Source organism: Terrabacter aerolatus, assembly GCF_007991735.1.
In the GTDB taxonomy this organism is placed as follows: Bacteria; Actinomycetota; Actinomycetes; order Actinomycetales; family Dermatophilaceae; genus Terrabacter; species Terrabacter aerolatus.
Map to the genome: position 1 here is coordinate 1 of NZ_BJYX01000008.1, position 57,499 is coordinate 57,499.

General features: G+C 72.5%; 47 protein-coding genes (1 of these 47 cut by a window edge). 25 read left to right on the plus strand and 22 right to left on the minus strand.

Features of this window, described 5'->3' with window-relative positions; genetic code table 11:
- The 3 genes from TAE01_RS09175 to TAE01_RS09185 form a co-directional block, all read left to right on the plus strand.
- A partial coding sequence (locus tag TAE01_RS09175) for a DEAD/DEAH box helicase (protein ID WP_147065679.1) occupies positions 1-2,980 on the plus strand: 2,980 nt, incomplete at its 5' end.
- 43 nt (positions 2,981-3,023) lie between these two features.
- Positions 3,024-3,500 (plus strand): heme-degrading domain-containing protein, encoded by a 477-nt coding sequence (locus TAE01_RS09180; RefSeq protein ID WP_147065681.1) that lies wholly within the window; start codon positions 3,024-3,026, stop codon positions 3,498-3,500.
- A gap of 129 nt (positions 3,501-3,629) precedes the next feature.
- Positions 3,630-4,274: a superoxide dismutase gene (locus tag TAE01_RS09185; RefSeq protein WP_147065683.1), complete on the plus strand. Its 645-nt coding sequence runs from the start codon at positions 3,630-3,632 to the stop codon at positions 4,272-4,274.
- Positions 4,275-4,323: 49 nt separating this feature from the next.
- On the opposite strand, the gene TAE01_RS09190 is transcribed toward TAE01_RS09185, so the two are convergent.
- The 7 genes from TAE01_RS09190 to TAE01_RS09220 are packed head-to-tail and all read right to left on the minus strand — an operon-like array spanning position 4,324 to position 12,931.
- Positions 4,324-4,917: a hypothetical protein gene (locus tag TAE01_RS09190; RefSeq protein WP_147065685.1), complete on the minus strand. Its 594-nt coding sequence runs from the start codon at positions 4,915-4,917 to the stop codon at positions 4,324-4,326.
- A gap of 24 nt (positions 4,918-4,941) precedes the next feature.
- Complete coding sequence (locus TAE01_RS09195) at positions 4,942-6,375, minus strand: pyridoxal phosphate-dependent decarboxylase family protein (RefSeq protein ID WP_147065687.1); 1,434 nt, start codon at positions 6,373-6,375, stop codon at positions 4,942-4,944.
- Positions 6,372-7,820 carry an MFS transporter gene (locus tag TAE01_RS09200; RefSeq protein ID WP_246111237.1) on the minus strand — a complete coding sequence of 483 codons (1,449 nt, stop codon included), beginning with the start codon at positions 7,818-7,820 and terminating at the stop codon, positions 6,372-6,374. Before TAE01_RS09200 ends, TAE01_RS09195 begins: the two co-directional genes overlap by 4 nt.
- 26 nt (positions 7,821-7,846) lie before the next feature.
- Positions 7,847-9,031 carry a galactokinase gene (galK, locus tag TAE01_RS09205; RefSeq protein WP_147065689.1) on the minus strand — a complete coding sequence of 395 codons (1,185 nt, stop codon included), beginning with the start codon at positions 9,029-9,031 and terminating at the stop codon, positions 7,847-7,849.
- Positions 9,028-10,155: a galactose-1-phosphate uridylyltransferase gene (galT, locus tag TAE01_RS09210; RefSeq protein ID WP_186815127.1), complete on the minus strand. Its 1,128-nt coding sequence runs from the start codon at positions 10,153-10,155 to the stop codon at positions 9,028-9,030. Before galT ends, galK begins: the two co-directional genes overlap by 4 nt.
- Complete coding sequence (locus TAE01_RS09215; RefSeq protein ID WP_147065691.1) at positions 10,155-10,931, minus strand: DeoR/GlpR family DNA-binding transcription regulator; 777 nt, start codon at positions 10,929-10,931, stop codon at positions 10,155-10,157. The genes galT and TAE01_RS09215 overlap by 1 nt, the downstream gene beginning before the upstream one ends.
- Before the next feature lie 2 nt (positions 10,932-10,933).
- Positions 10,934-12,931, minus strand: coding sequence for a beta-galactosidase (locus TAE01_RS09220; protein ID WP_147065693.1), 1,998 nt, complete (start codon positions 12,929-12,931; stop codon positions 10,934-10,936).
- A 386-nt stretch (positions 12,932-13,317) separates the two neighbouring features.
- Between TAE01_RS09220 and TAE01_RS09225 the strand changes: the two genes are divergently transcribed.
- From TAE01_RS09225 to TAE01_RS09240, 4 genes are read left to right on the plus strand one after another with little or no spacing between them, the layout of a single operon-like run.
- Positions 13,318-14,670, plus strand: a complete 1,353-nt coding sequence (locus TAE01_RS09225; protein WP_147065695.1) for an ABC transporter substrate-binding protein — start codon at positions 13,318-13,320, stop codon at positions 14,668-14,670.
- A gap of 16 nt (positions 14,671-14,686) precedes the next feature.
- Complete coding sequence (locus tag TAE01_RS09230; RefSeq protein WP_147065697.1) at positions 14,687-15,580, plus strand: carbohydrate ABC transporter permease; 894 nt, start codon at positions 14,687-14,689, stop codon at positions 15,578-15,580.
- 1 nt (position 15,581) lies between these two features.
- On the plus strand, positions 15,582-16,499 hold the full coding sequence (locus TAE01_RS09235; RefSeq protein ID WP_147065699.1) for a carbohydrate ABC transporter permease: 918 nt from the start codon (positions 15,582-15,584) through the stop codon (positions 16,497-16,499).
- Position 16,500: 1 nt separating this feature from the next.
- Positions 16,501-18,702 carry an alpha-galactosidase gene (locus tag TAE01_RS09240; RefSeq protein WP_147065701.1) on the plus strand — a complete coding sequence of 734 codons (2,202 nt, stop codon included), beginning with the start codon at positions 16,501-16,503 and terminating at the stop codon, positions 18,700-18,702.
- A 57-nt stretch (positions 18,703-18,759) separates the two neighbouring features.
- Here the strand turns inward: TAE01_RS09240 and TAE01_RS09245 are convergent, their stop codons facing one another.
- On the minus strand, positions 18,760-19,299 hold the full coding sequence (locus tag TAE01_RS09245; RefSeq protein WP_246111238.1) for a Fur family transcriptional regulator: 540 nt from the start codon (positions 19,297-19,299) through the stop codon (positions 18,760-18,762).
- Between the two features lie 32 nt (positions 19,300-19,331).
- Here TAE01_RS09245 and tdh point away from each other — a divergent pair, with 32 nt between their 5' ends.
- The 3 genes from tdh to TAE01_RS09260 are packed head-to-tail and all read left to right on the plus strand — an operon-like array spanning position 19,332 to position 21,423.
- Positions 19,332-20,369: an L-threonine 3-dehydrogenase gene (gene tdh, locus TAE01_RS09250; protein WP_147065703.1), complete on the plus strand. Its 1,038-nt coding sequence runs from the start codon at positions 19,332-19,334 to the stop codon at positions 20,367-20,369.
- 11 nt (positions 20,370-20,380) lie between these two features.
- Positions 20,381-21,052, plus strand: a complete 672-nt coding sequence (locus tag TAE01_RS09255) for an alpha/beta fold hydrolase (RefSeq protein ID WP_147065705.1) — start codon at positions 20,381-20,383, stop codon at positions 21,050-21,052.
- The gene (locus TAE01_RS09260; RefSeq protein ID WP_147065706.1) at positions 21,052-21,423 is read left to right on the plus strand and encodes a DUF2568 domain-containing protein; all 372 of its coding nucleotides are present in this window, start codon (positions 21,052-21,054) and stop codon (positions 21,421-21,423) included. The genes TAE01_RS09255 and TAE01_RS09260 overlap by 1 nt, the downstream gene beginning before the upstream one ends.
- Here the strand turns inward: TAE01_RS09260 and TAE01_RS09265 are convergent.
- The 4 genes from TAE01_RS09265 to TAE01_RS09280 all read right to left on the minus strand — a co-directional run bounded on the left by TAE01_RS09265 (position 21,410) and on the right by TAE01_RS09280 (position 26,590).
- Positions 21,410-21,790 carry a hypothetical protein gene (locus tag TAE01_RS09265; protein WP_147065708.1) on the minus strand — a complete coding sequence of 127 codons (381 nt, stop codon included), beginning with the start codon at positions 21,788-21,790 and terminating at the stop codon, positions 21,410-21,412. The genes TAE01_RS09260 and TAE01_RS09265 overlap by 14 nt on opposite strands.
- Before the next feature lie 204 nt (positions 21,791-21,994).
- A complete protein-coding gene (locus TAE01_RS09270; protein WP_147065710.1) occupies positions 21,995-25,393 on the minus strand; it encodes a CHAT domain-containing protein in 3,399 nt (1,132 codons plus the stop codon).
- 3 nt (positions 25,394-25,396) lie between these two features.
- Positions 25,397-26,224 carry a caspase family protein gene (locus tag TAE01_RS09275; RefSeq protein ID WP_147065711.1) on the minus strand — a complete coding sequence of 276 codons (828 nt, stop codon included), beginning with the start codon at positions 26,222-26,224 and terminating at the stop codon, positions 25,397-25,399.
- 117 nt (positions 26,225-26,341) lie between these two features.
- On the minus strand, positions 26,342-26,590 hold the full coding sequence (locus TAE01_RS09280; protein WP_147065713.1) for an SCO4226 family nickel-binding protein: 249 nt from the start codon (positions 26,588-26,590) through the stop codon (positions 26,342-26,344).
- 128 nt (positions 26,591-26,718) lie between these two features.
- Between TAE01_RS09280 and TAE01_RS09285 the strand changes: the two genes are divergently transcribed.
- On the plus strand, positions 26,719-27,618 hold the full coding sequence (locus TAE01_RS09285; RefSeq protein WP_147065715.1) for an alpha/beta fold hydrolase: 900 nt from the start codon (positions 26,719-26,721) through the stop codon (positions 27,616-27,618).
- 75 nt (positions 27,619-27,693) lie between these two features.
- Positions 27,694-28,887, plus strand: coding sequence for a glycine C-acetyltransferase (locus TAE01_RS09290; RefSeq protein ID WP_147065717.1), 1,194 nt, complete (start codon positions 27,694-27,696; stop codon positions 28,885-28,887).
- 118 nt (positions 28,888-29,005) lie between these two features.
- Here TAE01_RS09290 and TAE01_RS09295 read toward each other — a convergent pair whose 3' ends face one another.
- From TAE01_RS09295 to TAE01_RS09305, 3 genes are all read right to left on the minus strand, one after another.
- On the minus strand, positions 29,006-30,433 hold the full coding sequence (locus tag TAE01_RS09295) for a PepSY-associated TM helix domain-containing protein (RefSeq protein WP_147065719.1): 1,428 nt from the start codon (positions 30,431-30,433) through the stop codon (positions 29,006-29,008).
- A gap of 69 nt (positions 30,434-30,502) precedes the next feature.
- Positions 30,503-31,201 (minus strand): hypothetical protein, encoded by a 699-nt coding sequence (locus tag TAE01_RS09300; RefSeq protein WP_147065721.1) that lies wholly within the window; start codon positions 31,199-31,201, stop codon positions 30,503-30,505.
- Between the two features lie 64 nt (positions 31,202-31,265).
- Positions 31,266-31,694 (minus strand): pyridoxamine 5'-phosphate oxidase family protein, encoded by a 429-nt coding sequence (locus TAE01_RS09305; protein ID WP_147065723.1) that lies wholly within the window; start codon positions 31,692-31,694, stop codon positions 31,266-31,268.
- Between the two features lie 126 nt (positions 31,695-31,820).
- Between TAE01_RS09305 and TAE01_RS09310 the strand changes: the two genes are divergently transcribed.
- Both TAE01_RS09310 and TAE01_RS09315 read left to right on the plus strand, forming a co-directional pair.
- Positions 31,821-33,863 carry an NAD(+) synthase gene (locus tag TAE01_RS09310; RefSeq protein ID WP_147065725.1) on the plus strand — a complete coding sequence of 681 codons (2,043 nt, stop codon included), beginning with the start codon at positions 31,821-31,823 and terminating at the stop codon, positions 33,861-33,863.
- Between the two features lie 10 nt (positions 33,864-33,873).
- The gene (locus tag TAE01_RS09315; protein ID WP_147065727.1) at positions 33,874-34,374 is read left to right on the plus strand and encodes a GNAT family N-acetyltransferase; all 501 of its coding nucleotides are present in this window, start codon (positions 33,874-33,876) and stop codon (positions 34,372-34,374) included.
- Between the two features lie 13 nt (positions 34,375-34,387).
- On the opposite strand, the gene TAE01_RS09320 is transcribed toward TAE01_RS09315, so the two are convergent.
- Together TAE01_RS09320 and TAE01_RS09325 are read right to left on the minus strand one after the other, a co-directional pair.
- Positions 34,388-35,428 carry a zinc-dependent alcohol dehydrogenase family protein gene (locus TAE01_RS09320; RefSeq protein ID WP_147065934.1) on the minus strand — a complete coding sequence of 347 codons (1,041 nt, stop codon included), beginning with the start codon at positions 35,426-35,428 and terminating at the stop codon, positions 34,388-34,390.
- 26 nt (positions 35,429-35,454) lie between these two features.
- Entirely contained in the window at positions 35,455-35,922 is a 468-nt protein-coding gene (locus TAE01_RS09325; RefSeq protein ID WP_147065729.1) for an Hsp20/alpha crystallin family protein, read from the minus strand.
- 129 nt (positions 35,923-36,051) lie between these two features.
- Here TAE01_RS09325 and acsA point away from each other — a divergent pair, with 129 nt between their 5' ends.
- Genes acsA through TAE01_RS09350 form a run of 5 tightly spaced genes read left to right on the plus strand, consistent with a single transcriptional unit; the run spans position 36,052 to position 41,491 of the window.
- The gene (gene acsA, locus TAE01_RS09330; RefSeq protein WP_147065732.1) at positions 36,052-37,863 is read left to right on the plus strand and encodes an acetate--CoA ligase; all 1,812 of its coding nucleotides are present in this window, start codon (positions 36,052-36,054) and stop codon (positions 37,861-37,863) included.
- On the plus strand, positions 37,860-38,873 hold the full coding sequence (gene pdhA / locus TAE01_RS09335) for a pyruvate dehydrogenase (acetyl-transferring) E1 component subunit alpha (RefSeq protein ID WP_222594106.1): 1,014 nt from the start codon (positions 37,860-37,862) through the stop codon (positions 38,871-38,873). The genes acsA and pdhA overlap by 4 nt, the downstream gene beginning before the upstream one ends.
- Positions 38,870-39,895, plus strand: a complete 1,026-nt coding sequence (locus tag TAE01_RS09340) for an alpha-ketoacid dehydrogenase subunit beta (protein WP_147065734.1) — start codon at positions 38,870-38,872, stop codon at positions 39,893-39,895. The genes pdhA and TAE01_RS09340 overlap by 4 nt, the downstream gene beginning before the upstream one ends.
- Positions 39,888-41,231 carry a dihydrolipoamide acetyltransferase family protein gene (locus TAE01_RS09345; protein ID WP_147065736.1) on the plus strand — a complete coding sequence of 448 codons (1,344 nt, stop codon included), beginning with the start codon at positions 39,888-39,890 and terminating at the stop codon, positions 41,229-41,231. The genes TAE01_RS09340 and TAE01_RS09345 overlap by 8 nt, the downstream gene beginning before the upstream one ends.
- A 5-nt stretch (positions 41,232-41,236) precedes the next feature.
- Positions 41,237-41,491: an acyl carrier protein gene (locus TAE01_RS09350; RefSeq protein WP_147065738.1), complete on the plus strand. Its 255-nt coding sequence runs from the start codon at positions 41,237-41,239 to the stop codon at positions 41,489-41,491.
- 69 nt (positions 41,492-41,560) lie between these two features.
- On the opposite strand, the gene TAE01_RS09355 is transcribed toward TAE01_RS09350, so the two are convergent.
- Together TAE01_RS09355 and TAE01_RS09360 are read right to left on the minus strand one after the other, a co-directional pair.
- On the minus strand, positions 41,561-43,768 hold the full coding sequence (locus TAE01_RS09355; RefSeq protein WP_147065740.1) for a DEAD/DEAH box helicase: 2,208 nt from the start codon (positions 43,766-43,768) through the stop codon (positions 41,561-41,563).
- Between the two features lie 277 nt (positions 43,769-44,045).
- Positions 44,046-44,807, minus strand: coding sequence for a VIT1/CCC1 transporter family protein (locus tag TAE01_RS09360; protein WP_147065742.1), 762 nt, complete (start codon positions 44,805-44,807; stop codon positions 44,046-44,048).
- 198 nt (positions 44,808-45,005) lie between these two features.
- Between TAE01_RS09360 and TAE01_RS09365 the strand changes: the two genes are divergently transcribed.
- Positions 45,006-48,302, plus strand: a complete 3,297-nt coding sequence (locus TAE01_RS09365; protein WP_186815128.1) for a response regulator — start codon at positions 45,006-45,008, stop codon at positions 48,300-48,302.
- A gap of 128 nt (positions 48,303-48,430) precedes the next feature.
- Here TAE01_RS09365 and TAE01_RS09370 read toward each other — a convergent pair whose 3' ends face one another.
- The gene (locus TAE01_RS09370; RefSeq protein ID WP_147065746.1) at positions 48,431-49,123 is read right to left on the minus strand and encodes a hypothetical protein; all 693 of its coding nucleotides are present in this window, start codon (positions 49,121-49,123) and stop codon (positions 48,431-48,433) included.
- Between the two features lie 148 nt (positions 49,124-49,271).
- Between TAE01_RS09370 and TAE01_RS09375 the strand changes: the two genes are divergently transcribed.
- The 4 genes from TAE01_RS09375 to TAE01_RS09390 all read left to right on the plus strand — a co-directional run bounded on the left by TAE01_RS09375 (position 49,272) and on the right by TAE01_RS09390 (position 54,531).
- Positions 49,272-50,009, plus strand: a complete 738-nt coding sequence (locus tag TAE01_RS09375) for a response regulator transcription factor (protein ID WP_147065749.1) — start codon at positions 49,272-49,274, stop codon at positions 50,007-50,009.
- On the plus strand, positions 49,987-51,690 hold the full coding sequence (locus tag TAE01_RS09380) for a sensor histidine kinase (RefSeq protein WP_147065751.1): 1,704 nt from the start codon (positions 49,987-49,989) through the stop codon (positions 51,688-51,690). The genes TAE01_RS09375 and TAE01_RS09380 overlap by 23 nt, the downstream gene beginning before the upstream one ends.
- 208 nt (positions 51,691-51,898) lie before the next feature.
- Positions 51,899-53,974, plus strand: coding sequence for a glycosyltransferase family 39 protein (locus tag TAE01_RS09385; protein ID WP_147065753.1), 2,076 nt, complete (start codon positions 51,899-51,901; stop codon positions 53,972-53,974).
- A 5-nt stretch (positions 53,975-53,979) separates the two neighbouring features.
- A complete protein-coding gene (locus TAE01_RS09390; RefSeq protein WP_147065755.1) occupies positions 53,980-54,531 on the plus strand; it encodes a GtrA family protein in 552 nt (183 codons plus the stop codon).
- 19 nt (positions 54,532-54,550) lie between these two features.
- Here TAE01_RS09390 and TAE01_RS09395 read toward each other — a convergent pair whose 3' ends face one another.
- Positions 54,551-55,654, minus strand: a complete 1,104-nt coding sequence (locus tag TAE01_RS09395) for an MBL fold metallo-hydrolase (RefSeq protein WP_246111239.1) — start codon at positions 55,652-55,654, stop codon at positions 54,551-54,553.
- Positions 55,655-55,787: 133 nt separating this feature from the next.
- Entirely contained in the window at positions 55,788-57,104 is a 1,317-nt protein-coding gene (locus tag TAE01_RS09400; protein WP_147065759.1) for an MBL fold metallo-hydrolase, read from the minus strand.
- 104 nt (positions 57,105-57,208) lie between these two features.
- Between TAE01_RS09400 and TAE01_RS09405 the strand changes: the two genes are divergently transcribed.
- Positions 57,209-57,499 carry the 5' portion of a toxin-antitoxin system HicB family antitoxin gene (locus TAE01_RS09405; RefSeq protein ID WP_147065761.1) on the plus strand. 270 nt of this gene lie beyond the right edge of the window, so 291 of the gene's 561 nt are visible here — the first part of the coding sequence; it begins with the start codon at positions 57,209-57,211; the stop codon falls past the right edge of the window.

Here is a 57,499-nt window from a genome sequence, read left to right on the forward strand (position 1 = left end):
CCCCGAGCCGCGCGGTGACCTCATGCCGGCGGGGCTCTTCGTCGACACGGTCTACCGCGACCAGCGCGGCCGCCGCGGGGTGCCCGAGCTCAGCTACGGCCTGCGCCCGACCCGCTGGACCCGCGCCGGCACGTGGCACCGCACCCTGTCGTGGCACGACGCCCTGCCGCAGTGGCGGCCGGGCATCCGCTTCCTGCCCGAGCACGAGCGCATCATGGGACGCCTGCACGACGTCGCCCGGCACGGCTCGGGCGGCACGACCTACTTCTCCGCCACGCCGCCACTCTCGCTGGACGCGAGCCCCGACGTGTGGCCGCTGCTGCGCGAGGCCCGCGCGGCCGGCATCGAGGTGCTGCCCGGCGAGGGGGTCACCGGGCCGGTCCACCTCGTCGACGACGCCGCCTCGCTCGTGCTGCTCGTCAAGCGGGCCGCCGACGGCAGCGGTGACCTCGACCTCGACGTCGAGATCGAGGGCCTCCCGGCCGAGGCCACCGGCGAGCGCCTCTACCTCGGCGACCCCGTGCACGCCGTGGCGTTCGAGGGCGACGACGGCTCGCTGACGTTCGTCCCGCTCGACCAGGAGCTGGACCTCAGCCCCGAGGCACTCGCTTCGGCACTCGCCGGGCTCCGCGTCCCCGCCGACGAGCGCGGCCGCTTCCTGCGCTCGGTCGTCCCCGGCCTCCGGCAGCGGCTGCGGGTCCGGTCCGAGGTCCCGCTGCCCGCGCCGGAGCTGCCCGCCGAGGCCGAGCCGGAGGTGGTCACGGTCCACGTCCGGGTCGTCAGCGACGTCCCCGGCGAGCTGCGGCTCGACCTCGGCCACGCCTACGACGGCACGCCGCGCCCGTTCACGACGGCGCGCTTCGGCACGGTCGGTGGCCGTGACCGCGACGCCGAGTCCGCCGCCGTCCAGGCGGCGACGTCGCTCCGGTGGGTGCCGGGAGCCCTCCGCTCCGACCTCGGTGGCCATGCCTACCTCGTGCCGCGAGTCGTGCTCACCGGCCTCGCAGCCGCGCGCTTCGTCGTCGACACCCTGCCCCTGCTCGAGGCCGACGAGCACGTCACCCTCGAGGTCGACGAGGACCTCCCGGCCTACGAGGAGGTCACGTCGGCCCCGGTCGTCCGCCTCGGCGCGCGAGAGGCGACGGTCGCCGCCGCAGCTGCCGGTGCGGGCGGCACGCAGGCCGAGCGCCGCGACAGTGAGCCCGGCGACTGGTTCGACCTGCGCGTCTCCGTCGAGGTCGACGGAGAGGAGGTGCCGTTCGAGCCGCTCTTCGGCGCGCTGGCCCGCGGCGACGACATCATGCTGCTCGACTCCGGCGCCTTCTTCCGGCTCGACCGGCCCGAGCTGCACCGGCTGCGCGCGCTCATCGAGGAGGCCCGCGACATCGCCGACCCCGAGACCGGCGGCCTGCGCCTCAGCGCCCACCACGCCGACCTCTGGGACGAGCTCGTCGCCCTCGGCGTCGTCGACGAGCAGAGCGCCCGCTGGGCCGCCAACGTCGAGGCGCTCGGCTCGCTCGAGTCAGGTCCCTTGGCCGAGGTGCCACCCGACCTGCGCGCCACGCTGCGGCCCTACCAGCTCGACGGCTACCGCTGGCTCGCCCGTCTCTGGGACGCCCGCATCGGCGGGATCCTCGCCGACGACATGGGCCTCGGCAAGACGCTCCAGGTCATCGCGGCCCTCGTCCGCGCGCACGACCGCGGCGAGCTCGGTGGGGGTGGACCCGACGCCCGCGGGCCGGTCCTCGTCGTCGCGCCGACGAGCGTCGTCGGCACGTGGATGGGCGAGCTCGAGACCTTCGCGCCGCACCTGCGCGCCGTCGCCGTCACCGCGACGGAGCGCAAGCGTGGCGTCCCGCTCGCCGAGACCGTGGCGGGCGCCGAGGTCGTCATCACCTCGTATGCCGTCCTGCGCCTCGACGACGCCGCCTTCCACGCCGTGCGGTGGGGTGGCGTCGTCCTCGACGAGGCCCAGTTCGTCAAGAACCGCCAGGCCAAGACGCACGTCGCCGTCCGACGGCTCGGAGCGCCGTTCACGGTGGCGGTCACCGGTACCCCGCTCGAGAACTCCCTCATGGACCTGTGGTCGCTGCTGTCGCTGACGGCGCCCGGGCTCTACCCGCGCCCCGACGTCTTCACGAAGAACTACCGCAAGCCCATCGAGTCGGGCGAGCGGCCCGAGCTGCTCGCCCTGCTGCGCCGGCGCATCCGGCCCCTGATGCTGCGCCGCACCAAGGAGCAGGTGGCCGTCGACCTGCCGCCCAAGCAGATCCAGGTCATGGCGCTCGACCCGCACCCGGTCCACCGCCACATCTACGACCAGCACCTCCAGCGCGAGCGGCAGCGCGTCCTCGGCCTGCTCGACGACCCCGAGGCCAACCGGGTCGCGATCCTCGCGTCGCTGACCCGGCTGCGCCAGCTCGCCCTCGACCCGGTGCTCGTCGACGAGGTCCACGGCGGCAAGGCGACGGCCGCCAAGGTCGACTTCCTCGTCGACCAGCTGCGCGAGCTCGCCGCCGAGGGCCACCGTGCCCTCGTCTTCAGCCAGTTCACCGGCTTCCTGCGCATCGTCGAGGCCGCGCTGACGCGCGCTGGCCTGCACACGGCATACCTCGACGGGTCGACCACCGACCGGCAGTCCGTCGTGCGCGGGTTCCGCGAGGGCGACGCGGTGGCCTTCCTCATCAGTCTCAAGGCCGGCGGGTTCGGGCTGACCCTCACCGAGGCCGACTACGTTTACGTCCTCGACCCGTGGTGGAACCCCGCCGCCGAGGCGCAGGCGATCGACCGGGCGCACCGCATCGGCCAGAGCCGTCCGGTCACCGTCTACCGTCTCGTGTCGGCCGGCACCATCGAGGAGAAGGTCGTGGGGCTCCAGGAGCGCAAGCGCGACCTCTTCCAGCGGGTCGTCGACGAAGGCGGCTCGCTCTCGGGGGCCATCACGGCCGACGACGTGCGCGACCTGCTCGGCCTGGCGTGAGCGGCGTGGCGCGCCCGTCGTCCTGAGGTGGACAATCGGGCGGGTGACCGACAACACCACGCTCGACGAGCTCGCCGCCCAGGAGTCCACCCTCGTCTTCGACCGGTTCGACGACGACACGGCGTGGGCGGTGGGCGTCGCGCTGCGCGACGAGGCGAGCGCCGCAGGACTGCCCGTGGCGATCTCGATCCGGCGCAACGGCCAGCGGCTCTTCCACGCGGCGCTGCCCGGTGCCTCCGCCGACAACGACGGCTGGCTCGAGCGCAAGAGCGCCGTCGTCGACCGCTACGGCCACTCCTCGCTCTACGTCGGTGAGGAGTTCCGGGCCGCCGGCAAGACCTTCGAGGACAGCTCGCGCCTCGACCCGTCCCGCTACGCCGCCCACGGAGGTGCCTTCCCCGTCATCGTCCGCGACGTCGGCTGCGTCGGGACGATCGCCGTCTCGGGCCTGCCCCAGCGGGAGGACCACCGCCTCGTCGTCGAGACCCTCACGACCTTCCTCGGACGTCACGACGCCTGAGCCCGAGGCGATTTGACCTCAACCAGGGTTGAAGTCGGAGGGTGGTCGAAGTGGGTACGTGACTCACAACCCCGCTCCCGGACACCTTGTCGGCGCCGCATCGGTGCGGCATAGAGTGGACGGAGCCGGATGGTCTCCAGAAAGGAACGACAAGTGGCTTACACGCTTCCCGAGCTCGACTACGACTACGCCGCCCTCGAGCCCCACATCAGCGCTCGCATCATGGAGCTGCACCACAGCAAGCACCACAAGGCCTACGTCGACGGCGCCAACGCCGCCGTCGCCAAGCTCGAGGAGCTGCGCGAGTCGGGCGACTACGCCGCCCTCAACGGTGTGGAGAAGAACCTCGCCTTCCACCTCGGTGGGCACACGAACCACTCCGTCTTCTGGAAGAACATGAGCCCCGACGGCGGTGGCCAGCCCGAGGGTGAGGTCGCCGCGGCGATCACCGAGTACTTCGGCGGCTTCGAGAAGTTCCAGGCGCACTTCAACGCCAACGCCAACGCGATCCAGGGCTCCGGCTGGTCGATCCTGGCGTGGGACACCATCGCCGAGCGGCCGCACATCATGCAGCTGTTCGACCAGCAGGGCAACATCCCCGTGGGTCAGATCCCGCTGCTCCAGCTCGACATGTGGGAGCACGCCTTCTACCTGCAGTACGAGAACGTCAAGGCCGACTACGTCAAGGCCTGGTGGAACGTCGTCAACTGGGAGGACGTCGCCGCTCGTCTCGAGCGCGCCAAGGCCACCAAGGGACTCATCCTCCCCGCCTGAGCACCTGCGACATGCCGATGGGCGGGCACCTCACGGTGCCCGCCCATCGTCATGCGTGGCGCTGTGCGTCGAGGCAGGCGATCGCGCGTTGCGCCGCCCGCTGCCCGGCCGCGAGGGTGTCGCCGGTCCACGAGACGTGGTCCCACGAGACCGGGGTCCGGTCGGAGACGTCGACGCTCAGCGGGATCATCGCCACGGTCCCGTCCGTCCTGCGGGCCCGGTTGGTCAACGCCAGCGAGCGCGAGTGGTCCCCGTTGGGCCCCACCGCGGGACTGCCGTCGTCGTGCACGTAGGTGCGGTCGATGCCCAGGACGTACCAGTCGCCCGTCTCGGTCGTCGCAGCGAAGACGTAGGTCGTCGCGGTGATCGCTCCCGGATGGGCGGCGATCGACATGCCGGCCCGGTCGACGAGGGGCTTCGGGGCGGTGCCGCAGGCGAGCTCGGGCACCGGCGGGCCAGGCATGGCCGTGGTGCTCCGGGTGGCGTTCGTCGTCGTCGCGGGCGTCGCAGTCGTCGTGGTTGTCGTCGTCACGGGCGTCGTCGCCGGCGGATCGATGCCCGCCGACGAGGTGCAGCCCGCCAGCACGCCGACGACCAGGACGAGTCCGGCCGCCCGCCCGCCCCTCCCCTGTGTGTGAGTCATGGGCAGGATGCTAGGTGACGGCGCTCACGGGGTGGGCCGGGCGAGCCGGTCGATGACGCCGAGGAGCAGTGCTTCGCGCAGCTCGGGCGGCAGGGCGTCGAGCAGGGCGTTGACCGGTGCCATCCGCTCGGGGAGCACGAGCTGCCCGTCCCCACCGGCCAGTCCGGCCGCGCCGAGCAGGGCCGTGAACGTCGACTCGTCGAGGGTGGCCGGGTCGATCGCCGCCGCCATCGCGACGAGCTCGGGCGCCGACCTGGCCGGCCCGGACGCCTGCGCGGTCGCGGTCGAGGCGGCCAGGTCCGCGGCGATGAGCGCCGACGACGCGGCCGTCGCCGCGCTGAAGGTCAGGTGCAGGGTGGCCGGCAGGTCACGGAGGCGCATCTGCGGCTGGACGAACCAGCCGCGCTCGAGCATCTCGTCGCTGATGGTGAAGACGTCGCACGAGTCGTCGGCGACGAGCGAGAGCAGGGTCGAGTCGGGTGGGGCGGCCACGGACAGCCCCGGTATGCCGTCCACTGCGGCCGCGAGGTCGAGCGTCGCCGTGCGCGCGTCCCGGGCGAGCGAGGTGTAGCGGTCGGCGCCGATGTGGTGCACGACCGCCCAGGCGGCGGCCACCGGACCGCCCGACTTCGTCGACTGGGCGGTCGTGTTGAGCATCGTGTAGCCCGGCCAGCGGGCCGATGCGAAGAGGTGCGTGCGTCGCAGGTCGGCGCTGGCGTGCAGCAGCACCGAGACGCCCTTGGGGGTGTAGGCGTACTTGTGCAGGTCGAGCGACAGGCTCGTCACGCCGTCGACGGCGAAGGTCCACGCCTGCTGTCCCGGTTCGGTCGAGCGCAGGTGGGGCAGCACCCAACCGCCGATGCAGGCGTCGACGTGGCAGCGCACGCCTGCAGCCGCGGCCGCCGCGGCGATCGGCTCGACAGGATCGATGACACCGTGGGCGTAGGAGGGGGCCGAGGCGACGACGAGCACGGTGCGCTCGTCGATCGCGGCGGCCATGGCCTCGGGATCGGCACGCTTCGTCACCGGGTCGACGTCGACGAGGACCGGCTCGACGCGCAGCCAGTGCGCCGCCTTGTGGAACGCCGCGTGCGCCGTCGTCGGCAGCACCATCCGGGGAGCGACGACGTCGGGCCGCGCGTCCCGGGCGGCGAGGACCGCCAGCAGGATCGACTCCGTGCCGCCGGAGCTGACGACTCCCGCGAATCCCGCAGGTGCGTCGACGAGCCGGCCGGCGATGCCGACGAGGTCGTTCTCCATCTGCAGCAGGGACGGGAAGGCCGTGGGGTCGAGGCCGTTCGTCGAGGCGAACGCCGCCAGGGCCTCGCGGCCGATGGCGTCGGCGGACGCCAGACCCGAGTCGTAGACGTAGGCGAGGGTGCGCCCGCCGTGGGTCGGCAGGTCGCGGGCGCGCATGGCCGTCAGCGCCTCGCGGATCTCGTCGTGGTCCATCGTCATCGCTCGTCCTCCTCGTCGTCACTCGTGCCCGTCGTGCTGCCGCCCTCGGGTCGATGCGCGCGCGCGGTCTCTGGCGTGCGCAAAGACATCGACCGGATGGCAGAGGGGGCGGCAGGGGTCTCGTCGTGAGGTGGGGCGAGGGTGAAGGTGCGCAGGGCGAGCAGCGAGACGGCGACGAGGACGGCCGGCACGAGCGAGAACCCGAGTCCGATCGCCGTCAGGGCCGAGCCCGACTGGGCGACAGCACCGTTCGTCGACGACACGTAGCCGCCGAGAGCCAGCACGCCGGCATACGCGGCGGGACCGAGCGCCAGGCCCAGCGTCTCGCCGGCTGTCCAGACGCCGGTGTAGAGCCCGACGCGCGTGCGGGTCTCGGCCGTCCGGCTCGCGACGTCGGCGAGCATCGCGAGGGGGAACATCTGGGCCCCGGCGTAGCCGGTGCCCACGACGGCGACGCAGACGTAGACGACGCCCTCGGGCAGCGACCGCAGCAGCACCAGGGCCAGTGCCCCGCCGCCGAGCAGCAGGGACGCCACGAGGTAGCCGGTCTTCTTGCCCCGTACCGTGCCGAAGCGCTGCCACAACGGCGTCACGACGAGGGCCGGTGCGACGAAGCAGACGAAGAGCAGGGTGGCCGAGAGGGGGGACCCGATGAGCCATCGCGCGACGTAGTCGACGCCGGCGAGCATCGCGCCCGTCGCGAGGGCCTGGAGCACGAAGGTCGTCAGCAGCAGCCGGAACGGCCTGTCGGAGCGGATGATCCGCAGCTGGTCACCGAAGGTCGCGCTGGTCGCGACGCCGGCGACGACGCGCGCCGACCGGGTGCTTCGCCAGGCGCCCCAGGCCCCGATCGCGATGAGCGCCGCGACGAAGAAGCCGACGGCGCGGTAGCCCCAGTCGGGCCCGAGCGCGTCCCGGATGGCTGGTGAGGCGCCGCCGCTGACGAGGATCGCGAGGGCGAGGATCGCGACGCGCCACGTCATGAGCCGCGTGCGCTCGTCGTAGTCGTCGGTGATCTCGGCCGGCATCGCGACGTAGGGCACCTGGAAGAAGCTGTAGGCCGTCGCGCAGGCGAGGTAGGCGACGGCGACCCACCCGGCAGCGAGCCACTGCGGGGCGGTCGGTCCGAGGAAGAGCAGGGCGAAGGCCGCCGCGAGGAGCAGGCCGGCGCGGATGAGGAAGGGTCGTCGCCGGCCCCCCGGGTGCGTCGACCGGTCGCTGATGCGGCCCGCGACCGGGTTGAGCACGACGTCCCAGGCCTTGGGCGCGAAGACGATGACCCCGGCCACAGCGGCCGTCACCCCGAGGCGGTCGGTGAGGTAGGGGAGCAGGAGCAGCCCCGGCACCGTGCCGAACGACCCCGTCGCCACCGAGCCCAGGCCGTAGCCGCGGCGCACGGAGGCGGGTAGGGGCGGGCTCGCGGCCGGCGTCGTCGCCGAGGTCATGCACGCACCCTAGTGAGCGACGGTCCTCAGCGGTCGCGATCGGCGGGGCGGGACGCGGTGACGGTGAACGAGACCGGGGCCGTGAAGCCCTGCGCCTCGAAGGCCTTCGCGATGGCCGCGCCCACCCGGTCTGCGTCGGAGGCGCGGACGATGGCGATGCACGAGCCGCCGAAACCGCCGCCGGTCATGCGGGCACCGAGCGCACCTTCGGACCGGGCGGTCTCGGTCGCGACGTCGAGCTCCTCGCACGAGACCTCGTAGTCGTCGCGCAGGGAGGCGTGCGAGGCGTCGAAGAGCCGGCCCACCTCGTCGAGGTCACCCGCCTCGAGGGCGGCGACGGTGAGCGTCACCCGGTCGATCTCCGTGACGACGTGCCGCACGCGGCGGCGCACCTCGTCGGAGCCGAGCCGCTCCAGGGCCACGTCGAGCCCGGACGGGTCGATCTCGCGGAGCGTCTCGACGCCGAGGTCGCGGGCTGCCTGCTCGCAGGCCTCGCGCCGGGCGGCGTACTGCCCGTCGACGAGGGCGTGCTCGGCCCTGGTGTCGGTGACGAGCAGGACGTAGCCGGCCGCGTCGAGGTCGAAGGGCACCTGCCGCGTCTCACCGGACCGGCAGTCGAGCAGCAGCGCGGCGGCCTCGTCGCAGAGCAGCGACGCCGACTGGTCCATGCCGCCGGTGGGGGCGCCGGCGATGACGTTCTCGGCCTCGACGCAGCGGGCCGCCAGCCGGGCCCGGCCCTCGGCCGAGTCGAGCAGGTCGAGCGAGAAGAGGTCGCTGGCCGCTGAGGCGACCGCGCACTCGAGGGCCGCCGAGCTCGAGAGGCCCGCACCGAGCGGCACCGTCGAGTCGACGAGCACGTCGAGCCCACCGACCGTGAGGCCGTCGCGGCGCAGGGCCCACAGCACCCCGGCGACGTAGGAGGCCCAGCCCCCGGGCCGCTCGGGCGAGACGTCGTCGAGGCCGACCTCGACGACGCCGTCCTGCTGGGCCGACACCATTCGCAGGACGTCGTCGTCACGTCGGGCCGCGGCGGCATACGTGCGGTGCGGCAGGGCGATCGGCAGGCAGAGGCCGCCGTTGTAGTCGGTGTGCTCGCCGATGAGGTTGACGCGGCCGGGGGCCGACCAGACACCCGCGGGCGCAGCCCCGAACGCCTCCTCGAAGGCGACCGACACGGCGTCGACGACCTCGGCGGGGGTGCGCTCGCTCACGGGGCGACCTCCCGCAGACGGGCGGCTGCCCGCTCCGGAGCGACGTCGTTGACCCAGCCGCCGACACCCGACTCGGAGCCGGCGAGGAACTTCAGGCGACCCGGCCCACGCAGCACCGACATCAGCTGCAGGTGCAGGCGGGACACGTCGCGACCGGCGCGGGCCGGCGCCTGCTGCCACGCCGCGATGTAGGGCAGCCGCACGGGCGTCCCGTCCTCCTCGACGTAGTAGCGGTCGAGGCGGCCGAGCAGGTCGCGGTAGATGACGGCCAGCTCGTCACGCTCGTCGTCGTCGAGCGCCGGGAGGTCGGGCACGTCGCGGTGCGGGGCCAGGTGCACCTCGACCGGCCAGCGCGCAGCGAAGGGGACGTAGGCCGTCCAGTGCGTCCCGGAGACGACGACCCTCGAGCCGTCGGCCCGCTCGGCGGCGAGGATGTCGGCGCCGAGCAGCCGCCCGGTGCGCTCGTGGTGGCGGCGGGCCGCCTCGAGCAGGGCCTTGGTGCGGTCCGGCACGTAGGGGTAGGCGTAGATCTGACCGTGGGGGTGGGGCAGCGTGACCCCGATCTCCTTGCCACGGTTCTCGAACGCGAAGACGTGCTCGACCTCGGGGATCGCCCCCAGGGCCTCGGTGCGCTGCGCCCACGTGTCGATGACGGTGCGCACGCGCTCGACCGGAAGGTCCTTGAACGAGGACTCGTGGTCGCTCGTGAAGCAGACGACCTCGCACCGCCCGACGGCCGGACGGGTGCCGAAGATCCCCGTCGGGTCCGGAGCGTCGGCGCCGACGGAGGTGACGGCATACGAGGGGAAGCGGTTCTCGAAGACGACGACCTGGTAGTCGGGCTCGGGGATCTCGGAGGGCACCGAGCCGAGCCCGGCCGGGCAGAGCGGGCACTCGTCCTTGGGCGGCATGAAGGTCCGGTGCTGGCGGTGGGCCGCGACGGCCACCCAGTCGTCGACGAGCGCGTCGTGGCGCAGCTCGCCCGACTGCACCCGCGGCTCGACGGGGCGAGGGTCCTCGGCGGTGCGCTCTGGGGTCCCGGGCTCGTCGACGTAGATGATCTCGCGCCCGTCGGCGAGGCTCCTCGACGTGAAGCGGATGCTGGTCCGGCTGGGCGTGGACATCATGCCTCCGCGATCTCGAGGGAGCCGACGGCCTCGCGCACGGCGGCGCGGGCGCGCTCCGGGAACGCGTCGTCGGTGACGAACAGGTCGATGTCGCCGAGGTCGGCGAACGTGCTCAGGCCGACGGTGCCCCACTTGGAGGAGTCGGCGAGGAGGCACACGTGCCGGGCGGAGGAGACGAGCGCCCGGTTGGTCTCGGACTCGACGAGGTTGGGCGTCGTCAGGCCCGTGCGGTCGTCGACGCCGTGCGCGCCGAGGAAGAGCAGGTCGACGTGCAGGGAGCGCAGGGACGAGACGGCCACGGGTCCGACGAGGGCGTCGGACGGGGTGCGCACCCCGCCGGTCAGCACGACCGTCTGCCCGGGGGCGCCGGACTCGTGGAGCAGCTGCGCGACGGGGACCGAGTTCGTGACGACGGTCAGCTTCGGGATGTCCTTGACGGCACGCGCCAGCTCGTAGGTCGTCGTGCCGGCCGAGATGCCGATGGCCGCGCCGACCTCGACGCGCTGCGCGGCGGCCCGCGCGATGGCCTGCTTCTGGGCGCGCTGGAGCAGCGACTTCGCCGAGAAGCCGGGCTCCTCGCTGCTGCGGGTGTCGCCGAGCGCCAGGGCACCGCCGTGCACGCGCTCGAGCAGCCCGTCGGTCGAGAGCCGCTCGATGTCGCGGCGGATCGTCATGTCGGACACGCCGAGCCGCTCCACGAGGTCGGAGACCTTGACCGCACCGGACTCCTCGACGAGCTCGAGGATGACGGAGCGGCGCTGGCTGGCGAGCATCGTCAGTCCTCCCTGAGCACGGCCGCGCCACCGGGGGCGAGGCGGACCTGGCCGTCGACCGGGGTGTCCGCGACGAGGTCGTACCCGTTCGCGGAGACCGTCTGCTCCTCCGCCGTGTGGTTGAGCAGGAAGAGCCACGACGTCGTGCCGTCGCTGCGCCGCGTCGTCTCGACGCCGCGGGGGAGGCCGGCCACGACGGGAGCGACACCGGCCGCGGCCAGCACGTCGTCGAGCAGCGTGGCCAGCGTGGCGTCATCCGGGAGCGTGCTGACGTACCAAGCGGATCCGGCGTCGCCGTCCCCGGCCCGTCGGGTGACCGCGGGCCGGCCGGCCAAGGGGCCTGCGGCATACGTCATGAGCACGTCGGTGCCGGCCAGTGCGGTCACGTCCTCGCTCCACCACGTGCCGGCGCCGCCCGAGAGGGCGACGGTGCCACCGGGGCCGAGGGGGAAGAACTCCTCGACCCGGACCCCGAGGAGGTCGCGGAACGCACCCGGGTAGCCGCCGAGCCGGACGTGGTCGTTCTCGTCGCTGATCCCCGAGAAGTACGTGACGAGCACCTCCGCGCCCGCCTCGGCCGCCGCGGCGACGGCAGCGGCGTGCTCGTCGGTGACGAGGTAGAGCTGCGGCACGACGACGAGGTCGTATGCCGTGAGGTCGGCCGACGGGTGGACGACGTCCGCCGTGACGCCGCGGTCGTGCAGCGCCCGGTGGATGGCCTGCGCGGCCGTCAGCGCGTCGAGCTCGGAGCTCGGCATGCACGGACCCTCGGCGGCCCAGATCGCCTGGTAGTCGTGGAGGATCGCGACGCGCGACTCGACGCGGCTGCCGACGAGCTCGCCGAGACGGCCGGCGATGCGGCCCAGCTCCTCGACCTCGCGGAAGCGGGCGCTGTCGGCTCCCGCGTGCGGCACGACGGCGCTGTGGAACTTCTCCGAACCCGCGCGGGACTGGCGCCACTGGAACCAGCCGATGGTGTCGGCGCCGCGGGCCACGTGGGCGAGGGCGTCGCGGATGGTCTGGCCGAAGTCCTTGGCGTGGTTGGTCGGCTGCCAGTTGACGGCGCTCGTCGAGTGCTCCATGAGCATCCACGGCGCGCCCCCCGCGAGACCGCGCGTCAGGTCACCGCTGTAGGCGAGCTCGGCGCGCGGGTGCTCGAGGGCGTCGACGATGTAGTGGTCGGTGCTGACGACGTCGACCGTGGGCGTCCACTGCGTGTAGTCGAGGTGGCGGAAGTGGTCGAGCGTCATGAAGTTCGTCGTCACGGGGACGCCGGGGGAGAGCTCGTCGAGGACGGCGCGCTCGGCCCGCAGGTGCTCGAGCAGCGCGTCGGAGCTGAAGCGCTTGTAGTCGAGGACGTGCGTCGGGTTGTTGAAGGTCGTCGACCGGCGCGGCGGGAGGATCTGCTCCCAGTCGGTGTAGCGCTGGCTCCAGAAGGCCGTGCCCCACGCGTCGTTGAGGACGTCGAGCCCCGCGTAGCGCCGCTGCAGCCACGTGCGGAAGTGGCGGGCGCACTCGTCGCAGTAGCAGGGCAGGTTGTGGCAGGCGTACTCGTTGGAGACGTGCCACATCGCCAGGGCCGGGTGCTCGTGGTAGCGGGTGGCGAGCTGCCGGGTCAGCGCGACGGCGTACTCGCGGAAGACGGGGGAGGTGGGGCACCACGCCTGCCGGCTGCCCGGCCACAGCGTGTGGCCGTCGACGTCGACGGGCAGGATCTCGGGGTGCGCGGCCGACAGCCAGGGCGGCGGGGTGGCCGTCGCCGTGGCGAGGTCGACGGCGATGCCTCCGGCGTGCAGCTTGTCGAGGATCGTGTCGAGCCACTCGAACTCGTACTCGCCCTTGGCCGGCTCGAGCCAGCTCCACGAGAAGATCCCGAGGCTGACGAACGAGATGTTGGCGCGCCGCATCAGCTCGACGTCCTCGTCCCAGACAGGGCGAGGCCACTGCTCCGGGTTGTAGTCGCCACCGAGTGCCAGGGTCTTCGTCGGCCATGAGCGCATGGGAGACAGGGTGTCGCCTCGTTGTGCGCGATGTCAACATTTTCAAACACATTGGTGGAACGCGGGTCGAGGATGCCCGAGGAGCCCCCCGGGTCGCGGCGCGCTCGGCCGGGGCGGCGTCGGCCCGTCGCGTGCGAGGGGGTGCCGCAGGCCGGTCATCGGGTCGCTTCGTGCACGAATTCCGATTACAACGGTGTAAATGCACGTATGCGTGCCGCGGGTTGGTCTCGGTTCGGTCTCCGCCGACCATGGGTCTCGACGAATCCCTTGACAGCGGAACCCGGCGCATACATCCTCTGTTTGTTGTTGGAGGTTTCTGGTGACGGATGTTCGACTCTGTCGCCTGCGCCCGACAACGAACCCGGCAAGCGTCAAAGGAGACCGCAATGACCCGCCCCTCGAACGAGGCCGAGTACCTGGCCCGCATGGTTCCCCCCTCCGTCCGCGGCGTCGACCGCCGGACCCTGCTGCGCGGTGCCCTGGGCGTCGGCGCCCTGCTCGGTGCAGGTGGCCTCGCCGCCTGCAGCTCCGGCAGCACGAGCAGCTCCGGCGTCCCGACCGGCGCCGTCTCCGGCACCGTCACCGTCGGCTCCAACCAGTCCGACGCCGTGCCGAAGGCCGCCGTCCAGGCCTACATGGACGCCTTCGCCAAGGCGAACCCCGGTACGAGCGTCAAGATCAACACCGTCGACCACAACTCCTTCCAGGAGAACATCAACAACTACCTGCAGGGCTCGCCCGACGACGTCTTCACGTGGTTCGCCGGCTACCGCATGCAGTTCTTCGCCCAGAAGGGTCTCGCCGGGGACATCTCGGACGTCTGGAAGAACATCACCGGCATGAGCGACGCCCTCAAGAAGGCGTCGACCGGCGCCGACGGCAAGCAGTACTTCGTGCCCATGACGAACTATCCGTGGGCGGTCTTCTACCGCAAGAGCGTCTTCAAGGACAAGGGCTACCAGGTCCCCAAGACCCTCGACGAGCTCAACGCCCTCGGCGCCCAGATGAAGAAGGACGGCCTCGACCCGATCGCCTTCGGCGACAAGGACGGCTGGCCCGCGATGGGCACCTTCGACCAGATCAACCTCCGCGTCAACGGCTACGAGTTCCACGTCAGCCTCATGGCCGGCAAGGAGGACTGGACCGACCCCAAGGTCAAGAAGGTCTTCGACACCTGGGCCGGCATCCTCCCGCTGCACCAGGCCGACTCGCTCGGTCGCACCTGGCAGGAGGCGGCACAGTCGCTCCAGCAGAAGAAGTCCGGCATGTACGTCCTCGGCTCGTTCCTCGCCCAGCAGTTCACCAAGGGCGCCGAGCAGGACGACCTCGACTTCTTCGGCTTCCCCGAGATCGACTCGACGATCGGCACCGACGCCGTCGAGGCCCCCATCGACGGCTACATGATGAGCGCGCGGCCCAAGAACGAGGGCGCGGCCAAGAAGCTGCTCCAGTACATCTCGCAGCCCGAGGCCCAGCTCCTCGCCCTCAAGGCCGACCCCAGCGTCATCGCGACGAACGACCAGGCCGACACGAGCGGCTACACGGCCCTGCAGAAGAAGTCCGCCGAGTTCGTCAAGTCCGCCAAGTCGATCACCCAGTTCATGGACCGCGACACGCGCCCCGACTTCGCGTCGACGGTGATGATCCCCGCGATCCAGAGCTTCATCAAGAACCCGAAGGACATCGACGGCCTGTGCACCAGCATCCAGGCCCAGAAGAAGAGCATCTTCGGTTCCTGACGGGAGGCGACTGACCATGGCGAGCAAGCGCAGGTACAGAGGCATCGACCAGCTCTCCGGACGCGACAAGGTCGTCGTCGGGCTCATGGTGGTCGTGCCGACCCTCTTGGTCCTCTGGCTCGTCTGGATTCCGGCGATCGGCTCGGTCCTGCTCTCCTTCACCAACTGGGACGGGATCGGGCCGCTCTCCGACATCAAGTCGGTCGGGCTGCAGAACTACCGGGACATCGCGACGATCTACCCGCCGTTCTGGCCGGCGATCCAGCACAACCTCATCTGGCTGGCCGTGATGTTCTTCATCGCGACGCCGCTCGGCATGCTCTTCGCGATCCTCGTGGACCGTGGCGTGGCCGGGACGCGGTTCTACCAGACGAGCATCTACCTGCCGGTCGTGCTGTCCCTGGCGCTGATCGGCTTCATCTGGCAGCTGATCTACTCACGTGACCAGGGCCTGCTCAACGCGATCACGGGTGGCACGACCGACTGGTACGGCGACCCGAGCGTCAACCTGTGGGCGGCCCTCGTCGCGGCGACGTGGCGACACTCCGGCTACATCATGCTGCTCTACCTGGCCGGCCTCAAGGGCGTCGACCCGTCGCTGCGCGAGGCCGCCAGGATCGACGGCGCCAGCGAGTCGACGACGTTCTTCCGCGTCATCTTCCCGGTCATGCGGCCGATCAACATCATCGTCCTCGTCGTGACCTTCATCGAGTCGCTGCGCGCCTTCGACCTCGTGTGGGTCATCAACAAGGGCCGCAACGGGCTCGAGCTCATCTCGACCCTCGTCACCCAGAACGTCGTCGGGGAGGCGAGTCGCATCGGCTTCGGGTCGGCGCTCGCGACGATCATGCTCGCCATCTCGAGCGTGCTCGTCTTCATCTACCTGCGCATCGCCATGAAGGAGGACTGACATGTCCGTCACTGCCGACCCGGTGCAGGACCGGACACAGGCGCTGCTCAAGCCACGTGAGGGCGGCCCGCAGTCGGGGCGCCGCTGGTTCCTGCCGGTGATCCTCACGGTCATCTCGCTCATCTGGCTGTTCCCGCTGCTGCTCGCGCTCGTCAACTCCTTCCGCGACTACGCCTACACGGCCAAGAACGGCTACATCTCGTGGGGCGGGTTCACGCTCGACAACTACAAGAACGCCTGGAGCCAGGGCGACTTCGGCCTGCACTTCTGGAACTCGTTCATCATCACGGTCCCGGCCGTGCTGCTGACGCTCTTCCTCTCGGCCTGCGTCGCCTTCGTCGTCGCGCGCTTCTCGTGGCGGATCAACCTGGCGCTGCTCGGCTTCTTCATGGCCGCCAACCTGCTGCCGCCGCAGGCGCTGCTCATCCCGGTCTACCGGATGTTCCGCGCCATCGAGGTGCCGTTCTGGTTCAGCGAGTCGGGCACGCTGCTCAACAGCTTCCAGGGCCTCATCCTCGTCAACGTCGCCTTCCAGACGGGCTTCTGCGCCTTCGTGCTGAGCAACTACATGAAGGCGCTGCCCAAGGAGCTCTACGAGTCGGCCGTCATCGACGGTGCGAGCGTGACGCGGCAGTTCTTCCAGATCACGCTGCCCCTGTGCCGCCCCGCCCTCGCCGCGCTCGCGGTGCTCCAGACGACGTGGATCTACAACGAGTTCTTCTGGGCCACGGTGCTGCTCCAGCAGGGCGACAAGTACCCCGTGACGAGCTCGCTCAACAACCTGCGGGGCCAGTTCTTCACCGACAACAACCTCGTGGCCGCCGGGTCGATGATCATCGCGATCCCGACCCTGGTGATCTTCTTCGTGCTCCAACGACACTTCGTGGCGGGCCTGACGCTCGGCGCGACCAAGGGATGACGTGACCGACCAGGCTGACCTGTCCGCCCGCACCACCGTCCACCTGGAGTCCGCCGGGACCGCGCTCGTGCTCGAGCCGCGCCCCGGCGGCTCGGGGCTGCCGGAGGTGATCCACTGGGGGCCGGCGCTCGAGGGCGGGGCGAGCACGTATGCCGCCCTCCCGGCGCTCACGCTGGCGCCCGTCGGCCACAGCGCGCTCGACGTGCCGTGGCCGCTCACCGTGCTGCCCGGCGAGGCCGACGGCTGGTCGGGCACGCCCGGCTGGGCCGGTCACCGGGCCGGTGGCGCCGGGGCCGTCCGCTGGCACGAGGTGACCTGCGAGCGGGAGGGCGAGACGCTCGTGACGCGGGCGACCTCTCCGGACGGCATACGTCTCGAGCTGCGGCACGCGCTCGACGAGCACGGTGTGCTCCGCGTCGACGCGACGGTCACGAACACGGGCGAGGACCCGGCTCCGCTCGACGTCTCGGCGCTGCGCGCGATCCTGCCGCTGCCCGTGCGCGCCGACGAGGTGCTCGACCTCACCGGCCGCTGGTGCCGCGAGCGCTCACCGCAGCGCAGCCACCTCGACCACGGGACGCACCTCCGGGCGAGCCGCCGCGGTCGCGCCGGCCACGACGCGACGCTGCTCATGATGGCCGGCACCCGCGGGTTCGACTGGCGCACGGGCGAGGTCTGGGCCGTGCACACCGCGTGGAGCGGCAACCACGAGCACCTCGTCGAGGCCCTCCCCGAGGGCGCGGGACGCCACCACGCCGTCATCGGCGGCGGCGAGCTGCTCGCCCCCGGCGAGGTCCGCCTCGCGCCGGGGGAGTCGTATGCCGCCCCGACGGTCGTCTTCGTCCACTCGACCGAGGGACTCGACGGCCTCTCGCGCCGCCTGCACCGGAGCCTCCGTTCCCGTGCCGGCCACCCGTCGCGGCCGCGTCCCGTCGTGCTCAACACGTGGGAGGCCGTCTACTTCGAGACCGACCTCGAGCACCTGAAAGCCTTGGCGGACACGGCATCCCGCATCGGCGTCGAGCGTTTCGTCCTCGACGACGGCTGGTTCGGCAGCCGCCGCCACGACCGCGCCGGCCTCGGCGACTGGGTGGTCTCGACCGACGTGTGGCCCGAAGGCATGGGCCCGCTCGTCGACCACGTCAAGGGCCTCGGCCTCGAGTTCGGGCTGTGGTTCGAGCCCGAGATGGTCAACGAGGACAGCGACCTCGTGCGCGCGCACCCCGAGTGGGTGCTGCGACCGGCCGCCGGCTCCCCGCGCGAGTGGCGCTGGCAGCAGCTGCTCGACCTGACCCACGACGACGCCCGCGAGCAGCTGCTCGAGCGGATCAGCGGGCTCGTGACCGAGTACGGCATCGACTACATCAAGTGGGACCACAACCGCGACCTGCTCGAGGCGGTGCACACGGTCGACGGGCCCGGTGGTCGGCGCGTCGACGCGCCCGCGGTCCACGCCCACACGCTCGCCTTCTACCGCCTGCTCGACGACCTCCGGGCGCGCCACCCGCGCCTCGAGATCGAGTCGTGCAGCAGCGGCGGGGCGCGCGTCGACCTCGCGGTGCTCGACCGGACCGACCGGATCTGGACGAGCGACTGCAACGACGCGCTCGAGCGGGCGAACATCCAGCGCTGGACGAGCCTGCTCGTGCCGGCCGAGCTCATGGGCACGCACATCGGCCCGGCCACGGCCCACACGACGCACCGGACGCTGGACCTCGGCTTCCGCATGCTCATGGCGCTCCAGGGTCACCCGGGTCTCGAGTGGGACATCACGACGTGCTCCGCCGGGGAGCTCGAGGCCCTCACCGCGTGGACGTCGCTCGCTCGGGAGCTACGACCGCTGCTCCACAGTGGTGACCTCGTGCGCTCGGAGAGCCCGGACGGCACCGTGACCGTCACCGGCACCGTCGAGGCGGACCGCGGCCGGGCGGCCTACACCGTCGCCCGTCTCGTGACCGGTCGTGACGCCGCCACGGGCGCGTTGCCGCTGCCGGGTCTCGACCCCAGCCGGTCCTACGCCGTGCGGGTCCGTCCCGAGGCGGGGTTGCCCGCCGTCGTGCAGAACACCCCGCCCGCCTGGTGGGAGCCCGCTCTCGGCGAGGACGGCGTCGTCGTCCCGGGGTCGGTGCTGACCACGGTCGGCCTGCCGGTCCCGATCATGGGCCCCGCCCAGGGCTACCTCCTCGACCTCCGCGCCGTCTGACCCGCCCCTCCGTCCCCACCCACCCCCGTCGGGGGTGGGTGGGGACGGGTGTGAGCGTCAGGTGGGGGACGGGGCGCAGTCGCGGCACGTGCCCAGGAGGGCGGCGTGCCCGGTGTCGAGGGTGAACCCGAGGTCGGCGCGCAGCCGCGCGGCCGCCTCGTCGAACACGTCCGGTGCCACGTCGAGCACACGCCCGCAGACGTGGCACTGGACGTGGGCGTGGCCGTGCTCGTGCCGGTGGTGGGGCGCCGGCGCGTCCACCTCGGTGGCCACGGAAGCCGCTGACCGCGCCACGCCGCCCACGGTGAGGTGGTAAACCGTCGCCGACCCGCCGAGGTGGACGTGCGAGAGCACGCCGGTCTCGACGAGCGCCGTGAGCGTCCGGTAGACGGTGGCCCGGTGCACGGCCGGCTCGACCTCGGCGACGCGCGCCCCGATCTGCTCGGCCGTGAGGTGCTCGTCGCCGAGGTCGGCGGCGTCGACGACGCGCAGCACGGCATACCTCGCCGGCGTGACCCGCTCACCCGCGGACCGCAGCCGCGACACGGCGTCGGCCACGCGGACACTCGGGTGCGTGCTCTCGGGTGACGTGGACACCCGCCCATTATCGGCAGTGGCAGACTCTCCCCGTGCGCGCACTCACCAAGCTGACCGCAGGCCCCGGCCTCTCCCTCGTCGACCGCCCCGAGCCCGAGTGCGGGCCCGCGGACGTCAAGATCCGCGTCCTGCGCGCGGGTCTGTGCGGCACCGACCTGCACCTCGCGGGCTGGGACGACTGGGCGCAGTCGACCGTCACGCCGCCCCTCGTCATCGGGCACGAGTTCTACGGCGAGGTCGTCGAGATCGGCGAGGACGTCACGGGGGTCTCGATCGGTGACCGCGCCTCGGGCGAGGGCCACATCGTGTGCGGCCGCTGCCGCAACTGCCGGGCCGGCCGTCGTCACCTCTGCATCCGCACCGAAGGCATCGGCGTCAACCGCGACGGCGCGTTCGCCGACTACGTCGTCATCCCCGCCAGCAACGCCTGGATCCAGCCGGCGGACCTCGACCCCGACCTCGGCGCCGTCTTCGACCCGCTCGGCAACGCGACCCACACCGCCCTCCAGTGGCCGATGGTCGGTGAGGACGTCGTCATCACCGGCGCCGGCCCGATCGGTGTCATGGCCGCCGCGATCGCGCGCCACGCGGGCGCCCGCTACGTCGTCGTCACCGACGCGAGCGACTACCGCCTCGCGCTCGCCGAGCACGCCGGCGCCGACCTGACGATCAACGTGACGCGCGAGACCCTCGCCGACGCCCAGGCCCACCTCGGCATGAAGGAGGGCTTCGACATCGGCCTCGAGATGTCGGGTGCGGCGCCGGCCGTCACCGACATGATCACCAACATGAACCACGGCGGCCGCATCGCGCTCCTCGGACTGCCGCACCAGTCCTACGAGCTCGACTGGGGCAAGGTCATCACCCACATGATCACGCTCAAGGGCATCTACGGCCGCGAGATGTACGACACGTGGTACGCCATGTCGCAGATGATCGCGACGTCCGAGCGGTTCCGGTCGGCCGTCGCCCAGGTCATCACGCACCGCTTCCCCGCCGAGCAGTGGGAGGAGGCCTTCGAGACCGCCCGGTCCGGCCAGTGCGGCAAGGTCGTCCTCGACTGGAGCTGAGAGGCTTTCGTATGCCGTCTGCTCCCGATCCGGTCGCCCGTCCCCGTCCGCTCGTCCTCCTGCACGGTCTCGGCCAGTCCCCGATCGCGTGGCAGGACTTCGTGTCGGCCTACGGCGCCGGCCGCCCGATGACGGCCCCGTGGATGAAGGGACTCAAGCCCAAGGACCCTGTCGGCTTCGACCTCGGAGCGGCGGCCTCCGGGATCGCCGACGAGCTGGAGCTGCAGGGCGTGCGGCAGGCGGACTTCGTCGGGGTCTCCGTGGGTGCGAGCGTGGCCCTGCGCCTCGCGGTCGAGCGACCCGAGCTCGTCGGCCGTCTGGTGCTCGCCGGTGCGCTCGTGCGCCCGAGCAGGGGAGCCCTGCGGATGCAGCGCCTCGCGATGCGTCTCGTGCCGGAGGGCAAGCTCGTCGATGCCGGGGTCTCGCGCCCGCGCATGCTCGCCGTCCTCGACGCGCTCAAGGGCTTCGACGGCACCGAGTCGCTGCGGACCGTGACCGCTCCGACGCTCCTCGTCGCCGGGTCGAAGGACAAGGCCGGCGTCACTGCGGCACAGGAGCTCTCGCAGCAGCTGACCGGTTCGAGCGTGCAGGTCATCGACGGGGCCGGGCCCCTCGTCAACACCGAGTCGGCCCGTGAGCTCGCCGACCTGACGCACGCCTTCCTCGACGAGCCGGCCACCTGATGGACCGACCGGCCGAACGAGCCGGGGTCAACGCCAACGACGTCGTGGCGTTCTTCGTCGAGGTGCTGGCCGTCGTGCTGCTCGCGGTCCGGGGTGCCCGCCTCGGCGACACGTCCGTCGTCCACGTGCTCGGCGGCGTCCTCGTGCCGGCGGTGGCGGTGGTGCTCTGGGGCCTCTTCGCGGCGCCGCGGGCGCGGTTCGCCGTGCCGTCGCTCGCGGTGGCCACCAAGGTCCTCGTGCTCGGCGCCGCCGTGCTCGCTGCGTGGTCGCTGCTGCCGGCGGCGTGGGCGGTCACCGTGACGGTGGTCGTCGTCGTCAACACGCTGCTCACCCGGTTCGGGCCGTTCGCCCGCCCGCTCAGCAGAGGTTGATGCCGCCGGCGTCGAGCAGCCGGGCGACGACCTTCTCGTCGGTGACGGCCGGCACCATCCAGTCCTTGCCCACCACCGACTTCGTGCCGCTCGTGCACTCGAACGTGTGCACCCGGCGGTCGAGCTCGACGGGCTGGTCGTAGAAGGACGCCTCGAGCGGCTTGCCCGCGGCACTCGTGCACGTGACCCGGTGCTCGGCCAGCGAGCCCTGGTGGTCGCCGCTCGACGGGCACACGGTCTCGGCCACGACGGCCCAGCTCGGGTGTGCAGCGGCCTCGGGAGAGGAGTCCGGGTTCGAGCCGCTGCAGGCGGCGAGCGGTAGCGCCAGGGCGACCGCGGCGCTGGCGAGGGTCAGGCGTCGGAGCACGAGAGGGTTCCCTGAGGGTGGGGGACGGAGGGGTGGCGCGTCGGCGGTGGCGCGCGGGCGCCGTCAACTCTAGAGGGCGATCCGGCCGGTCCCCACTCGAGACGAGGGCCCTGAGCGTGCGGGAGTGACCGAGTCGACACCGGCCCGGCTCGTGCGCACGAGGCCTGCCGCGCGCGGCGGGTCATGCGCGGCGATGATCGAGGCTCAGGGGTCGGTCGGCTCGGCGGCTTCTCCGGTGTCTCCCGTGTCGGCGGTCGCCGTGTCGCCCGTGTCGCCCGTGTCGCCCGTCGCGGCGGACCGCGGCGCGTCGAGGGCGACGAGCCCGTCGTGGAGGGTGCGCAGGAAGTCGACGCGCCGGTGGGCGTCGGTGCCGGCCATGACGAGGAGGAAGTCGACCTGGTCACGGACCTGGCGCAGCTGCTCCTCGCTGCCGAGCTCGCTGGCGCGCCGGTAGAGGTCCAGGGCGTGGTGCGCCTCGTCGGCGGTGGCCCGCGGGCTCCAGAGCGCGTCGAGCACGAGCAGGTCGCCGTAGACCGCGACCGTCCAGAAGGTCGGCGCCAGGTAGGCCTCCTCCCGGGCGGCCTCGAGGGCGTCGTCGATGAGCCGGCGTGCCTCGGACCGGTCGAGCGGCTCCCGGTCCGGAGCAGGACGCCAGCGCAGGGCCAGCTCGGCGGCGAGCCAGTTGGCGAGGGCGCCGTGCCGCCGCCGGTCGGTGGCTCCGGACGCCGTGCGGGCGGCCGCGTACCAGTCCGACATGTTGGCGAGGGCCTCGTGGGTCCGGGACCAGTCGCCGGTGTGCGTGGCCCCCGGCCGCTCGGGACACGTGACGAGGGCGAGCCGCTTGTAGGCACTCGCCACCCGCCAGAGCCGGTCGATGCCGACGGCGACCGGTGCCGCGTGGGCGTCACCCGGCAGGAAGGACGCCCGCTCCGGCGCGTGCGCACCGAGGACGAGGGCCGCCGGGTTGTCGAGCAGGGCGCGGAGCCGGTCGATGGCCGACTCGATGGTGGCCACCGCGTCGTCGACGGCGTCGTCGCCGCTCGCGGCCGCGCGCACCACCTGGTCGATCCAGACCTCGAAGTCGCGCACCGTCAGGGCGGTCCCACCCCGCTCCAGGGTCTGCTCGAAGTACTGGGTGGCGTGGGTGAAGTCGCCGAACTTGTTGTAGGTGCGGGCGATGAGCACCTGCAGCGCGTCGTCCTCGCGGTCCTCGGGCGTCAGGGCCTCGTAGAGCTCACGCAGGCGGTCGAGGCCGAAGCGGGTGTTGCGGCTGACGTCGACGGACTGGCTGAGGTTCTCGATCTCGACCCGGGCCTGCTCGGCGCTCGCCGGAGCCCGTTGGGTCGTGGTGGCGCGGTGCACCGCGGCATCAGGGGCGAGCCGGTAGTCCGGGTCGCCGTAGCACTGGTAGGCGCCCCATGTGTTGACCGCCGGGTAGTCGTTCCACGTCTGCCAGCGGGCCGCGCTCAGCGCCTCGCCGAAGGTCAGGCCCGACAGCATCCGGTCGTAGAGCGTCGTCGCGAACGTGGCCGCGGCCCCGTCGTCGACGGCCCAGCCGCAGGCCACGACGGCCCGCACCCCGATGTCGATGAGCTCGGTGGCGAAGCTCGCGGCGAGGCGGTGGTAGTTGCCGCTGCGAGGCACGCCGGGGGTGGACGACGCCGGTGCGGAGGAGCCGCCGAATCCCGAGGTTCCTGCGCCAGCCGCTGCTGACCCGGCCCCGGCCGGGCCGGTGGAGGTCACGGGCGGGACCGGGCCGACCGAGCCCATCGAGCCGAGGTGACAGCAGTTGACGACGACGAGCTCGGGCACCTGGCGCATCTGGCCCACCTCACCCGCCGTGAGGTACATCCCGTTGCCGAGCACCATGCCGGTGACCGTGGCGTCGGTGCCGTCGCCCAGGGGCCACTCGTAGACCCCGTGACCGGCCAGGTGGATGACGCGGTAGGACGTCGCGAAGAGCGCCTGCACGATCTTGGTGCCGCTCTCGGCGATGAGCGGATCGGCCTCGAAACCGTTGGCGCGCAGGGCATCGGCGACGCTGCGAGCCTCGCGCTGCGCAGCCGGGAGGGCGGCGAGCCCACTGGCGGTGTCACCGACGACGAGCGCCCTGCTGCTCGTCGCGGAGAGCACGTGGCTGCGCATCGAGGACCCCTCGAGCTGCCGCACGAGGCCGCGCCGCACCCCGAGCGGCTCGCGGTCCTCCTGCGTGCCCTGGTCGTCGAGCAGCTCCCACGGGTAGTGCGCCGAACCGCGGTCGACGAGGAGCACGAGGTTGTCGGTGTCGGGGGCCTGGGCCTTGAGGTCGTTGGGGAAGAGCAGCTCGAAGAGCGTCCGGGCGGCGGAGGGGTCCGGTGACGGCGAGTCGACGAGCGACTCGACGAGACGGTCCACGAGCGCGCGTTGGGTCGGGACGGTCCGGGTGGGGGTGCCGGCCCGGCGCGTCGAGGCCTCGAAGGTGAGCCCGCCGTCGTCCTCGCTGCGCACCCGCACCTGCTGCCACCATCCCGAGGGTTCGGAGAAGAGCAGCCGCCGCTGGCGTCCCGGGCGCTCCGCGAGCCGGAGGTCGGCCGTGAACGAGTCGGCGAGCTCGCCGCTCGTCAGGGACGAACCGAGCGCCTCGACGGCCTGCAGGGCGCGGTCCTGCCACAGCTCGATGACCTCGATCTCGGCGATGTGCACCGCGAGCTCGGTGTCCGCGAGGCGGTCGTTGGCCCGTTGCACGCCGGTGAGCAGGGCCTGCACGCTGTCGCGCACGGACAGGCCGCCCTGGCCCGTGCCGATGAGGAGGCTGGAGAGGCTGAGCTGGAGCACGTCCGTGCTCGCGTCCGAGGTCCCTCCCGTCAGGTGGCCGAGCGCAGCCGTCAGGGCCGCGTGCGCGATGGCGCGCGCGAGCGTCGCGGCGCTGAGGCCGCCGATCGGGCCGAGGCCCGCGACGATCGCGCCCGGCGGCCGCGTCCACTCCTCCGGATCGGTGAAGACCTGGCACGTCTCGATGGGGCCGGGGTAGATGCCGAGCATCGCGGCCCGGGACAGCCGTCCGTCGAGCAGCTCGTCCAGGGCACCCTCCCCGCCGACGAGGGTGCTGCCGGGGTAGTGGCCGACGACGACGTGGTGCCGGGCGAACCGCAGGTCGCCGTGCGAGATGCGCACGCGCGTCAGGGGCCGCGACGGGTCGGCGTCCGGGTCGGTCCCCGGGTCTGTCCCCGGGTCGGGCTTCGCCGCGGTCTGGAGGCCGGCGTCGCCCGGACGAGGGGCGGCCGGGGCCGGCAGCGTGGACGACACGGTCGTCACGGGAGGGACGGCCGGCGCGGACGGCGACGAGGGCAGCGCGTCCCCCCGCGCGATCGGCGCTCCGCCCTCGGGCGTGGCCTCCCTGGCTTCCGCGGGCTGCGGCGGTGCCTGCTCGCGGGCCTGCTCGCGGGCCTGCTCGAGGGACTGCTCCGGGTCGATCGGGTCGGGGAGGGGCTGCTCGTGCAGGACCTGAGGGGGAGGGACCTGCTCGGGAGGGACCTGCCCGGGAGGCGCGGCCGCCCCGTCGACGGGCGGGACGGCATACGGCTCCGGCGGAGTCGGGGACCCGTCGCCCACGAGGGCCGACACGGCTCAGCCCGTCCCGGAGAGGAAGAGCTGGTCGAGACGCGCGGCGCGCCCCTCGAGCTGGGGCACCTGGTCGTAGTTGCCGGTCAGGCCCGCGAGCGTGCGGGCGTGCAGCTGCCGGTACGTCACGTTCGGGTCCTCGCGCATCGCCTGCACGAGGTAGTAGGTCAGGGCGCCGTGGTAGGTGCCGCCGATGTCGGCGTCGGCCGAGGTCTGGTCGTCGCGGCAGCCGCTGAGCAGGGTCTCGGTGATGTCGACGACGTGGACGTCCTGCTGGGGGCGCCGGCGGCGGGACCGGTTCGGTGTGCCGGTGAACTCACCCCCGGCTGCCTCGTCGTCCGGGTTGGGCAGGTAGCGCGAGAGGACCTCGGGCGGGGGCGCGTCCGGTCGAGGGGGTTCGCGGGTGTTGCTGCCGGAGTGGCAGCAGTCCATGACGACGGTCAGGGTGGCGCCCGGGTCGAGCCGGTCGAACGTCGTGCGCAGCCAGTCGTCGAGCAGGGGGTCGTGGAAGTCCAGGTCGTGCGGGCAGAGGATCTCGTCGCGGTGGTCGGTCGTCTCGTCACCGCTCGTGTCCGGGACGTTGGACCCGTGGCCCGAGTAGTGCAGGTAGAGCACGTCGCCCGGGCGCGCGGAGTCGACGAGGTCGCTCATGGCCCGGGTCATGGCGGCCTTCGTCGCATCGCCGTCGACGAGCATCGTGATGTCGGGGTCGGCGAAACCGTAGAGGTCCTTCAGGGCGTCGGCGATGTCGTGCACGTCGTTGACGCACCCGCGAAGGTCCGCGCCCGGGATCGCGTACTCGTTGACCCCGATGAGCAGTGCACGCTTGGACATGGGGAGCTCCTTCGACCCACGGCCGTGCGGCAGGCGCAGCGGCCCCTGCAGTTCAGTGGTGTCCTCGAGGGCGGGTGATACACCCGTCCTCGAGGGGCGGCGCGTGGGTCGGGGCCCTCAGGCCGTGACCGTGATCTCGTGGATCTCGTCGGCCGGGTGCCCCGCGCGCTCGTGGATGCGCTGGACGGCATCCGCGCTCGGTCCCTCCGACAGGCAGAAGACGTGCCCGGTGTTCGGGTCGGCCCACGCGTGCTTGAAGCTCACGCCCTCGTCGTCCTGGATGTCGAGGTCGGCCTGGTGGGCCGCCATCAACGCCTCTGTCGTCACGCCCGCCATGCTGGTGTGGACGTCCATGAACTCTGGCATGTCTCGCCTCCATCGCTGCTCGGTCCCCTGACGGAAGGATGCGGACTCAACGCTACGCCCGAGGCGGTCGGCTCGGCGGCTGTTCCGGCATACCCGTGCCGGCCCGGCCGGCATGGTTGCATGAGGGCATGCCGACCCACGACACGCACCTCGTCCGCACCCCCGACGGCCGCGACCTCGAGGTCCTCGTCACGGGGCCCGCCGACGGGCTCCCCTTCGTCTTCCACCACGGCACGCCCCAGGCGGCGGTGCCCTTCGGCATCCTCGAGCGACCGGCGACCGAGCGGGGGCTGCGCACCATCAGCTACTCCCGGCCCGGCTACGGTCGGTCGACCCCGCGGACCGATGCCGACAGCACGGCCAGGGTCGCCGACGACGCCGCCGACACGGCCGTCGTGCTCGACGCCCTCGGACACGACACGTTCGTGACCCTCGGCTGGTCGGGCGGTGGCCCTCGCGCCCTCGCGTGCGCGGCCCTGCTGCCCGGTCGCTGCCTCGCCGCGACGTCGGGCGTCGGCATCGCACCGCCCGACGCCGACGGGCTCGACCAGACCGCCGGCATGGGGCCCGAGAACGTCGCCGAGTATGCCGCGGTGGCCGCCGGGCGGGACGCGCTGACGGCCTTCCTCGAGGAGCACGGTGCTCCCGTGCTGCGTGCCACGGCCGACGACATCGTCGGCGAGCTGAGCGGACTGCTGCCCCCGGTCGACCGCGCCGCCATGACCGGCGAGCTCGGCGAGTACCTCGCCGCCGCCTCGCGTCACGCCGGGGCGCAGGGGATCGTCGGCTGGCGCGACGACGACCTCACCCACACCCGGCCCTGGGGGTTCGACCTCGGTGCCGTCACCGTACCGACCGCCGTCTGGCAGGGCACCGAGGACCTCATGGTGCCCTTCGCCCACGCCCAGTGGCTCGCGGCCCACGTCGCGGGCACCCGGGCGCACCTCGTGGAGGGGGAGGGCCACGTGTCGCTCCTCATGCGGATGGGCGACATCCTCGACGACCTGCTGGCGCTGGCGGGCCGCTGACGCCCGTCGCGGACGGCCTACGCTGGAGGGCGCCACCCTCCCCGCCACACCGGCACGACCCCACGAAGGACACCGATGTACGGCTCAGTCAAGGACGAGATCGCCGCCACCCTGCAGGAGATCAAGGACGCCGGTCTCTACAAGAACGAGCGGGAGCTCACCTCGCCCCAGTCGGCGCACGTGACGACGCTCAAGGCCGAGGCGCTCAACTTCTGCGCCAACAACTACCTCGGCCTGGCCAACGACCCGCTCGTCGTCGAGGCGTCGAAGAAGGCGCTCGACGAGTGGGGCTTCGGAATGGCGTCGGTGCGCTTCATCTGCGGCACGCAGACGCTGCACACCTCGCTCGAGCACAAGCTCAGCGAGTTCCTCGGCACCGAGGCGACCATCCTCTACTCCTCGTGCTTCGACGCCAACGGCGGCGTCTTCGAGGTGCTCTTCGGCGCCGAGGACGCCATCATCAGCGACGAGCTCAACCACGCGTCGATCATCGACGGCGTGCGGCTGTCCAAGGCGATGCGCTACCGCTACAAGAACGCCGACATGTCCGACCTGCGCGCCCAGCTCGAGGCCGCCGTCGCGGCAGGCGCGAAGCGCAAGGTCGTCGTCACCGACGGCGTCTTCTCGATGGACGGCTCGTACGCCCCGCTCGACGAGATCTGCGACCTGGCCGACGAGTTCGGCGCCCTCGTCTTCGTCGACGACTCGCACGCCGTGGGCTTCGTCGGCGACGGCGGCCGCGGCACGCCCGAGCTGTTCGGGGTCATGGACCGGGTCGACATCCTCACCGGCACCCTCGGCAAGGCGCTCGGCGGCGCGTCCGGTGGCTACGTCTCGAGCCACCGGGAGATCGTCGACCTGCTGCGTCAGCGCTCGCGGCCCTACCTCTTCAGCAACTCGGTCGCCCCGTCGGTGGTCGCCGGCTCGATGGCGGCGCTCGAGCTCGTCGAGAGCTCGGCCGAGAAGCGCGAGACGCTCAAGGCCAACACGGCGCTCTTCCACTCGCTCATGACCGAGGCCGGCTTCGAGCTGCTCCCGGGCACGCACCCGATCCGCCCGGTCATGTTCCCCGGTGAGGACGGTGCGCGTCAGGCCGCCCAGATCGCCGACCACATGCTCGGCAACGGGGTCTACGTCATCGCCTTCAGCTTCCCCGTCGTGCCGCGCGGCAAGGCGCGCATCCGCGTGCAGCTCTCGGCCGCCCACTCGGAGGCGGACGTGCGCGCCTGCGTCGACGCCTTCGTCGCGGCACGCGACGCCGTCGGCTGACCGACCTGGGTTCTGGTCCGCTCCGGAGGTGCGGGCCGGCGCGAGGAGTGCGCGCTGCACCGCGCACTCCTGCGGCCGGCGCGCACCTCCGGTGAGACCGCGCACCGCTCTCGCAGACCTACCGGTCGGCGGTGTCGAACGCCCGTCGCAGCCGCGGCACGCGTCGGATGACGTAGCGGTCGAGCAGCAGCACGAGGACGAATGACGCGCCGAACACCGGCAGCAGCAGCGCCAGCCCGACGACGAGGACGGCGAGCAGCGGCGACGCGGCGAACGGCATACGCCCACGGGGTGCGCCGACGGCGCCGGCGCCGCGCGGCCGCCGACGCCACCACATGAGAGGGCCGGTCACGCACGACGCGACGACGGCCACGCAGAAGAGTGCCGTCAGCCAGAAGTTCACCGTGCCGAAGCGGCGACCCTCGTGCACGGCGATGCCCTGGCTGACGACCTTGGCGAGGGCCGGGTAGTCGTCGTAGCCGTAGGTGCTGACGACCTGGCCGCCGAAGCGGTCGACGTGCACGGTGCGCTCGGCTCCCGGGTCGTCGAACGCGTAGCCGATGACCGAGTAGACGCCACGCTCGTCCGTCGGGAGTGCCACCGTCATGGGGTGCGCGAGCCCGGCCCGCGCCCCCACCTCGACAGCCGTGTCGAGGTTGGCGACGCTGACGTCGTCCGTCGTGGACGCCGGGTTCGACTGCGGCACAGGGCTCTTGCCCTGCGCCCACGGAACCGCATGGTGGCTGTGCGGCAGCGACTCGTCCAACGTCGACGTCGGGTTCGACAAGGCTCCCGGGTCGTCGGCCCACAGGGACGTGCCGCCGCCGGTGGCGAGGTGCTGCACCTGCTCGCCCCAGATGCCGGTCCACGGCAGGCCGGAGACGACGAGCAGCAGCAGTCCGGCACCGACGAACGCGCCGGTGCGCGCATGGCGGCTGCGCAGGCGCGCGTTCGTGGCTCCGGCCAGCCGCCCGCGACGACGCGCCCGTCGGCCCCGGACGAAGAGGTAGTAGCCGGTGACCGACATGACGATCGCCCAGCACGCCCCGAGCTCGATGACGGTGTCGCCGACGCGGCCGGCCATGAGGTCGGCGTGCAGTCGCACGGCCGTGCCGCTGATCGTCGAGTCCGGGTCGAGGGACCCGAGCACCCGCACGGAGTAGGGGTCGACGAAGACGTCGCGCGTCAGCCCGTCGGCCGTCGAGACGGTGAAACGGGCGCTGTCGTCGACGCCGGCCGGCTCGGTGAACGACACGACGGTCCCGCCGGGTTCGGCCTTCTGGACGGTCTCGAGCTGGGTCTGCCACGGCTGGGTCAGCTGTCCCTGCGCGTGCTCGACGCGCATGAGGTCGGGGTGGAGCACGGGCTCGATCTGGAAGCGGAAGAGGTAGACGAGGCCGGTGACGGCCAGGACGAGCAGCACCGGCACGACGACGACGGAGGCGTAGAGGTGCCAGCGCCAGAAGGCGCGGAAGAGGCCGGACGTGGGGCGGGGAGCGTTGCGGTGCGGTGGTTTCGGGCGTGCGGGGTCGTCGACGACGGACATGCGTGGATCTCCTCGGGCATGACGATAGGGGGCAGCGCCCGGTCGGTCGCCGGCGCCGCAGGGGTGGTGTCAGGTGAGGAGGAGAGCGGGTGGGCCGCGCCGCACCGGGGTGCGGGCGCGCCACACGTCGGAGGGCACGCGCCCGTCGGAGCGTTGGGGGAGCGGGCCGGGCAGGCCGACCCGGGCCAGGACGAGCGCGCGCCACAGGGCGACGGCGCCGCAGGTCAGGAGGCGGACGACCCGGCTCGTGGCCGCGCCGAGGAGCGCGAGCAGGAGGCACGCCACCCACCACGACCGCTCGCCGCGGGTCAGGACCAGGCCGAGGGCCACCGCGGCGACCGCGTGGGCGAGCAGCATCGCCGGGCTCGGCAGCAGGTCGGTCAGGGCGCTCGACATCGCCGCGTCCGTCGCGCCGGCGGCGTCCGTCTCGATGCGACCGAGAGGACGTATGCCGTGTGCCGCGTGCACGGGATCCGTGGCCCGACCGTGGCCGGCCGGTCCTCCGGCCAACGCCGCGAGACCGTGCACGAGGTGCGCCACGACCTGGAGCGCGACGAGCAGCGCTGCGGCGCGGGGCACCGACAGGCGGTCGCGGACGAAGGGCAGGGTCGCGCCGGTCAGCACGGCGGTGGCGACGACGACGCCCGTCCCGGAGACGAGGTGCCCGCCCCCGACGGCGTGGGCGATCGTGGCGCCGCCCGACGCTGTCGCGGCGAGCACGAGCGCGCGCGAGGTCTGCGCGTGCGGGCTCGGGGCGGCGGGTGGCACCCGCCAAGGCTAGACGACGCCGTCCGGCACGCCGCCGTCCCGCCGCCCGCCGGTCAGCCGGTGGTCAGCCGGTGGGCAGGTCGCGCAGCCAGGGCCGGGTCAGGTCGAAGCGGCGCCCCGAGATCTCGTCGACCTCGATGGCGACGACGACGGACTTCGGGGTGTCGACCCACGGGCGCACCGGCAGGCGCTCGACGACGTAGGCGGCCTGCCCCTCGAGGGTGCGGGCGCGTCCACGGCAGATGACGCTCGTGGCCCGCTCGCCGACGATCTCGTCGACCTCGAAGGCGACGTCGGTGTTGGCGGTGACGCCGAAGAGCTTGCTGCCCTCGGCCGTCATGAAGACGAGGCGCTCGCCGTCCACGGCGTAGTTGATGGGCGTGATGTGCACCTCCCCGACGAGGTGGAAGGCGAGCCGGCCGAACTCGTGGCTGCGGAGGAAGCCCCAGGCCTCCTCGGGGTGAAGGACGTGGACCGGGTCGTGGTCGGACATGGCTACCTCCTTGGTGTGCCGTACGGCGACTGCCTGGCTACTACTCATGGTAGTAAGAACTGGACCCGGCGCGCTGGGCGAGTGACGAGTCCCCGGTCACACGGGCCGTTGCGATTGACTGTGTCCATGGACTTCTACAGCTCCTGGGCCCAGGGCTTCGCCCGCGTCGCCGCGTGCACCGTGCCGATCGTCGCGGCCGACCCCGAGCGCAACGCCGATGCCGTCATCGCGCAGTTGCGCGAGCTCGACGACGAGGGCGTGGGGCTTGCGATCTTCCCGGAGCTCTGCCTCTCGGGATACGCCATCGACGACCTCTTCCTGCAGGACACGCTCCTCGACGCGGTCGACGACGCCCTGGCCCGCATCGCCGAGGCCACCGTCGGCCTGCGTCCGGTGGTCGTCGTCGGCGCGCCGCTCGAGAAGGGCTCGCGCGTCTACAACTGCGGCGTCGTCATCCACGCCGGTCGGATCATCGGGGTCGCGCCCAAGTCCTACCTGCCGACCTACCGGGAGTTCTACGAGCGGCGGCACTTCGCGCCGGGCGACGACCAGCGCGGCCAGACCATCGACGTGGCGGGCGACCGGGTCCCCTTCGGCCCCGACCTGCTCTTCCGGGCCACCGACGTGCCCGGCTTCGTGCTGCACGTCGAGGTCTGCGAGGACATGTGGGTTCCGGTGCCCCCGAGCCACGAGGCGGCGCTCGCGGGCGCGACGGTCCTGACGAACCTCTCCGGCTCGCCCATCACCGTCTCGCGCGCCGAGGACCGCCACCTGCTCGCGCGCAGCGCCTCGGCCCGCTGCCTCGCGGCCTACCTCTACGCCGCGGCCGGCGAGGGCGAGAGCTCCACCGACCTGTCGTGGGACGGCATGACGATGGTCTACGAGAACGGCACCCTGCTCGAGCAGGGCGAGCGCTTCCCCGAGGGTGCGCGGGCCTCCGTGGCCGACATCGACCTCGACCTGCTCCGGCAGGAGCGTCAGCGCCAGGGCACCTTCGACGACAACCGTCGCACGCTGTCGGCGCGCACCGACGGCTTCCGCACCGTCGAGCTGGAGCTCGACCCGCCGACCGGAGACCTCGGGCTGCTGCGCAAGGTCGACCGCTTCCCCTTCGTCCCCGACGACGCGGACCGCCTCGCCCTCGACTGCTACGAGGCCTACAACATCCAGGTCTCGGGGCTCGAGCAGCGGCTGCGCGCCATCGGCCAGCCCAAGGTCGTCATCGGCGTCAGCGGCGGCCTCGACAGCACCCACGCGCTCATCGTCGCGGCCAAGGCCATGGACCGGCTCGACCGGCCGCGCAGCGACATCCTCGCCTTAACGATGCCGGGCTTCGCGACGAGCGACCACACGAAGACCAACGCGATCGCCCTCATGGAGTCGCTCGAGGTCACGTGGGAGGAGCTCGACATCCGCCCCGCGGCGACGCAGATGCTCGAGGCCATGGGTCACCCCTTCGGCCGGGGCGAGGAGGTCTACGACGTCACCTTCGAGAACGTCCAGGCCGGCCTGCGCTACGACTACCTCTTCCGCATCGCCAACCAGCGCGGCGGCATCGTCCTCGGCACCGGCGACCTCTCCGAGCTGGCCCTCGGCTGGTGCACCTACGGCGTCGGCGACCAGATGAGCCACTACGGCATCAACAGCGGTGTCCCGAAGACGCTGATGCAGCACCTCATCCGGTGGGTCGTGTCCTCGCGCCAGTTCGACGAGGAGGTGGCCGGGACGCTCACCTCGATCCTCGACACGGAGATCAGTCCCGAGCTCGTGCCCGCCAAGGAGGGCGAGAAGCCCCAGAGCACGCAGGCGGTGATCGGCCCCTACGCCCTGCAGGACTTCACCCTCTTCCACGTGCTGCGCCGGGGCTACCGGCCGTCGAAGATCGCCTACCTCGCCTGGAACGCGTGGCGCGACAGCGAGGCGGGGGAGTGGCCGGCCGGCTACCCCGAGGGGGAGCACACGGCATACGACCTCGCGACGATCCGGCACTGGCTCGAGGTCTTCGTCAAGCGCTACTTCGCCAACCAGTTCAAGCGCTCGGCGCTGCCCAACGGTCCCAAGGTCGTCGCGGGCGGCTCGCTCTCGCCGCGTGGTGACTGGCGTATGCCGTCCGACGCGACCTCCGTGGCCTGGCTCAGTGAGCTCGACGCGAACGTCCCTGAGCAGTAAGGCGATCGAGGTGGCACCCACATTCATCGTCCGCGACTACGACGACGCCGACTGGCCGCAGGTGTGGTCCGTCGTCGAGGAGGTCGTCCGGGCCGGTGACACGTTCCCCTTCCCGACCGACCTCACCGAGCAGGAGGCGCGCGGGATCTGGCTCGAGAACGGTCCGGGCGGTCGGGTGACCGTCGCCGTCGACGGGGGGCGGGTGGTCGGAACGGCGAAGATGGGCCGCAACCGGCCGGGTCCCGGCTCCCACGTCGCGACCGCGAGCTACATGGTCTCGGCGCAGGCGCGCGGCGAGGGCGTCGGCCGCGCGCTCGTCGTCGACTCGCTCGACTGGGCACGCGCGTCCGGCTACGCCGCCATGCAGTTCAACGCCGTGGTCGCGACGAACACCGGCGCGGTCAGGCTCTACGAGAGCCTCGGCTTCACGGTCGTCGGCACGGTGCCGCGGGCCCACGAGCTCCCGTCCGGAGAGCGCGTGGGCCTGCGCATCATGCACGTCGACCTCTGAACGGCCGCGGCGCTCAGCTCGTCAGCACGACCTTGAGCGCGCCGGTGTCCGCCGCTCGGGCGAAGGTGTCGTAGGCGTCGATGAACTCACCCATCGCGAAGCGGTGCGTGACGAACCGCGCCAGGTCGATGTGGTGGGTGGCCAGCAGCCGCAGCAGGGTCGGCGTCGAGTACGTGTCGACGAGCCCCGTCGTGATCGTGACGTTCTTGATCCAGAGCTCCTCCAGGTGCAGGGTGGCCGGGCCGCCGTGGACCCCCACGTTGGCGACAGTGCCACCCGGACGGACCAGGGCGGCGCACTGCTCGAACGTCGGCGCGACCCCCACCGCCTCGATGGCGACGTCGGCGCCGAGACCCTGCGTCAGGTCCCGGACGATCGCGACGGCGTCCTCGCGGGAGGGGTTCACCGTGATGTCGGCCCCGAACTGCTTGGCCGCCTCGAGTCGGGCATCGGCCAGGTCGATGGCCACGACGTGCGCCGGACTGAAGAGCTTCGCACCCATGATGGCGGAGAGCCCGACCGGGCCGGCGCCCACCACCGCTACGACGTCACCGGGACGGACCCGGCCGTTCAGCACACCGACCTCGTAGCCCGTGGGCCCGATGTCGGCGAGCATGAGTACTTCCTCGTCAGTCACTCCTTCGGGGACGGCATACGTCGACGTGTCCGCGAAGGGGACGCGGACGTACTCCGCCTGTGTTCCGTCGATCTTGTGGCCGAGGATCCAGCCGCCACCGCCGATGCACTGGCCGTAGCTGCCCTCGCGGCAGTAGCGGCACGCACCGCACGCGGTGATGCACGAGACGAGCACCCGGTCGCCGACCTTGACGTTCTTGACGCCCGAGCCGACGGTCTCGACGGTCCCGACCGCCTCGTGGCCGAGGATGCGGCCGTCGGTGACGGCGGCGACGTCGCCCTTGAGGATGTGCAGGTCCGTGCCGCAGATCGTCACGGTGTCGACCTTGACGACGGCGTCGGTGTCGTGCTCGACGATGGGCTTCGGCACCGTCTCCCAGGCCTTCCGGCCCGGGCCGTGGTAGACGAGCGCCTGCATGAGGGATCCGTTGGCGGCCATGGCGGTCAGCTGATCTCGACGTGCGTCGTCTTGGCCTCGGTGGCCTTGGGCATCGTCACGAGCAGCACCCCGTCGGCGAGCGACGCCGAGACGGCCTTCTCGTCGACCGAGACCGGAAGCACCGCCTCGTAGGTGAAGCTGCCCGAGGTGCGGGTCGTGTGGCGCAACGTGCCCTGGCCCTGCTTCTCGGTCGTCTTCGTGCCGCGCACGCTGAGCCGGCGGCCGGAGAAGTCGATCTCGATGTCCTTCTTGTCGACCCCGGGCAGGTCGAGCTCGAGCGTGAAGGCGTCGTCGGTCTCGCGCAGCTCACCACCGGGGGCGAAGTCACCGACGCCCAGCGCCGGCGACCACATCTGCTCCATGAGGTCCTGCATCCGGCCGGCCCACGGTCCGAGCTCTCCCCACGAGAACGGGTCGGGCCTCGTCTGGACGGCGCGACGCTCTGGGGCCTTGGACCCGCTGTTGGTGCTCATCTCTCCTCCTCGACCTCGCGCCGCGCGGCATCGGCGGCGCCTCTCGTGCCAGTTCACGTCGCGGAAGGTCCTGCCAAACAGGGCCGTTGGTCCCTACCTGCCCGTGGGACGGCGCGGGACCGTGGTCCCATGGCCGACTCGGCAGTGCAGGGTGGCGCCGTGCAACGGCGGCCGGTCGAGCACGTCCCGGCGCTGCCGCCCCTCGTCGGTGACTACGAGACGCGGCGGCGCACCTTCACCTGGGCGGGTGCGCGGGCGTGGTTGCAGGTCGACGTCGAGGGCCACCTCAACATGGCGCACGAGGCCGTGGACCGGCACGCGACCGGACCCCTGGCCGACACCGTCGCCATCCGGTTCCTCTCCCGCACGGCCGCCCCGACCGAGCTGACGTACGCGCAGCTGCGCGAGCAGAGCGACGTCGTCGCGGTGGCCCTGCGCGCGCTCGGGGTCGAGGCGGGCGAGGCGGTCTGCACCCTCCTGCCACGGTCGCCCGAGCTCTACCTGGCGGTCCTGGGCACCCTCAAGGCCGGCGGCGTCTACTGCCCCCTCTTCCCGGCGTTCGGTCCCGAGCCGGTGGTCGAGCGGCTGCGCCTCGGCCACGTCCGCGTCCTCGTCACGGACAGCCTGTCCTACGTCCGCAAGGTCGCCCCGCACCGCGGCTCCCTGCCCGACCTCGAACACGTCCTGGTGACCGACCCGGGTGAGGCCGGAGCCCCCGAGGGGACGACGGCGTGGGCGGCGGCGCTGGCGACGGGCGCGGCGGCATACGACCCCCTCACCTTCACGGTGGCGCCCACCCGACCCGACGACCCGGCCCTGCTGCACTTCACGAGCGGTACGACGGGCAAGCCCAAGGGCGCCGTCCACGTGCACGAGGCGATCCTCGCCCACCACGTCACGTCGGAGTTCGCGCTCGACCTGCGACCCGGCGACGTCTACTGGTGCACCGCCGACCCGGGCTGGGTCACCGGCACGTCCTACGGCATCCTCGGCCCGCTCAGCTGCGGGGTCACCATCGTCACGGACGCGGCCGACTTCGACGCGCGCCGGTGGTACCGGATCCTGCAGGACGAGCGGGTCACCGTCCTCTACACCGCACCCACGGCGCTGCGGATGCTCATGCGCGCCGGGGTCGGGCTCGCCCGCGAGCACCGCTTCCCCGCTCTGCGCCACGTCGTCAGCGTCGGCGAGCCGCTCAACCCCGAGGCCGTCGTGTGGGGGATCGAGGCCTTCGGGATGCCGGTCCACGACACGTGGTGGCAGACCGAGACCGGAGCCATCATGGTGAGCAACTACCCGGGTATGCCGGTGCGTCCCGGTTCGATGGGGCGTCCCGTCCCCGGGGTGGTGGTCGCCGTCCTCGGCCAGGGGCCCGACGGGCGGGCGGAGGTCACCGACGGTCGCGTCCGCGTGCTCGGGCCCGATGAGGTCGGTGAGCTGGCCCTGCGGCCCGGGTGGCCCTCGATGTTCCGCGCCTATCTCGACGACCCCGACCGCTACGCCGCGGCGTTCGCCGACGGGTGGTACCTCAGCGGCGACCTCGCCCGGGTCGATGCCGACGGCTACGTGTGGTTCATCGGGCGCGCCGACGACGTCATCAAGTCCGCCGGCCACCTCATCGGCCCGTTCGAGGTCGAGAGCGCCCTCATGGAGCACCCGGCCGTCGCCGAGGTCGGTGTCATCGGCAAGCCCGACCCGCTCGCCGGCCAGGTCGTCAAGGCGTTCGTCACGCTCAAGGTGGGTCACGAGCCGACCCCCGCCCTGGCGCGGGAGCTCGTCGCCTTCGGTCGCCACCGGCTCGGCTCGGTCGCCCCGCGCGAGATCGCCTTCGACCAGGCGCTGCCGCACACGCGCAGCGGCAAGGTGATGCGACGGCTGCTCCGGGCCCGTGAGCTCGGCCTCCCCGAGGGTGACCTCTCGACCGTGGAGACGCCGTCATGACCGAGGAGCTGTTCGTCGAGCTGTTCACCGGGCTGCTGCGCGAGATGATCCGCATCCGCCGGTTCGAGGAGACGTGCGCCGAGCTCTACAGCGCGACGAGGATCCGCGGCTTCCTGCACCTGTGCATCGGCGAGGAGGCCGTCGCGGTCGGCGTCGTCGGCGCGCTCTCCGATGTCGACGCCGTCGTGTCCACGTACCGCGAGCACGGCCACGCGCTGGCCCGCGGCGTGCCGATGGAGGCGGTCATGGCCGAGATGTTCGGCCGGTCCACCGGCTGCAGCGGCGGCCGAGGCGGGTCGATGCACCTCTTCGACGCCACCCGCCGCTTCTACGGCGGCAACGCCATCGTCGCCGGCGGCCTGCCCGTCGCCGTCGGGCTCGCGCTCGCCGACCACCTGACCTCCGACCCGGCCGTCACCGTCTGCCTCTTCGGTGACGGCGCCTTCGCCGAGGGCGAGTTCCACGAGAGCGCCAACCTCGCCGCACTCTGGCACCTGCCGGTCCTCTTCTGCTGCGAGAACAACCGCTACGCGATGGGCACGGCGCTGGCCCGGGAGCACGCCGCCACCGACCTCGCGACCCGGGCGGCCGGCTACGGCATGGTGGCCTGGGCCGTGGACGGCATGGACGTCCTCGCGGTGCGCGAGGCGACCGAGCGCGCCCTGGCCTACGTGCGCGACAGCGGTCAGCCATGCTTCCTCGAGCTGCGCACGTACCGGTTCCGTGCCCACTCGATGTACGACCCGGACCGCTACCGCTCCAAGGACGAGATCAACCGGTGGAAGGAGCTCGACCCGATCCCGGCCCTCGCGGCGCGCCTCGTCGACCAGGAGCTCATGCCCGCCCATGACGTCGAGCAGTGGATGGCGGGGGTCGAGGGCGAGGTCGACGCCGAGATCGCGGCCGCCGTCGCTGCCGCGGACGCCGCACCGCTCGAGCCGGTCGAGCACCTCACGCGGTTCGTGACGACGGAGCCGGGCGACGCGCGCCCCGGGGTGAGGGCGTCATGAGCAGGCACCCGGTGACGACGGCCGCCCGGACCGAGGCGCCGGTCACCACGACGTACCGGGAGGCGTTGCGCGAGGCGCACCGCGACGCGCTGAGGAGCGACCCGCGGGTCTTCCTGCTGGGTGAGGACGTCGGGCGCTACGGCGGCTCCTTCGCGGTGAGCCTCGGGCTGCTCGAGGAGTTCGGCGAGGAGCGCGTCCGGGACACGCCCCTGTCGGAGTCGGCCTTCACCGGCGCCGGCATCGGAGCGGCGCTGCGGGGCCTGCGACCGATCGTCGAGATCATGACGGTCAACTTCAGCCTGCTGGCGCTCGACCAGATCGTCAACAACGCGGCGACGCTGCGGCACATGTCCGGAGGGCAGCTGTCGGTGCCGCTCGTCATCCGCATGACGACGGGCGCGGGCCGGCAGCTCGCCGCCCAGCACTCGCACAGCCTCGAGGGCTGGTACGCCTCGATCCCGGGCATCCGCGTCCTCGCGCCCGCCACGCTCGAGGACGCCCGCGGCATGCTGGCGCCGGCCCTCGCGGACCCCGACCCCGTCGTGATCTTCGAGCACGGCTCGCTCTACAACCTCTCGGGCACGCTGCCCGTCGACCCCGTGGCCGTCGACATCTCGACCGCCGCGGTGCGTCGCAGTGGCACCGACGTCACCCTCATCGCGTATGCCGGGGGGCTCGGCAAGGCGCTCGAGGCCGCCGATGCGCTTGCGACGGAAGGGATCTCGGCCGAGGTCATCGACCTCCGCGTGCTCCGCCCCCTGGACGACGCGACGATCACGGCATCCGTGTCGCGGACCCACCGGGCCGTCGTCGTCGACGAGGCCTGGCGGACGGGGAGCCTCGCCGCCGAGGTGGTCGCGCGGATCGTGGAGCAGGCGTTCTACGAGCTCGACGCCCCGGTCGAGCGCGTCTGCGGTGCCGAGGTGCCCGTGCCCTACCCGCACCACCTGGAGGAGGCGGCCCTCCCCCAGGTGGTCGACGTCGTCGCGGCCGCGCACCGGGCGGTGGGCGCCCGTGCCTGACTTCCGCATGCCCTCGCTCGGCGCCGACATGGAGCAGGGCGTCCTCGTCGAGTGGCTCGTCAAGGTCGGCGACCCGGTGCACCGCGGTGACGTCGTCGCAGTCGTCGAGACGCCGAAGTCGACGGTCGAGGTCGAGTGCTTCGAGACGGGCACCGTCGAGGAGCTCCTCGTCTCGGAGGGGGAGAGGGTGCCGGTGGGTCAGGCCCTGGCCCGGCTCGGTGACGGCGCTGTCGCCGCGGCCCCGCCGCCCGACGCGAGCGGGTCGCCCGACGCGAGCGGGTCGCCCGAGGCCGCCCGGTCGACCACGGCGGGAGCGCCGCCGCCGACGACGGCTCCTGCGCCCCGGCCACGCCCGCTGTCACCGGTCCTGCGCCACCGGGCCCGCGAGCTCGGCGTGGACCCGGTGACCGTCCACGGGACCGGGCGCGACGGGGCGCTGACCCGGCACGACGTCGAAGCAGCCGCGAGCAGACCGCGGCACCGTCTTCGGGTGTCACCCCTGGCACGCCGCCTCGCCGCGCAGGAGGGTGTCGACCTCGACACCCTGACCGGCACGGGGGCGGAGGGCAGCATCCGTGCCGACGACGTGCGGCGTGCCGGACGGCACACGACCCCCTCGGGCCGTGTGCACCCACCGGTCAGCACGGCCCCTCGGCCTGCGGCGGCGGCGCCGACGAGCGACATGCGGCGCAGCATCGCCGCGCTCATGACGGTCTCGAACCGCGACATCCCGCACTACCACCTGACGCTCACCGTCGACCTCCAAAGGGGCCTGGTGTGGATGAGGGAGCGCAACCGCGAGCTCGACATGGCCGAGCGGCTCGTGCCCGCGGCCCTGCTGCTCGCAGCCACGGCCCGGGCGGTCCGGAGCGTGCCGGAGCTCAACGGCCACTGGGTCGACGACGGCTTCCGACCCGCCGCGGACGTCGACCTCGGGCTCATCCTGTCGCTGCGCAGCGGGGGCCTGCTCGTCCCGGCGATCGCGGGTGCCGACCGGCTCACCGTCGACGAGACCATGGCACGCATCCGCGAGCTGACCCGACGGGCGCGGGCCGGGAGGCTGCGCGGGTCCGACCTCGTCCAGCCGAGCATCACCGTGTCGAACCTCGGCGACCAGGGCGTCGACAGCGTCCTCGGCGTCATCTACCCGCCACAGGTCGCCCTCGTCGGCTTCGGGGCCGTGGGGGACCGGCCTTGGGCGGTCGACGGGATGCTCGGCGTGCGGCCGCTCGTCACGGTCAGCCTGGCCGGCGACCACCGGGCGAGCGACGGCGCGACGGGCTCGCGGCTGCTCAGGACCATCGACCGACTGCTGCAGACACCCGAGGAGCTCTGATCGCTGTGACCGACGACCCGAGGACGATGCTGGAGACGGCCCTGCGCGAGATCGTGCCCGATGCGAGCCTCGACGGCCTCGACGGGGGCGCTGACCTGCGCGAGACCTTCGAGCTCGACTCGCTCGACGTCGTCGAGCTCGTCGAGCGCCTGGGCAAGCGGGCCGGCTTCCGCATCGAGGACGACGACGCCGACCAGCTGCGCACGGTCGACTCCGCCACCGCCTTCCTGGCCCGGCGGGCGAGGGCCGCTCGGCACTGACTCGTTGCCGGGCGGCGCGTCGCGGGACGACGAGGCCCCGGGGCGACGAGGCCCCGGGGCGACGGGCGCTCAGGCGGCGCCGGGCTCCACGAGGGCGTCGTGCAGCAGGGCGACGAGGGCGTCGACCTGCAGGGTGTCGCCCGAGGTGATGTCCTCGTCGCTGCCGTCGAGGGCGCGCGCGGCGAGCCCCTGCTTGGCGTCGATGAGCTCGGCGATCTTCGAGTCGATGGTGCCGGAGGCGAGGATGCGCCACGCGGTGACCGGCTCGTCCTGGCCGATGCGGTGCACGCGGTCGATGGCCTGCTGCTGCTCGGCCGCGGTCCACGACAGCTCGGCGAGCACGACGTTGGAGGCGGCGTGCAGGTTGAGCCCCACCCCGGCGGCGGTCAGCGAGCAGACGGCCACGGCGACCTCGGGGTCCTTCTGGAACGCGTCGATGGCCTCCTGCCGCTGCTTCGAGGTCTGCTCACCCCGCACCGACACCGTGCGCAGGCCGGCCGAGGCCAGCACCCGCTCGGCCGCGTCCATGACGTCGATGTGCTTGGCGAAGAAGACGACCTTGCCGACCGAGTGCGACAGCTGCACGGCGTAGTCCGCGGCGAGCGTCGACTTGGCCTGGCCGATCCGGCGCACGAGCGAGAAGACGTTGTCGCTGCCCTTCTCGGCCGACGTCGACCGCAGCTCCGCGGCGGCGACCCGGCGCATGAGGGCGGTGTCGGGCTCGTCGTCCTCCTCGCGCCCCTCGCCCTGGGCGAGCAGGGCCCGGTAGCGCTGGGCGAGACGTCGCCCGAGCGCGCGCTCCGCCTCCCGGACCGAGCGGCCGAGCTCGTCGTCGAGCTCGACGGTGATGTCGGCGATCCGCTTGTCGGGCAGGTCCTTGGCCACGTCGACCTTGCGGCGGCGCACGATGCCCATGTCGACGACGGCGCGACGGGCCTCGGGGTAGAAGGCGCGGTCGGCCGGCGTGTGGCCGGTGTCGTCGAGGCGTCGCACGATCTCGGCGGTCGGTTTGCCGTCCTTGATCCAGCCGAGGAAGCGCCAGATCGCGTCGAAGTCCTTGACGTCGTTGATGAGCGGCGTGCCGGTGAGGGCGATGAGGAGCGGGTTGCCGCCGGGCGTCGTGGCCCGCAACCGGTCGCCGAGCGCTAGCACCTGCTGCGAGCGCTGCGACTGGAGGTTCTTGATGAAGTGCGCCTCGTCGACGACCATCGAGCGGAAGCCGAAGTTCGAGAGCCACCCGAAGTGCCGGTCGAGGATCTCGTAGTTGACGACGAAGACGTCGGCGAAGGCGTCGACGTCGTTGCCGTCACCGTGGATGACGGTGACGCGGCGCTGCGGGGTCCAGCGCTCGACCTCGCGGGCCCAGTTGATCTTCACGACGTTGGGCACGACGGCGAGCATCGGGTAGGTGCCCGCGATGGAGGCGGCCATGACCGACTGCGCCGTCTTGCCCAGGCCCGGCTCGTCCGCGAGCAGGAAGGTGCGGTGCCCCTCCTGGACGCTCTGGAGGAAGCGCGACTGGTGGACCATGAGCTGCGAGCCGGGCGGGGAGAAGCGGTCGATCTGCGGCGTGGGCGGCAGGTCCATCGAGGCGGCCTCGCCCCCGGCGCCCTGCTCGAACGCGCGGTAGAGCGGGCTCAGCAGGTCCCAGCCGGCGAGCCGGTTGGGCAGGTAGTCGTTCTGGACGCGGCCGAGGTCCGGCGTGAGGAACGGGTTGGCGAGCGCCCGCGACGGGACCGACTGCGGCATGACCTGGCGGGCGGCGATCTGGGGCGGGACGACGGGCCGCGGCGGTTCGGGGGCCGTGATGACGAGGTCCTCCTCGGCGAGCTCGGCGCCCGACTCGAGGAGCCAGTCGCGGCGCATCTGCTGCGCGGCGGGACCGGGCTTGGCGTCGGCGTCGAGGAGGGTCAGCAGGCTCGTGTCGCGAGCCGCCACCTGCGCGAGGATCGTCGCGATGCCGTCGAGGCGCTTGAGCAGGTCGGCGCGCGTGGCCGACGGGATCGAGGTGTCCTCGCGCACGCGGGAGCGCTCCGATCGCATGAGCAGGGCCACGACGAGGAACTTGGTCCGGTTCGTCGGGCTGGCCTTGCCCTTGCTCGAGACCCGGGCCTCCACCTCGCGGACCCGGCGGGCGAGCACGGGGATGAGTGGCGCCGGTTCGTCACGGCGCTGGACCGTCTTGCGCTGGGCGTGCTGGTTCTGCTTCGAGCCCTGGTTGGCGCTCTGGGTGGAGCCCTGGCCGTCGGTCGGACGGCGGCGGACGCGCGTTGCCATGTTCCTCCTGATGACACGGAGGACGTCGAGCGGGCTGGCCCCCGGACGACACCATGACTGTCTGGATCGGTGTCGGCGGCGGACTCGGCTCGAGTCCCGGTGGACGCACCGTCGCGCGCCCGACGTCCCGTAGCGCCTGACCGGCGACCGCGCCACGACGGGCGCTGGGACACCTCGACTCTACAGCCCCCTCGGGGGCTCATGGTCCGAACCGCCCGGCGATCGCCCGTGCGTCGCGCCGGGGACGGGGTCGTATGCCGTGTCGCCAGGGGGGCGCTCAGCCCAGCTTGACCCCGACGAGCGCACCGATGGCATACGTCACGCCCATGGCGAGCAGGCCGCCACCGACGTTGCGCACGATCGCCCGGGCGGCCGGGCTGCGACCCAGGCGGGCGCTCGCCGACCCGGTGAGAGCGAGGGCAGCGGCGACGCTGAGCACGGTGACGACGATGCGGATCGAGGCCGGGCTGAAGGTGATGGTCAGCATCGGCAGGATGGCGCCGACGACGAAGGCCAGCATCGAGGCGCCGGCTGCGTGCCACGGGTTGGTCAGGTCGTCGGGGTCGATGCCGAGCTCGGCCTCGGCGTGCGCCGCGAGCGCGTCGTGGGCGGTGAGCTCACGGGCGACCTCGGCCGCGAGCTCCCGGCGCATCCCCTTGGCCTCGTAGATCTGGGTCAGCTCCTCGAGCTCGCCCTCGGGGTCCTCGCGCAGCTCCCGCGTCTCGAGCTCGATGAGGGCGCGCTCGGAGTCGCGCTGGGTGCTGACCGAGACGTACTCGCCGGCAGCCATCGACATGGCGCCGGCCGACAGTGCCGCGATGCCGGCGAGCACGATGGCGGCCTTGTCGGCCGTGGCGCCGGCGACGCCGACGACGACGCCCGCGGTCGAGACGATGCCGTCGTTGGCCCCGAGGACACCGGCGCGCAGCCAGTTGAGGCGGCTGCCGACGTTGGCGTCGTGCGGCTCCTCGCGGTCGTGGTTGGACTCGGCGTCGGGCCCGACCGGAGTCGGCTCTTCGGAGGCGCGGACCTCGGACATGCGTGGTGCTCCGATCAGTGTGTCGCGGAGTGTTGCCGCTCAGTGCTGCCGCCCAGTGCTGCCGCTCGGACGTGCTCAGTGTCGATCGTCGCACTCGGCCCGTGGGCTGTCACGCTAGGTGAGGCTCACCTAGCGTTCCCGTACCCGACATCCGTCAGGTTCCAGCGCGACCGGCCCCCGATGCGCAAGGATCGGGACATGTCGGGCACTCGGGGGCAGGACGGGGCGGTGGAGGCCGACCTCTATCGCTGGATGGTCGCTGCCTCTCCCGACGGCCTGTGGGTCTTCGACGAGTCGGGACGCACGGTCTTCGCGAACGCCCGGATGGCCGAGATGCTCGGTCGGGACCCCGACGACATGGTCGGCTTCCCGGTCTTCGACGCCGTCGACGACACCGGCAAGGAGCAGTTCCGCCACCACCTCGAGGAGCTCGCGACCCACGGCGTGCCCGGAGACAACCTCGAGTGCAGCCTGCTCGACGCGCAGGGCAACCGTTTCTGGGCCCTCGTCTCGCACACCCCGCTCGTCGACGAGGCCGGTGTCCACCGTGGCTGGATGCACCGGGTCAGCGAGTACAGCGCCCAGCGCAAGCTGCTCGACCAGCTCGCCGAGGCCCAGTCGATCGCCAAGATCGGCAGCTGGGAGTGGGACGTCACCGCCGACCGGGTGTCGTGGTCCGACGAGCTCTTCCGCATCTACGGCCTCGACCGTTCCGACCTGACGCCGACCTACGAGGGCTTCCTGTCGCGCATCCACCCGGACGACCGCCAGCACGTCGCGGAGTCGGTCGGGGCGGCCGTGGCGTCGGAGGACTCGTTCGAGTTCGACGCGCGCGTCGTCCGGAGCAACGGCGAGATCGCGTGGATCCGTGGTCGTGGTCTCGTCACCCGCGACCCCGAGGGTCGCGCCGTCCGGATGGGTGGCACGACGCAGGACATCACGGAGAAGAAGGACGCCGAGCAGGCGCTCGGCCTCGTGACGGCCATGGCGACGGCGGCCAACGAGTCCGCGACGCTCGACGAGGCGCTCCCCGCGGTCCTGGCCGAGGTGGCCCGTCACACGACGTGGCGACCCGTGCTCGCCTCGGTCGTCGACTCGGCGGGCTCTCTCGGGATGCCGATCCGCGCGCCGGAGGGCACCGAGTCGAGCACCCTGCCCGTCGAGGTCGGGCTGGACTTCGCGGCTCGCGCCGCACAGCGCCTCGCGGTCGTGGCCGAGCTCTCGGCGCAGGGGTCGACGATCGTCGCCGTGCCGATCATCCACGAGGGACGGGTGGCCGCCGTCGTCGTGCTCGACATGCGCACCGCCGCACCACCGGTCGAGTCCGACGCGGCGACGATCACGCAGATCACGGCCCTGTTCGCCCGGGTCGCCGACCGCGAGTGGACCGCTGAGCACCTGGCCGCGGCCCGCGACGCCGCCATGGAGGCCTCGCGCGCCAAGTCGGAGTTCCTCGCGACGATGAGCCACGAGATCCGGACGCCGCTCAACGGTGTCATCGGCCTCGCCGAGCTGCTCGGACGCACCGAGCTGACGCCCTACCAGCGACGGCTCTCCGACGGCATCGACCAGGCGGGCCGGGTGCTCCTCGGCCTCGTCAACGACATCCTCGACCTGTCGAAGATCGAGGCCGGTCGTCTCGAGCTGGAGTCGCTCGACTTCGACCCCGCGGCCGTGCTCGAGCGGAGCGTCGCGCTGCTCGCCGAGCGCGCCCGGGCCAAGTCGCTCGACCTGTCCGTCACTCACGGGGTGGACGTGCCGTTCCTCGTGTCGGGTGACCCCGTGCGCTTCGGCCAGGTCGTCGCCAACCTCACGACGAACGCCGTGAAGTTCACCGATGCCGGGAGCGTCGTCGTCCACCTGGGCCTCGAGCGGATGACCGAGACCGGCCCGGTGCTGCGCATCGAGGTCACCGACACCGGCGCGGGGATCGCGCCGAAGGTCCGCTCCCGCCTCTTCGAGTCGTTCTCCCAGGGGGACTCCTCGACGACGCGTCAGTACGGCGGGACCGGCCTCGGCCTCGCGATCAGCCGGCAGATCGTCACGGCGTTCGGCGGTGAGATCGGTGTCGACAGCGAGCCGGGCCGCGGCAGCACCTTCTGGTTCACCGCCGCCTTCGGGACCGCCTCGGCGCGCAGCGTCGGGCGGTCGGCCTCGCAGGAGGCAGCGGTGTCGGGCCTGCGCGTCCTCGTCGTCGGCGCCGACACGGCGCACCGGCTGCGCGTCGAGGAGCAGCTGCGGACGTGGTCGATGACGGTGGCGTCGGCCGACTCGGGCGTCGACGGCCTCACCCAGCTGGACCGGTCCGACCGCGGCGGCAGCCCGGTCGACGTCGTCGTGCTCGACGACCCCGCCTCCGGGGCCGCCGGCCTGCAGGTCGCGCGGACCATCCGTGCGGACGAGCGCTTCGCGGGCGTACGCCTCGTGCTCGTGTGCGCGCACGTACCGCCCCCCGACGCGGCGAGCTCGAAGCAGGCCGGTGTCGACACGGTCCTGACGGCGCCGGTCATGCCCTCATCGCTCTTCGACGCGATGGCCGACGTCGCCGGTCGTCGGCTGGCGACCGAGTCCTCGCGGACGATGCGGCCGACGCTCGTGTCGCCGGGGTCCGACGGACGGCTCGGCACGGTCCTCGTCGTCGAGGACAACGAGGTCAACCAGCTCGTCGCCCAAGGGGTCCTCGAGAGCCTCGGCTACGCCGTCGTGCTGGCCGACAACGGGGTGGAGGGCGTCGAGGCCCACCGCACGCGCGGCGACGAGTTCGTCGCCGTGCTCATGGACTGCCAGATGCCGCAGATGGACGGCTACGCCGCGACGCGGGCCATCAGGAGCCGTGAGCAGCCCGGGCGCCGTGTGCCGGTCATCGCGATGACGGCCTCGGCCATCGCGGGCGAGCGCGAGCGTTGCCTGCAGGCGGGCATGGACGACTTCCTGACCAAACCCATCGACGTCGGGCTGCTCGCGTCGACGCTGCGGCGGTGGACCGGTGGCGAGGGCGCGCCTCGGCCGCCGGCCGTGTCGTCCGTCGGCGCGGCCCACTCGACGAGCGGGGGCGCCGGCGGTTCCGACGCATCGGACGAGTCCGACGCATCCGACGCGTCCGACGGGTCCGACGGGTCCGACGAAGGCGGAGACGCCCAGGTGCTCGACCACTCGCGCCTCGAGGAGCTGCTCGACATCGACCCCGGTGACCCGTCGATGCTGCTGCGCTTCATCGACCGCTTCGGCGCCGGAGCCCGCCAGCGCCTCGCGGAGCTCCGTGATGCGCACGCCGCCGGCGACGCGCAGACCCAGGGACGGATCGCTCACGGCCTCAAGGGAACTGCCGCGAACCTCGGGGCCGTCGCCCTGGCCGGCGTCTGTCGTCAGGTCGAGGACCTCGGGTCGGACGGGCGGCTCGCCGACGATGCTCTCGTCGCCCGGCTCGGTGACGCGGTCGACGACGCCGTCGGGGCGCTCGAGGGCTACGCCGCCGAGCTTCGGTCCTCCCGCTGACCGAGTGCGTCCTCGTGCAGGAGGTGCGCGCTGTCCCCACGCGTGCAGGCTGCAGCCGTCACCTCTGGCCCTCACGCGCACCGATGACGGCGAGCTGCCCCAGGTGGCCGTGGGGTCAGATCGGCCCGTCAGGTCGTCCGGGTGGTGCCGGTGGTGCTCGTGCCCTGGTCGTCCTGGCCCTGCCCCTGGTCGTCGGAGAAGGGGTCGGTGCCGGGAGCGAGCTGTCCGCTCTGACCCAGCAGCTGCAGGAGGTCCTGCGGGTCGAGCTGGCTCAGCTGGTTCGGGTCGAGGTTGCCCAGTCCGCCGGACGTGCCGTTCTGGAGGTTGGGCAGCTGCTGGGGAGTCGTGCCCTGCTGGTTCTGCAGGCCCTGCTGGTTCTGGAGACCCTGCTGGCCCCGCGGGAACGGGAAGGTGCGGCCGCCACCCGGTCCACGGAAGCCACCGTCGCCGCCGGTCGAGCCGGACGGCAGGGCCGCCGCCGCACCGATGGCGCCGGCCGAGGTGAGCAGGAGCGCGAGGCCCGCGGTCACGGCCGTCTTCTTCGCGTTCCAGCGGGATCCGCCGCCACCGGGAGCTGCCGTCTCCCGGGTCGGGAGGCCAGTGGGTGAGAGGGGGACACCGGGGCCGGCGAGCGGGGTCGCGGCACTCGGCGACGCGGCATACGCGTACGGCGTCGACGGAGGGGTCACGGGGATCTCGCTCGTCGCGGCGGCCGGGAGCTGCTGCGTGTCGTCGGCGGCTGTGGGACGGCGGGGGTCGAACTGGGGGAGCACCGACGTGGGCTGCTCACCCGGAACCTGCGGCGTGGACTCGTTGCTCATGGGCCTCACGGTCCGGCGGCACCCTGTGCGAGCGCTGTGGCGAAGCCATCGGGTGGCTGGGACTTGCCGCAGCCGGGACAGAGCGTCCACAGGAATCACACAGGGAGGTACTGGTCATCGCACAGTCCCGCGGGTTTCACTGGATGACATGAGCGAGAAGACCAAGCCCGCAGCGGCGCGACTCCAGCGACTCGACGGCTCCCCGGTGCGGGTGCTCGTCGTGGACGACGAGGCCAACCTCACCGAGCTGCTCGGGATGGCGCTGCGCTACGAGGGCTGGGAGGTGCGCGCCGCCGGCACCGGCATGGAGGCCGTGCGCGCGGCCCGCGAGTTCGACCCCGACGCGGTGGTGCTCGACATGATGCTCCCCGACTTCGACGGACTCGAGGTGCTGCGCCGCATGCGCGCCGACAACAGCAACGTGCCCGTCCTGTTCCTCACCGCCAAGGACGCGGTCGAGGACCGCGTCTCGGGCCTGACCGCCGGTGGCGACGACTACGTGACGAAGCCGTTCTCGCTCGAGGAGGTCGTGGCCCGCGTCCGTGCCCTCATGCGCCGCACGACCATCGCCGTGTCGTCGTCGGACTCGATGCTCGTCGTCGGCGACCTCACCCTCGACGAGGACAGCCACGAGGTCATGCGCGGCAGCGAGGAGATCCACCTGACCGCAACGGAGTTCGAGCTGCTCCGCTACCTCATGCGCAACCCGAAGCGGGTGCTGTCCAAGGCCCAGATCCTCGACCGCGTCTGGAACTACGACTTCGGCGGTCAGGCCAACGTCGTCGAGCTCTACATCTCCTACCTGCGCAAGAAGATCGACGCGGGACGGGACCCCATGATCCACACCATGCGAGGAGCTGGGTATGTCCTCAAGCCGGCCGTCTGACACCGGCCACGTCGACACCGACCTGCCCGACCCGGCCGACCTCCCCGAGGACGACGGCTCCAGCGGCGCCGACCTCTTCCCCGAGGGCGTCGGCTTCCGCGACGAGGACGACGACCCGACGGCGTATGCCGTGCCAGCCGCGACCGGGGCCGCCTCGGCCGCGGACCCGGCCGGGGTCGACGACCCGGCGGGCCCGGCGTCGCTGCGCGAGCGGTGGGTCGCCGTGCGCGAGCGGGTGCGGCCGTGGTCGGCCTGGACGCTGCGCGCCAAGCTCGTCGCGTCGATGCTCGCCCTGTTCACCGTGCTCAGCATGATGACCGCGGTCTTCTCCGTGACGGCGCTCAACCAGTCGCTCATCGGGCAGGTCGACCAGCAGCTGTCCGACGCGCTGAACCGGCCGAGCCGGGGCGGCCCGGACGACGGCGGTGACGGCGGTGCGGGAGGCGGCCCCGGCGCCGACCGGATGGAGGTCTTCCTCACGACGAACGGCAACGCGGGCTACGTCTACCGCGCGGGTGCGCGAACCAGCCTGAGCGCCAACCAGATCGCCATCGTCAAGGCGGCCGGCCTCGGGTCGGTCCCCAAGACCCTCGACCTCGGCGGTGACACGGGCCGGTACCGCATGGTCGCGGCGACCCGCCAGATCCGGAACCTCCAGACGGGCGACCAGGTCACGGGTACCTACGTCGCCGGCATCTCGACCGGGCCGACCGACGTCATCGTCGGACGCATGATCGTCATCGCGATCGCGACGGTGGGCGCCGGCATCATCCTCGTCGCGCTCATCGGGACCTGGCTCGTGCGCCGCAACCTCGAACCCCTGCGGCGGGTGGCCGCCACGGCCACCAAGGTGTCGCAGACGCCGCTCGCGTCGGGGCGGGTGGCGCTCGCCGAGCGCGTCGATCCCGCCGACACCGACACCCGCACCGAGGTCGGTCAGGTGGGTGCGGCCTTCAACGAGATGCTCGACCACGTCGACGAGGCCCTGAACTCCCGGCACCAGAGCGAGCAGCGGGTGCGGCAGTTCGTCGCCGACGCCTCGCACGAGCTGCGCACCCCGCTCGCCTCGATCAAGGGGTACGCCGAGCTGTCCCGGCGCGAGCCCGAGGCCGTCCCTCAGACGGTCACCCACGCGATGGGTCGCATCGAGTCCGAGGCCAACCGGATGAGCTCGCTCGTCGAGGACCTGCTCCTGCTCGCGCGGCTCGACGCCGGGCGCCCCCTCGAGGAGGCCCCGGTCGACATGTCGATGCTCGTCATCAACGCCGTCAGCGACGCCCACGCGGCCTCGCCCGGACACCGGTGGGACCTCGACCTGCCGCCGGAGCCCGTCGAGGTCACCGGGGACGGCGCACGGCTGCACCAGGTCGTGGCCAACCTGCTCGCCAACGCGCGCACGCACACCCCCGACGGCACCCGGGTCACGACCTCGGTGCGGCCCGAGGGCGAATGGGTGCGGGTCGCCGTCCACGACGACGGGCCGGGCGTGCCGGACTCGTTGCAGCCCAACGTCTTCGAGCGCTTCGCCCGAGGTGACGACGCCCGGGTCCGTGCCGGTGGCAGCACCGGGCTGGGCCTGTCGATCGTCGCGGCGGTGAGCAAGGCGCACGGCGGACGCGTCGAGCTCGACAGCAGACCCGGCGACACGACGTTCAGCCTCCTCCTGCCGGCCGCCCCCTGAGCCGTTCCGTCGCGGCCGGCCGACTCCGGACCGCACCAGCTCCGCCCCCGTGGAGCTGGTGCGGTCCGTCGTCGTCCCGGGGCGCGACAGCTCCGCCCCGGTGGAGCCGGTGCGGTCGGGAGCCGGGGTGGGCGCGGGGCCTGCCACTCATCAGCGCGCCAAAGTCATGTCATAGGAAGGGCACAGTCCCGACCTCGACGGTGGGGACATGGACACGATGACCCTCACCACCACGGGCGGGACCGGCACCGCGTCGGCGCCCGCCGGACCGGCAGACGCCCGGCCCCAGACCTCCCGGCCCATCGCCCGTGCGGGTCGTCCGTCTCGGTGGCGGCGCCTCTGGCGCGGCACCGACACCGACCCGTCCTGGGCCCGACCCGCCCTGTTCGGGCTCCTCCTGCTGACGCTCGTGCTCTACACGTGGAACCTCACGGCGAGCGGCTACGCCAACTCCTTCTACTCCGCGGCGGTCCAGGCCGGCAGCGACAGCTGGAAGGCGTTCTTCTTCGGCAGCTCCGACGCCGCCAACTCGATCACCGTCGACAAGCCGCCGGCCTCCCTCTGGGTCATGGCCCTGTCGGTGCGGCTGCTCGGTCTCAGCTCGTTCGCGATCCTCCTCCCGCAGGCGCTCATGGGCGTCGCGACCGTCGGTGTCGTCTACGCGACGGTCCGGCGCCAGTTCGGCGCGGCGGCGGGCCTCGTCGCCGGCGTCGTCCTCGCCCTGACCCCGGTCGCGGCGCTGATGTTCACCTTCAACAACCCCGACGCCCTCCTGACGCTGCTCATGGCCCTCGGCGCGTGGGCCACGATCAAGGCCATCGAGCAGGCCTCCCCGAAGTGGATGATGATCGTCGGCGTCTTCATCGGGCTCGGCTTCCTCACCAAGACCCTGCAGGTCCTGCTCGTCGTGCCCTTCTTCGGCCTCGCCTACCTCGTCGCGGCGCCGACGACCCTGCGCAAGCGGATCGTCCACTCCCTCCTGGCCGTGGGCACGATGGTGCTGTCGGCCGGCTGGTGGGTCGCGATCGTCGAGCTCGTGCCGGCCTCGGCCCGTCCGTACATCGGTGGCAGCCAGACGAACTCGTTCCTCGAGCTCACCTTCGGCTACAACGGGCTCGGCCGCCTGAGCGGCAACGAGACCGGCTCGGTCGGCGGTGGCGGAGGTGGCGCGACCGGGGGCGGCATGTGGGGCTCGACCGGCCTGTTCCGGATGTTCTCCACGAGCGTCGGGGACCAGATCTCCTGGCTCATCCCGAGCGCGCTCATCCTGCTCGTCACCGGCCTGTGGCTGCGGGGACGCCGCCCGCGCACCGACCTGCGCCGTGCCGCCTACCTCGTCTGGGGCGGCTGGCTCGTCGTGACGATGCTCGTCTTCTCGTTCATGGCCGGCATCTTCCACGAGTACTACACCGTGGCCCTCGCCCCGGCGATCGCCGCCCTCGTGGGCATGGGCGCCGTGGAGGCCTGGCAACGCCGCTCCAGCGCGGTCGCGACCATCGCCCTCGCCGCTGCGACGGCCGCGGCCGCGACGTGGAGCTTCATCCTCCTCTCGCGCACCACGGCCTACGGTGACTGGCTGCGCGTCTCCGTCCTCGCGGTCGGCATGGCTGCCGCGCTCCTCATCCTCGCGACGCGATGGATGCACGCCCGCGCCGTGCCCCTCGTCCTGGCGGCAGCACTCGTCGCCGGCCTCGCCGGCCCGGGGGCGTATGCCGTGTCGACCACCTCCCAGGGCCACAGCGGCTCGATCGTCACGGCCGGTCCCGCCGGATCGAGCCGAGGCCCCGGCGGCTTCGGCGGCGGGGGTGGCACGCCGCCCCAGCTGCCCGGCCAGACCGGCCAGACCGGACAGGCCGGTGGCACCGGGACGGCCCAGCAGGGCGGCCCGCAGGGTGGCGCGGGGGGCGGCATGGGTGGCCTGCTCGACGCCTCGACCCCGAGCACCGCTGTCGTCTCGGCCCTGTCGGCCAACGCCGACACGTACACGTGGGTGGCGGCGGCCGTCGGTTCGCAGACGGCGGCCGGGCTCCAGCTCGGCACACAGCTGCCGGTCATGGCCATCGGCGGCTTCAACGGGTCGGACCCGAGCCCGACGCTCGCGCAGTTCAAGCAGTACGTCGCGAACGGCAAGATCCACTACTTCGCCTCCGGCGGACGCGGGTTCGGCAACCAGAACGGCGGCAGCAGCGCCTCGAGCGAGATCAGCACGTGGGTGGAGGAGAACTTCACCTCGGTGACGATCGACGGCTCGACGTTCTACGACCTCACGCAGCCCCTCAAGTGACGACGATGTCCGCCACGACGAACAAACCCCTGTCGTTCCGACGGGTCCGGCTGTCGCAGCAGATCATCCGGTTCGCGGGGGTGGGCGTGCTGTCCACCGTCCTGCACCTCGGCCTCTTCGCGGCCCTGGTGCGGGGCGGTGCACCCTCGCAGCTGGCCAACGGTGCGGCGCTCGTGCTGGCGACGCTCTTCAACACCGCCCTCAACCGGGCGTGGACCTTCGGGGTGTCGGGCCGGCGCAAGCTCGTCTCCCACCACGGCCAGGCCCTCGTGATCTTCGCGATCACGTATGCGGCCACGACTGCGGCGCTCGCCCTGCTCGGTGCGGTCGCCCCCGATGCCGGCACCGTCGTGCAGACCGCGGTCGTGGCGGCGGCCAACGTCCTGTCGACGGCGGCACGGTTCGTGGCCATGCAGCGGTGGATCTTCCGCCCCTCGGCGGAGGCCACCGCCGAGGCCGTGGACGTCGCCACCCGCTCGGCCGACGGGGCCACGGACCGCGACGACCCGGCATACGCCAGCGGTGCCGTGGTCGAGGGACCGCGGCGGCGGGGCTGAGGGCGCCCTGGCGGCCCCCTCAGCTCTGGTCGCGGTCCTCGGGGGCGGCGCACGCCTCCCACCAGGGATCCTGGTGGGAGGCGACGACCTCGTCGATGTCGTTGTCGCTCAGCTGGATCCGCGTCCCGACCCTGGGGGCGACCAGGCGCACGCCGCGCTCGGCGGCGACCCGGCGGGCCCAGCGGATCGGCTCGCTCCACCAGTGCGTGGCCAGGTTGAAGGTGGCCCAGTGGATGGGCAGCAGCACCGAGTCCGTGCCGCCCCGGTTGACCTCGAGGTGGGCGTCGACGGCCTGCTCGGGGTTGAGGTGGATGTCGGGCCAGTGCGCGCTGTAGGCCCCGATGGGGATGATGGTCAGGTCGAACGGCCCGAGGTCGGCACCGATGTCGGTGTAGCGGTGCGTCGGTCCCGAGTCGCCGCCGAAGAAGACGGAGTGCCGTGGCCCGTGCAGCGACCAGGCCGCCCAGAGCGTCTGGTTGCGCACGAAGCCGCGCCCCGAGAAGTGCCGGGCCTCGGTGCACGTGAGGCGGATGCCGGCGATCTCGGTCTCCTCGCGCCAGTCGAGGCTCGTGATGCGACCGGTCGGCACGCCCCACTCCCGCAGGTGCGCGTCGACCCCGATCGGCACGACGTAGTGCGGCTGGTGGGTGCGCTCGAGCTGGCGGATCGACGGCTCGTCGAGGTGGTCGTAGTGGTCGTGGCTGATGACGACGGCGTCGAGGCGCGGGATCTCGGCGATGCGACCGGGGGTGGGGTGCAGCCGCTTGGGTCCGGCGATGACGGACGGGGAGGCGCGCTTGCCGAAGACCGGGTCGAGCAGGAAGCGCCGGCCGTCGAGCTCGACGACGCTCGTCGCGTGGCCGTACCACGTGACGGCGAGGTCCGCGGGCTCGTGCGGGTGACGTGGCGTCACGAGGGGCACGGTGCCCCGGGGCCGGCCGCGGCCGAACTCGCGCACCATCGTGGCCAGCATGCTTCCGGGGCCCTCAGCCTCGGACGTCGCGACGACGTGGGTCGGCTCGTGCGAGCGGAACTCGCCGTCGCGGTAGTGCGGTGACGCGGCGACACGCTGTCGCTGCGACGCGGTCGACGCACCCATCCGTCGGAGGATCGGGAGCTGCACGGGCTTCTCCTGCCTGTCGTGCCTCACGGCGCGGGCGGCCACGCGGGCGCGGGCTGCCGTCATTCTCGTCCAGCGACGGGGCGCCCGCCCGAGTTCCCGGGGGTCGTATGCCGTGTGGCGCGGGGCCTGCTCGTCAGTCGTGGTCCTCGGGGGCGGCGCACTGCTCCCACCACGGCTCCGAGTGGGCTGCCGCGACGGTGGTCGCGTCGCCGGACGTGAGGTCGATGCGCTCGCCCACCCGGGGGAAGGCGACCGGGACGCGCGCCTCGACGGCGGCCCGGCGGATCCGGCGGACCGGCTCGGCCCACCAGTGCATCGAGAGGTTGAAGGTCGCCCAGTGGACGGGCACGAGCAGCGACGCGTGGGCGGCGGTCTGCACGGTGCGGGTCGTCTCGGTGCGGTCGCCCTCCTCGTGGGTGCCGCCCGGGGTGTCGATGCGCTGGTCGCCCTCGAGGAAGTCGTCGGCGACACCGGCGGCGTCCGCGGTGAGGGCGTGCGCCTCGTCGCCGATGCGGTTGACGTCCCGGTGGGCGGCCAGGGCCTGCTCGGGGTCCATGTGGATGTCGGGCCAGAAGGAGTCGTAGGCCCCGACGGGCATCAGCGTCACGTCGAACGGACCGAGGTCGGCGCCGATGGCGGCGAACCGCTTGGAGGTGCCGGAGTCGCCGGCGAAGTAGGCCGTGTGACGCGGGCCGTGCAGGGCCCAGCCGGCCCAGAGGGTCTGGCTGTCGACGAGCCCGCGTCCGGAGTTGTGCCTCGCCTCGGTGCAGGTCAGGCGGATGCCGGCCACCTCGTTCTCGCCGCGCCAGTCGAGGGCGGTGATGCGGGACTCGGGCACGCCCCAGGCGAGCAGGTGCGCGTTGACGCCGAGCGGCACGACGTAGTGCGGCCGGTGCGTCTCCTCGAGGCGGACGATCGACGGCTGGTCGAGGTGGTCGTAGTGGTCGTGGCTGAGCAGCACCGCGTCGATGCTGGGGATGTCGGCGATGGAGCCCGGGACGGGGTGCATGCGCTTGGGACCCGAGTGCCGGATGGGCGAGACGCGCTCGCTGAAGACGGGGTCGATGAGGAAGCGCGCGCCGTCGATCTCGAGCACGCTCGTCGCGTGGCCGTACCACGTCACGGCGAGCTCGCCCGGCTGCTGGGGCGGCTCGGCCGGGACGATCGGCACCGTCCCGACGGGCTGCCCGTGGCCGCTGACCCGGATCGCGGCGATGAGGGCGCTCGTCTGGGCCCGCACCCGCGGGCGCAGCGACGGCTCCTCACCCTCGAAGCGGCGGTTCGTGAAGTTCGGGGAGTCCTGCACGAAGGGCAGGATCGCCGCCGGTGAGGCGCCCATCCGGTTCATGACCCGGACGAACTGGCGCGCGCGGGTGCGTGAGGAGACCTTCTCGATCGCGGTCGAGAGGGCTCGGACGGCGGGACGGTCGGAGGTTCCGAGGCTGCGCATCGGTGACCTTTCGCGAGGGGGAGGGGTGCGCTGAACGTACCCGGCGACCAGCGTGCGTCATCATGGTGTTGACGTGACACCACAGTGGTGTCATAGTGATGCGCATGGACATCACCGAGTACGTCGACGCACTGCGTCGGGATCTCGCCCAGGCGGCCAGGGCGATGGGTCCGGAGACCGAGCAGGCCGCCGAGCGCATCGGTTTCGCTCTCGACTCCTCGGCCCGCCTCGCGCTGATGGATGCGCTCTCGCACGCCGCAGCCGAGATCACGAACGAGCTCGAGGGCACCTCCGTCGAGGTCCGCCTCCAGGGCCGCGAGCCGGTCTTCGTCGTCGTCGGGGCCGGTCCCTCGGCCGTCGCCGACGACACCCGGGCCATCACGACCGATGACACC

Excerpts from the sequence above, each read along its gene's own strand:
- TAE01_RS09185 (WP_147065683.1), top strand. The coding sequence starts at position 3,630 with ATGGTCTCCAGAAAGGAACGACAAGTGGCTTACACGCTTCCCGAGCTC.
- TAE01_RS09190 (WP_147065685.1), bottom strand. The coding sequence starts at position 4,917 with ATGACTCACACACAGGGGAGGGGCGGGCGGGCGGCCGGACTCGTCCTG.
- TAE01_RS09195 (WP_147065687.1), bottom strand. The coding sequence starts at position 6,375 with ATGACGATGGACCACGACGAGATCCGCGAGGCGCTGACGGCCATGCGC.
- TAE01_RS09200 (WP_246111237.1), bottom strand. The coding sequence starts at position 7,820 with ATGACCTCGGCGACGACGCCGGCCGCGAGCCCGCCCCTACCCGCCTCC.
- galT (WP_186815127.1), bottom strand. The coding sequence starts at position 10,155 with ATGTCCACGCCCAGCCGGACCAGCATCCGCTTCACGTCGAGGAGCCTC.
- TAE01_RS09215 (WP_147065691.1), bottom strand. The coding sequence starts at position 10,931 with ATGCTCGCCAGCCAGCGCCGCTCCGTCATCCTCGAGCTCGTCGAGGAG.
- TAE01_RS09220 (WP_147065693.1), bottom strand. The coding sequence starts at position 12,931 with ATGCGCTCATGGCCGACGAAGACCCTGGCACTCGGTGGCGACTACAAC.
- TAE01_RS09225 (WP_147065695.1), top strand. The coding sequence starts at position 13,318 with ATGACCCGCCCCTCGAACGAGGCCGAGTACCTGGCCCGCATGGTTCCC.
- TAE01_RS09230 (WP_147065697.1), top strand. The coding sequence starts at position 14,687 with ATGGCGAGCAAGCGCAGGTACAGAGGCATCGACCAGCTCTCCGGACGC.
- TAE01_RS09235 (WP_147065699.1), top strand. The coding sequence starts at position 15,582 with ATGTCCGTCACTGCCGACCCGGTGCAGGACCGGACACAGGCGCTGCTC.
- TAE01_RS09255 (WP_147065705.1), top strand. The coding sequence starts at position 20,381 with ATGCCGTCTGCTCCCGATCCGGTCGCCCGTCCCCGTCCGCTCGTCCTC.
- TAE01_RS09260 (WP_147065706.1), top strand. The coding sequence starts at position 21,052 with ATGGACCGACCGGCCGAACGAGCCGGGGTCAACGCCAACGACGTCGTG.
- TAE01_RS09275 (WP_147065711.1), bottom strand. The coding sequence starts at position 26,224 with ATGTCCAAGCGTGCACTGCTCATCGGGGTCAACGAGTACGCGATCCCG.
- TAE01_RS09280 (WP_147065713.1), bottom strand. The coding sequence starts at position 26,590 with ATGCCAGAGTTCATGGACGTCCACACCAGCATGGCGGGCGTGACGACA.
- TAE01_RS09285 (WP_147065715.1), top strand. The coding sequence starts at position 26,719 with ATGCCGACCCACGACACGCACCTCGTCCGCACCCCCGACGGCCGCGAC.
- TAE01_RS09290 (WP_147065717.1), top strand. The coding sequence starts at position 27,694 with ATGTACGGCTCAGTCAAGGACGAGATCGCCGCCACCCTGCAGGAGATC.
- TAE01_RS09295 (WP_147065719.1), bottom strand. The coding sequence starts at position 30,433 with ATGTCCGTCGTCGACGACCCCGCACGCCCGAAACCACCGCACCGCAAC.
- TAE01_RS09305 (WP_147065723.1), bottom strand. The coding sequence starts at position 31,694 with ATGTCCGACCACGACCCGGTCCACGTCCTTCACCCCGAGGAGGCCTGG.
- TAE01_RS09310 (WP_147065725.1), top strand. The coding sequence starts at position 31,821 with ATGGACTTCTACAGCTCCTGGGCCCAGGGCTTCGCCCGCGTCGCCGCG.
- TAE01_RS09320 (WP_147065934.1), bottom strand. The coding sequence starts at position 35,428 with ATGCAGGCGCTCGTCTACCACGGCCCGGGCCGGAAGGCCTGGGAGACG.
- TAE01_RS09325 (WP_147065729.1), bottom strand. The coding sequence starts at position 35,922 with ATGAGCACCAACAGCGGGTCCAAGGCCCCAGAGCGTCGCGCCGTCCAG.
- acsA (WP_147065732.1), top strand. The coding sequence starts at position 36,052 with ATGGCCGACTCGGCAGTGCAGGGTGGCGCCGTGCAACGGCGGCCGGTC.
- pdhA (WP_222594106.1), top strand. The coding sequence starts at position 37,860 with ATGACCGAGGAGCTGTTCGTCGAGCTGTTCACCGGGCTGCTGCGCGAG.
- TAE01_RS09340 (WP_147065734.1), top strand. The coding sequence starts at position 38,870 with ATGAGCAGGCACCCGGTGACGACGGCCGCCCGGACCGAGGCGCCGGTC.
- TAE01_RS09355 (WP_147065740.1), bottom strand. The coding sequence starts at position 43,768 with ATGGCAACGCGCGTCCGCCGCCGTCCGACCGACGGCCAGGGCTCCACC.
- TAE01_RS09360 (WP_147065742.1), bottom strand. The coding sequence starts at position 44,807 with ATGTCCGAGGTCCGCGCCTCCGAAGAGCCGACTCCGGTCGGGCCCGAC.
- TAE01_RS09365 (WP_186815128.1), top strand. The coding sequence starts at position 45,006 with ATGTCGGGCACTCGGGGGCAGGACGGGGCGGTGGAGGCCGACCTCTAT.
- TAE01_RS09370 (WP_147065746.1), bottom strand. The coding sequence starts at position 49,123 with ATGAGCAACGAGTCCACGCCGCAGGTTCCGGGTGAGCAGCCCACGTCG.
- TAE01_RS09375 (WP_147065749.1), top strand. The coding sequence starts at position 49,272 with ATGAGCGAGAAGACCAAGCCCGCAGCGGCGCGACTCCAGCGACTCGAC.
- TAE01_RS09380 (WP_147065751.1), top strand. The coding sequence starts at position 49,987 with ATGTCCTCAAGCCGGCCGTCTGACACCGGCCACGTCGACACCGACCTG.
- TAE01_RS09385 (WP_147065753.1), top strand. The coding sequence starts at position 51,899 with ATGGACACGATGACCCTCACCACCACGGGCGGGACCGGCACCGCGTCG.
- TAE01_RS09390 (WP_147065755.1), top strand. The coding sequence starts at position 53,980 with ATGTCCGCCACGACGAACAAACCCCTGTCGTTCCGACGGGTCCGGCTG.
- TAE01_RS09400 (WP_147065759.1), bottom strand. The coding sequence starts at position 57,104 with ATGCGCAGCCTCGGAACCTCCGACCGTCCCGCCGTCCGAGCCCTCTCG.